General features: G+C 66.0%; 43 protein-coding genes. 17 read left to right on the top strand and 26 right to left on the bottom strand.

What is annotated here, in order from left to right; all coding sequences use genetic code 11:
* Positions 1-119: 119 nt before the first annotated feature.
* Both AWC31_RS19570 and fgd read right to left on the bottom strand, forming a co-directional pair.
* Positions 120-1076 carry an endonuclease/exonuclease/phosphatase family protein gene (locus AWC31_RS19570; protein WP_085145724.1) on the bottom strand — a complete coding sequence of 319 codons (957 nt, stop codon included), beginning with the start codon at positions 1074-1076 and terminating at the stop codon, positions 120-122.
* Complete coding sequence (fgd, locus tag AWC31_RS19575; protein ID WP_085145725.1) at positions 1076-2086, bottom strand: glucose-6-phosphate dehydrogenase (coenzyme-F420); 1011 nt, start codon at positions 2084-2086, stop codon at positions 1076-1078. The genes AWC31_RS19570 and fgd overlap by 1 nt, the downstream gene beginning before the upstream one ends.
* Positions 2087-2121: 35 nt before the next feature.
* Here fgd and AWC31_RS19580 point away from each other — a divergent pair, with 35 nt between their 5' ends.
* Complete coding sequence (locus AWC31_RS19580; RefSeq protein ID WP_085145726.1) at positions 2122-2862, top strand: MBL fold metallo-hydrolase; 741 nt, start codon at positions 2122-2124, stop codon at positions 2860-2862.
* A 9-nt stretch (positions 2863-2871) separates the two neighbouring features.
* Here the strand turns inward: AWC31_RS19580 and AWC31_RS19585 are convergent, their stop codons facing one another.
* Genes AWC31_RS19585 through AWC31_RS19600 form a run of 4 tightly spaced genes read right to left on the bottom strand, consistent with a single transcriptional unit; the run spans position 2872 to position 7692 of the window.
* On the bottom strand, positions 2872-3810 hold the full coding sequence (locus AWC31_RS19585; protein ID WP_085145727.1) for an alpha/beta hydrolase: 939 nt from the start codon (positions 3808-3810) through the stop codon (positions 2872-2874).
* Between the two features lie 23 nt (positions 3811-3833).
* A complete protein-coding gene (locus AWC31_RS19590) occupies positions 3834-5456 on the bottom strand; it encodes a 4-hydroxyphenylacetate 3-hydroxylase family protein (protein ID WP_085145728.1) in 1623 nt (540 codons plus the stop codon).
* Positions 5457-5482: 26 nt separating this feature from the next.
* The gene (locus AWC31_RS19595; RefSeq protein WP_085145729.1) at positions 5483-6055 is read right to left on the bottom strand and encodes a flavin reductase family protein; all 573 of its coding nucleotides are present in this window, start codon (positions 6053-6055) and stop codon (positions 5483-5485) included.
* Positions 6037-7692: a flavin-containing monooxygenase gene (locus AWC31_RS19600; RefSeq protein ID WP_085145730.1), complete on the bottom strand. Its 1656-nt coding sequence runs from the start codon at positions 7690-7692 to the stop codon at positions 6037-6039. Before AWC31_RS19600 ends, AWC31_RS19595 begins: the two co-directional genes overlap by 19 nt.
* A 227-nt stretch (positions 7693-7919) precedes the next feature.
* On the opposite strand from AWC31_RS19600, the gene AWC31_RS19605 reads away from it, so the two are divergent.
* From AWC31_RS19605 to AWC31_RS19620, 4 genes are all read left to right on the top strand, one after another.
* A complete protein-coding gene (locus tag AWC31_RS19605) occupies positions 7920-10205 on the top strand; it encodes a LuxR C-terminal-related transcriptional regulator (RefSeq protein ID WP_085145753.1) in 2286 nt (761 codons plus the stop codon).
* A 173-nt stretch (positions 10206-10378) separates the two neighbouring features.
* Positions 10379-11548, top strand: a complete 1170-nt coding sequence (locus AWC31_RS19610) for a serine hydrolase domain-containing protein (RefSeq protein WP_085145731.1) — start codon at positions 10379-10381, stop codon at positions 11546-11548.
* Between the two features lie 37 nt (positions 11549-11585).
* Positions 11586-12398, top strand: coding sequence for an SDR family oxidoreductase (locus tag AWC31_RS19615; RefSeq protein WP_085145754.1), 813 nt, complete (start codon positions 11586-11588; stop codon positions 12396-12398).
* A 23-nt stretch (positions 12399-12421) separates the two neighbouring features.
* Positions 12422-13267 (top strand): mycofactocin-coupled SDR family oxidoreductase, encoded by an 846-nt coding sequence (locus AWC31_RS19620; RefSeq protein ID WP_085145732.1) that lies wholly within the window; start codon positions 12422-12424, stop codon positions 13265-13267.
* 114 nt (positions 13268-13381) lie between these two features.
* Here the strand turns inward: AWC31_RS19620 and AWC31_RS19625 are convergent, their stop codons facing one another.
* From AWC31_RS19625 to AWC31_RS19635, 3 genes are read right to left on the bottom strand one after another with little or no spacing between them, the layout of a single operon-like run.
* Positions 13382-13693 (bottom strand): hypothetical protein, encoded by a 312-nt coding sequence (locus AWC31_RS19625; RefSeq protein WP_067849547.1) that lies wholly within the window; start codon positions 13691-13693, stop codon positions 13382-13384.
* 42 nt (positions 13694-13735) lie between these two features.
* Positions 13736-14833, bottom strand: coding sequence for an LLM class flavin-dependent oxidoreductase (locus AWC31_RS19630; RefSeq protein WP_207626391.1), 1098 nt, complete (start codon positions 14831-14833; stop codon positions 13736-13738).
* Positions 14834-14835: 2 nt separating this feature from the next.
* On the bottom strand, positions 14836-15324 hold the full coding sequence (locus AWC31_RS19635; RefSeq protein WP_085145755.1) for a GNAT family N-acetyltransferase: 489 nt from the start codon (positions 15322-15324) through the stop codon (positions 14836-14838).
* A gap of 157 nt (positions 15325-15481) precedes the next feature.
* Between AWC31_RS19635 and AWC31_RS19640 the strand changes: the two genes are divergently transcribed.
* Positions 15482-16279, top strand: coding sequence for a helix-turn-helix transcriptional regulator (locus AWC31_RS19640; protein WP_165766002.1), 798 nt, complete (start codon positions 15482-15484; stop codon positions 16277-16279).
* Positions 16280-16281: 2 nt separating this feature from the next.
* Here the strand turns inward: AWC31_RS19640 and AWC31_RS19645 are convergent, their stop codons facing one another.
* A complete protein-coding gene (locus AWC31_RS19645; protein ID WP_085145735.1) occupies positions 16282-17727 on the bottom strand; it encodes an HNH endonuclease signature motif containing protein in 1446 nt (481 codons plus the stop codon).
* A 90-nt stretch (positions 17728-17817) separates the two neighbouring features.
* On the opposite strand from AWC31_RS19645, the gene AWC31_RS19650 reads away from it, so the two are divergent.
* Positions 17818-18693, top strand: coding sequence for an SDR family oxidoreductase (locus tag AWC31_RS19650; RefSeq protein ID WP_085145736.1), 876 nt, complete (start codon positions 17818-17820; stop codon positions 18691-18693).
* Here the strand turns inward: AWC31_RS19650 and AWC31_RS19655 are convergent.
* A complete protein-coding gene (locus AWC31_RS19655; protein WP_085145756.1) occupies positions 18656-19477 on the bottom strand; it encodes a helix-turn-helix transcriptional regulator in 822 nt (273 codons plus the stop codon). The two genes, AWC31_RS19650 and AWC31_RS19655, sit on opposite strands and share 38 nt — an antisense overlap.
* A gap of 126 nt (positions 19478-19603) precedes the next feature.
* Between AWC31_RS19655 and AWC31_RS19660 the strand changes: the two genes are divergently transcribed.
* Positions 19604-20446 carry an oxidoreductase gene (locus AWC31_RS19660; RefSeq protein ID WP_085145737.1) on the top strand — a complete coding sequence of 281 codons (843 nt, stop codon included), beginning with the start codon at positions 19604-19606 and terminating at the stop codon, positions 20444-20446.
* A 28-nt stretch (positions 20447-20474) separates the two neighbouring features.
* Here the strand turns inward: AWC31_RS19660 and AWC31_RS19665 are convergent, their stop codons facing one another.
* From AWC31_RS19665 to AWC31_RS19710, 10 genes are all read right to left on the bottom strand, one after another.
* Positions 20475-22127, bottom strand: coding sequence for an acyl-CoA synthetase (locus tag AWC31_RS19665; RefSeq protein ID WP_085145738.1), 1653 nt, complete (start codon positions 22125-22127; stop codon positions 20475-20477).
* 30 nt (positions 22128-22157) lie between these two features.
* Positions 22158-23174: an aminotransferase class IV gene (locus AWC31_RS19670; RefSeq protein ID WP_085145739.1), complete on the bottom strand. Its 1017-nt coding sequence runs from the start codon at positions 23172-23174 to the stop codon at positions 22158-22160.
* Between the two features lie 92 nt (positions 23175-23266).
* Positions 23267-24781, bottom strand: coding sequence for an APC family permease (locus AWC31_RS19675; protein ID WP_085145757.1), 1515 nt, complete (start codon positions 24779-24781; stop codon positions 23267-23269).
* 105 nt (positions 24782-24886) lie between these two features.
* Positions 24887-25816, bottom strand: coding sequence for a LysR family transcriptional regulator (locus AWC31_RS19680; protein WP_084356825.1), 930 nt, complete (start codon positions 25814-25816; stop codon positions 24887-24889).
* Between the two features lie 78 nt (positions 25817-25894).
* Complete coding sequence (locus AWC31_RS19685) at positions 25895-26299, bottom strand: hypothetical protein (RefSeq protein ID WP_067853380.1); 405 nt, start codon at positions 26297-26299, stop codon at positions 25895-25897.
* Between the two features lie 3 nt (positions 26300-26302).
* Entirely contained in the window at positions 26303-27517 is a 1215-nt protein-coding gene (locus AWC31_RS19690) for an O-succinylhomoserine sulfhydrylase (protein ID WP_085145740.1), read from the bottom strand.
* Between the two features lie 8 nt (positions 27518-27525).
* Positions 27526-27939: a rhodanese-like domain-containing protein gene (locus tag AWC31_RS19695; protein WP_067853373.1), complete on the bottom strand. Its 414-nt coding sequence runs from the start codon at positions 27937-27939 to the stop codon at positions 27526-27528.
* A complete protein-coding gene (locus AWC31_RS19700) occupies positions 27936-28391 on the bottom strand; it encodes an Rv0361 family membrane protein (RefSeq protein WP_085145741.1) in 456 nt (151 codons plus the stop codon). The genes AWC31_RS19695 and AWC31_RS19700 overlap by 4 nt, the downstream gene beginning before the upstream one ends.
* Before the next feature lie 3 nt (positions 28392-28394).
* A complete protein-coding gene (purT, locus tag AWC31_RS19705; protein WP_085145742.1) occupies positions 28395-29696 on the bottom strand; it encodes a formate-dependent phosphoribosylglycinamide formyltransferase in 1302 nt (433 codons plus the stop codon).
* A gap of 24 nt (positions 29697-29720) precedes the next feature.
* Positions 29721-30032: a UBP-type zinc finger domain-containing protein gene (locus tag AWC31_RS19710; RefSeq protein WP_084356834.1), complete on the bottom strand. Its 312-nt coding sequence runs from the start codon at positions 30030-30032 to the stop codon at positions 29721-29723.
* Positions 30033-30075: 43 nt separating this feature from the next.
* On the opposite strand from AWC31_RS19710, the gene AWC31_RS19715 reads away from it, so the two are divergent.
* From AWC31_RS19715 to AWC31_RS19730, 4 genes are read left to right on the top strand one after another with little or no spacing between them, the layout of a single operon-like run.
* Entirely contained in the window at positions 30076-31668 is a 1593-nt protein-coding gene (locus AWC31_RS19715; RefSeq protein ID WP_085145743.1) for a Na+/H+ antiporter, read from the top strand.
* Complete coding sequence (locus AWC31_RS19720) at positions 31661-33667, top strand: MMPL family transporter (protein WP_085145744.1); 2007 nt, start codon at positions 31661-31663, stop codon at positions 33665-33667. The genes AWC31_RS19715 and AWC31_RS19720 overlap by 8 nt, the downstream gene beginning before the upstream one ends.
* Before the next feature lie 43 nt (positions 33668-33710).
* Positions 33711-34916: a cytochrome P450 gene (locus AWC31_RS19725; RefSeq protein WP_085145745.1), complete on the top strand. Its 1206-nt coding sequence runs from the start codon at positions 33711-33713 to the stop codon at positions 34914-34916.
* A gap of 5 nt (positions 34917-34921) precedes the next feature.
* On the top strand, positions 34922-35113 hold the full coding sequence (locus AWC31_RS19730; protein ID WP_067853423.1) for a ferredoxin: 192 nt from the start codon (positions 34922-34924) through the stop codon (positions 35111-35113).
* Here the strand turns inward: AWC31_RS19730 and AWC31_RS19735 are convergent.
* From AWC31_RS19735 to AWC31_RS19745, 3 genes are read right to left on the bottom strand one after another with little or no spacing between them, the layout of a single operon-like run.
* A complete protein-coding gene (locus AWC31_RS19735) occupies positions 35090-35779 on the bottom strand; it encodes a hypothetical protein (protein WP_234816920.1) in 690 nt (229 codons plus the stop codon). The two genes, AWC31_RS19730 and AWC31_RS19735, sit on opposite strands and share 24 nt — an antisense overlap.
* A 19-nt stretch (positions 35780-35798) precedes the next feature.
* Positions 35799-36425, bottom strand: coding sequence for a PaaI family thioesterase (locus AWC31_RS19740; protein ID WP_085145746.1), 627 nt, complete (start codon positions 36423-36425; stop codon positions 35799-35801).
* The gene (locus AWC31_RS19745; protein WP_085145747.1) at positions 36422-37717 is read right to left on the bottom strand and encodes an adenylosuccinate synthase; all 1296 of its coding nucleotides are present in this window, start codon (positions 37715-37717) and stop codon (positions 36422-36424) included. Before AWC31_RS19745 ends, AWC31_RS19740 begins: the two co-directional genes overlap by 4 nt.
* Positions 37718-37796: 79 nt before the next feature.
* Between AWC31_RS19745 and AWC31_RS19750 the strand changes: the two genes are divergently transcribed.
* Positions 37797-38381, top strand: coding sequence for a hypothetical protein (locus AWC31_RS19750; protein WP_165766003.1), 585 nt, complete (start codon positions 37797-37799; stop codon positions 38379-38381).
* Positions 38382-38409: 28 nt separating this feature from the next.
* Positions 38410-39189 carry a site-2 protease family protein gene (locus AWC31_RS19755; RefSeq protein ID WP_085145748.1) on the top strand — a complete coding sequence of 260 codons (780 nt, stop codon included), beginning with the start codon at positions 38410-38412 and terminating at the stop codon, positions 39187-39189.
* On the opposite strand, the gene AWC31_RS19760 is transcribed toward AWC31_RS19755, so the two are convergent.
* Positions 39186-39689: a hypothetical protein gene (locus AWC31_RS19760; protein ID WP_085145749.1), complete on the bottom strand. Its 504-nt coding sequence runs from the start codon at positions 39687-39689 to the stop codon at positions 39186-39188. The two genes, AWC31_RS19755 and AWC31_RS19760, sit on opposite strands and share 4 nt — an antisense overlap.
* A 90-nt stretch (positions 39690-39779) precedes the next feature.
* On the opposite strand from AWC31_RS19760, the gene AWC31_RS19765 reads away from it, so the two are divergent.
* On the top strand, positions 39780-40676 hold the full coding sequence (locus AWC31_RS19765) for a cation diffusion facilitator family transporter (RefSeq protein ID WP_067853339.1): 897 nt from the start codon (positions 39780-39782) through the stop codon (positions 40674-40676).
* 3 nt (positions 40677-40679) lie between these two features.
* Here the strand turns inward: AWC31_RS19765 and AWC31_RS19770 are convergent, their stop codons facing one another.
* Positions 40680-41096, bottom strand: a complete 417-nt coding sequence (locus AWC31_RS19770; RefSeq protein WP_085145750.1) for a DUF3151 domain-containing protein — start codon at positions 41094-41096, stop codon at positions 40680-40682.
* Between the two features lie 79 nt (positions 41097-41175).
* Here AWC31_RS19770 and AWC31_RS19775 point away from each other — a divergent pair, with 79 nt between their 5' ends.
* Together AWC31_RS19775 and AWC31_RS19780 are read left to right on the top strand one after the other, a co-directional pair.
* Positions 41176-42003 carry an Rv0361 family membrane protein gene (locus AWC31_RS19775; protein ID WP_085145751.1) on the top strand — a complete coding sequence of 276 codons (828 nt, stop codon included), beginning with the start codon at positions 41176-41178 and terminating at the stop codon, positions 42001-42003.
* Positions 42004-42012: 9 nt separating this feature from the next.
* Positions 42013-42585, top strand: a complete 573-nt coding sequence (locus tag AWC31_RS19780) for a CHAP domain-containing protein (RefSeq protein WP_085145752.1) — start codon at positions 42013-42015, stop codon at positions 42583-42585.
* The last annotated feature ends 407 nt before the right edge of the window (positions 42586-42992 follow it).

The raw sequence follows: 42992 nt of genomic DNA on the forward strand, positions 1-42992 counted from the left end.
CACGAAACCCCGTCTGGAAACCCATAAAAGCAACACCCTTCGAATCAAGGTGTTGCAGCCACCACTTGAGTCTGAGCCGAGGTGCGCGTACGAACCCGCACACTCAGCGCCGCGCCGTGTTAGTTCGGGATCTCCACGTCGGCGACCAGCGCCATGTGGTCGGCGCCCGGTATGAATTCGCGCCGTACGGCGGTTGCGTTGGCGTTGCGCAACAGCACGTGGTCGATGCCGATAGCGGGCACCCGCCGCGGGCCGACCGGAAACGTGCGCGCCATCCCGGCACCGGCCTGTTCACCGGCGTCGCGATAGCCCGTATCGAGGAGCTTGCGGAACGGAAGCATGTCGTGCGTGGCGTTGAAGTCGCCCGCCACGATCACCGCGCCGCTGTCGGCTTCGCGCGAAAGTTCGCGCAGCAGCGTCGGGAACTTCTCCATGTCCTGGGCCCACGGACCGATCGGCGCAGGCCACGGTGCGGCGAAATGTATGCCCAGCACGATCGGAGTCACGGCCACGTCGGGCACCTGCAGCCGCGCCCGCACCATCGCCAGGGAATAGCCGGGGACGTGAGCCGTGTCGACCAGGGGGAATCGGCTCCAGATGCCGATGCCGCCGGCCAACGGTTCCGGATTGCTGATCCGGTGCGGGAAGGTGTCGTCGAGGCCGGCTGCGGCCAGCCCGTCGGCCGCCTCCTGTGTCAGCTCCTGCAACACGACGACATCGGCCGACTTCCGCGCCGACGCGACCACGGCCGCCGGATCACCCAGTCCCATACCGAGATTCGACGTGAGTACCCGCACCGACGCGGACGGCGCCGCGGCCGGTTCTGGGCCGAGATAGTGCGGCGTCTGAATACCGACGAACGCCAGTGCCAGCAGCACCGCGAGCGCCGTCAGCACCCATCGGCGGCTCAACGCGAGCAGCAGCACGGCCACCGGAGCCGCCAGCATGAGGTACGGCGAAGCGGTCGCCGCGAGCAAGACACTGTGGCGGCCCAGCGGCAGATAGCGCACCGCCAGGCCGACAGCAGCGATACCGAACGCGACCACTCCGAAGAGGGTCGCGATCAGCCGGATCATCAGCCGAGCTTGCGCAGCCGCGGCTCCAGGTCGTTCTTGAACAGGTCGAGGAAGCGGCGCTGATCATGTCCGGGTGCGTGGAACACCAGGTGGTTGAGGCCCCACGTGACGTACTGGCCGACCTTCTCGACGGCCTCGTCCGGATCGGACGCGACGATCCAGCGCTTGGCCACCTGCTCGATGGGCAGTGCGTCGGCGGCCTTCTCCATCTCGATCGGGTCGTCGATGCTGTGCTTCTGCTCGGCCGTCAGCGACAACGGCGCCCAGAACCGCGTGTTCTCCAGTGCCTTCTCGGGATCCGGGTCGTAGGAGATCTTGATCTCGATCATCCGGTCGATGTCGTCGGCGTTGCGGCCTGCGGCCTCGGCGCCCTCTTTCACGGCCGGGATGAGCTTGTCCTTGTAGAGCTCCTCGCCCTTGCCCGAGGTGCAGATGAACCCGTCACCGGCCCGGCCCGCGTACTTGGCCACCACGGGGCCGCCCGCGGCGATGTACACCGGGATGCCGCCTTCGGGCACGTCGTAGATCGAGGCGCCCTTGGTGTTGTAGTACTCGCCCTCGAAATCGACACGGTCGCCGAGCCACAGCTCACGCATGAGCTTGACCGACTCACGTAGCCGCGCGAACCGTTCTTTGAACTCGGGCCATTCGCCGATGTAGCCCGTAGCGATCTCGTTGAGTGCCTCGCCCGTGCCGACGCCGAGGAAGATCCGCCCCGGGTACAGACATCCCATCGTCGCGAAGGCCTGTGCGATGACCGCCGGGTTGTAACGGAAGGTCGGTGTCAGCACCGACGTGCCAAGCTTCAGCCGCTCGGTCCGCTCCCCCACCGCCGTCATCCACGCCAGCGAGAACGGCGCGTGCCCGCCTTCGTGGCGCCACGGTTGGAAGTGATCACTGACTGTCGCGCTGTCCATGCCGGCCGCTTCGGCGGCGACCGCCAACTCGACCAGTTCCCGCGGGGCAAACTGCTCCGCCGATGCCTTGTATCCCAGTTTCAGTTCAGCCACGAGTTCGTTTCTACTCCTGTGCCTACACTCGCGGCATGGCAGCAGCCCTCAGTGCGATCACCGAGCACGTCCACTTCGCGCAGACCGACCTCGTGAACTGGACGTTGGTTACCGACGCTGACGGTGTCCTGCTGATCGATGCGGGCTTCCCCGGACAGCGCGAGGACGTGCTGGGCTCGGTGCGGCAGCTGGGTTTCGGCGTCGACGACATCAAGGCCGTCCTGCTCACCCACGCCCACATCGACCACTTCGGCACTGCCATATGGCTCGCGAAAACTCATGGCACACCGGTTTTTTGCCACGCCAACGAGGTCGGGCACGCCAAGCGCGAGTATCTCGAGCAAGCGTCGCCTGCCGATGTGGTGCGACAAATCTGGCAACCCCGGTGGCTCAAGTGGTCGGCCACCATCACCGCCAAAGGCGGGATGAACCACGCCGGTATCCCCACGACACAGCCGCTCAGCAACGAGGTGGCGGCCGGACTGCCCGGTTCACCGGTGGCCATTCCCACCCCGGGACACACGGGCGGGCACTGCTCGTACATCGTCGACGGAGTGCTCGTCAGCGGCGACGCGATCGTGACGGGCCATCCGCTCTTGCGCGGGATCGGCCCGCAGCTGCTGCCATCGGTGTTCAACCACGACGAGGACGGCTGCCTGCGCAGCCTCAGCGCGCTCGGCATGCTCGACACCGACGTGTTGCTGCCCGGCCACGGGTCGGTGTGGCGCGGCTCGATCGCCCGCGCGGCTGAGCAGGCGACCGCGCGACACGGTTAGGACGTAGCCCTAACGTGGCTGATGAGACGTCGAGGCGATGAAACTGACGATCTCGGACAGCAGTTCGACGCTGCGCGGAACGGCTGCCGACATCCAGAACACGCCGTGGATTAGCCCGTCGAACCGACGTGAGCGCACGTGGACGCCGGAGTCGCGGAGTAGGTCGCCATAATGCTCGGCTTCGTCGCGGCAGACCTCGTTCTCCGTGGTCAGGAGCAACGTGGGAGGTAGGCCGTCGAATCGTGCCGCGTTGGTCGGCACCGCGTAGGGGTTTTTCGCATCCTCTGGACCGTTGAGATACTGCTGCCAGAACCAGTCGAGACCGGCACCCGTCAGCAGTGGGCCCGCGGCGAATGCGCCACGGGATGGGAAGTCGGCCGCCGGATCAATGATCGGATAGATGAGTATCTGCCCGCGCAATGCCGAGACACCGTGATCGCGAGCCTGCAGCGCGGTCACCGCGGCCAGATTGCCGCCTGCGCTGTCGCCCATCAACACGATGTTCTGCGGATCCCCGCCGTATCGCGCGACGTTGTCGACGACCCAGCCGAGTGCGGCCCAACAGTCTTCGACAGCCGTGGGGAAACGGTATTCGGGGGCGCGCCGGTAGCTCGCGGTCACCACGATCACTTCGGCACCGTTGGCGACCGACCGTGCGGGCTCGTCGACGACCGCCAAATCACCCGCGACGAACCCGCCACCATGGAAGTAGAGCACGACTGGGTGCGGCCGATTCCCGTCGGGGACGTAGACGCTCAACGGCACCGTCAGCCCGTCACTGAGATACGTGGTCTCCCAAACCTCGGCAACGTCTTGCGGAGGCGCTTGGAGTCCGACAAAGGTCGAAACGACCTGGCGTGCCTCAGCTACGGAAAGTTGCTCGAACGATCTGAGACCCTGTTCGCTCATCGCGCGCAACAGCGTCGCGACGTCTTTGTCCAGTGCCATGACGCCTGACCCGTACCCGTTATCTATCGGGCGCCGAAGTAGGACACATCGTCGTTGCCGACGAGGTCCGGCACGGTCCACCCATCCAGGTCGTATTCGGCAAGGCATGCCTCGGCGAGGCCCTTCATCTGCGCGACCCCGCCGCGGTTCTGCGCTGCGAAGAGCAGCTCGGCTTTGACGTTCTCATGGTTGCCCGAGTAGTTCCGCTCGTAGAGTTCGTGGCGGCCGCCGAACTCGGTACCCACCGAATCCCACAGTGCTTTCATGATTTTCACGCGTTGAACGGCGGTCATCCCGTCTGATCCGCGCACGTACTTGTCGAGGTAAGGGCGAACGTCGGCACTCTTGAAGTCCGCCGCGCTCGACGGCAGGTAGATCAGACCCGACGCAACATCCTGCTCGATGATCTCCTTCACCCGCGGGTAGCCCTGGATCATGAACATCCGATAAGTTAGCCCGTACTCGAGTTTGGGGATTACCGTGTCGCCCACCCACGGCTCGGGATCACGAGCCATCGATTCCGTCAACGACCAGAACAGGTTTCGCCACCCGATCACCTCGCCGACGCGGGTCTGCACGCCGCGAAACCCGCCGGCTCCGGTGGCATCCAGCGCTTTGAGCAGCAAGCCCGCAATGAAGTCGAGCTTGACGGCCAATCGGGTGCAACCTTGAAAGGTGAAACGCGGGAGGAACCCCGACTGCGGAAAGAACGCGTTGATCTTCTCTACGTCGCCGTACATGAACACGTTTTCCCACGGCACGAGTACCTTGTCGAACACGAAGATGGTGTCGTTCTCGTCCATCCGGCTCGACAACGGGTAATCGAACGGCGTGCCCATGACCGCGGCGGTCTGGGTGAAGGATGACCGGCAGATCAACTTGATCCCCGGCGCATCCATTGGCACCGTGCAGATGATCGCGAACTGCTTCTTCTTGATCGGAAGACCGTAATGAGCGATGAAGTTGTAGTTGGTGATCGCCGAACCGGTCGCCACCACCTTGGCTCCCGAGACGATCAACCCGGCGTCGGTCTCCTTCTCGACTTTCATGAAGACGTCGCCGACTTCGTCCGGGGGCAGGTGCCGGTCCACGGGCGGGTTGATGATGGCGTGATTCCAGTAGAGGACCTTTTCCTGAGACTCCCGATACCAGCGCTCGGCGTTGTCCTCGAATGGTGCATACAGCTCTTTGTTGGCATGCAGCGTGCCCAGGAAGCTCGCCTTGTAGTCGGGGCTGCGCCCCATCCAGCCGTAGGTCATACGCGCCCAGGCGGCGATGGCGTCGCGCTCTTTGAGCAGATCTTCCGAGCTCCGTGATGCCTTGAAGAAAGGCATCGTTCGGCCCCCGCTGCCGGTGTCGGTCACGGTGGCCACCGTGTCCACCAGGGCGCCGGCGTGAAGCGAATCGTACAACCGTGCCACCATCCGGATTGGGTTGCGGAAGGCTGGATGGGTGGTGACGTCTTCGACGCGGTCACCGTGCAAGTAGATTTCTCGACCGTCCCGCAACGATTCGATGTACTCGTCGCCGGTCATCGGTCTATCGGCGAAACGCGCCGTTGCGCGTGCCGCCGCGTCGACGACGGGATTGGCCGTGAGCAGAGGGGTCGAGGAGGGATCGACTTCACCGGTTTGGAGGGTCGTCATCGTTAATTCCTTCTGTGGTGGGCGGTTCAGGCGATAGGCGAGCTGACAGGGAGGGTGTGTGCCGGGATGAACGAGGCGTTCTCGTCGAACCAACCGGTGAGAGGGTCGTCGCTGCATCCCGACCAGGCGTCGGACTGACTCAGTGATGACAGCCCGTGAAATCCACGCCGGTAATAGAGGAGCGGGTCACCCTCGGCCACTTGTGCGTCGATGATCTCGCCGATGAAGATCAGATGGTCACCGGCGTCGTAGGTGGCCCATGGCCGACACGAGACCGTGGCCAGTGCCGTGGTGAGCACCGGTGCGACGCGACCCTCGACGAGGGTCGGCGCCGGATCCACAGGTCGCCCGGCGAAGTGCATCGCAACTGGCATCTGCTCGGATCCAAGGAAATTGACCGCGAACGGCTGCCGATCGAGAAACTGGCAAGCACGGGACCTCTTCGCCATCGCCACCTGGCACAGGTAAGGCGTGTGGGATACGGCCGCGAACGCCGTGACCGTCGCGCCGTGAGGTTGTCCGTTAGCGTTGCGGCAAGTGACCACCGTGACGCCGCTGGCATAGCGGGAGAACACATCACTCACCGGCCTGCCAGACATGAACCCACATCTCTTGTGGAAGGCGCGAAATCGAAACCGGCATAACCTTGTTCGACGACCTTCGCGCACTCTGCCCGGTATGCGGGCGCCCCGCCGAGATAGACCATGCAGACGCGGGGTTTGCCGGGAATGTTGGCGCCCATATACCAGGAATCAGTGTTCGGCAGCAGAGTCTGTTCAGCGATTTCGTTGGTCAGGTGTCCCCACCGCTCTTCGGCTTGCGCCGTCGCCTCGATGACGTCAAGTCCGCGCTCCCGCATGTAAGTCATTGCCTCAGCCACGAATTCGATGTGGTCCTCGATCGCGAGCGGCATGTTGTAGAGCACCGACGGCGATTGCGGACCGGTGATGGTGAACAAGTTGGGAAAGCCGGAGATCATCAGGCCGAGATAGGTACGCGGTCCGTCCACCCACTTGTCGGCGAGGCGGAGCTCAGCCCGCCCCCGGATGTCCATCGCCAACAGCGGGCCCGTCATAGCGTCGAATCCGGTCGCAAGCACGATCGTGTCGACCTCATGAACGGTGTCGCCGACCCGTACGCCAACTTCGGTGATCTCGTCGATCGGATACGATTTGACGTCGACGATCTTCACGTTATCTCGGTTGAAGGCTTCGTAATAGTTCGTTTCCAATGGCGGGCGTTTGGTGCCGTATGCATACCCTTCGGGAGCCAGGAGCCGTGCCGTCGCCGGGTCCGTCACCCGCTCGCGGATTCGCATCCGGATATACTCCGCAACGGTGTCGTTGGCGTCCTTATCGAACAGAATGTCCTCAAAGGCATCGATGAACAGCCGAAAGCCACCCGCGTCCCAGCGCTCGTCGAACACTCGCCGACGCTCCTCGGCACTGACTGCCAGAGCAGACAGCTGAACGTCGGTAAAGGGCACACCGAGGAAGTGGTTTCGTGCGGCGTCCCGCACGTCGGCGTAACGCGCTTTGACGTCGGCGACTTCATCGGTATCGATCGGTCCATTGCCCAGTGGTGTCGCGAAGTTGGGAGTGCGTTGGAACACGACCAACTCTGCCGCTTCCTCGGCGATCAGCGGAATGGCCTGGATGCCACTGGCGCCGGTGCCGATTACGGCGACACGCCGGCCTTCGAAGTCGACCTTGTCGTGGGGCCAATTGCCGGTGAGGAGCACCTGCCCCCGGAACCGTTCGATCCCTCCGAACTCAGGAGTCTTCGGAACTGACAGATTGCCTGCGCCGGAGATGACGAAGCGACTCGTCACCACCTCGCCCGAGTCGAGGGTCACCCTCCACACCGAATACTCGTCATCCCAGTGCATCGCGATTACCCGGGTGTTGAAACTGATGCTCTTCCGCAGGTCGAAACGGTCCGCGACATGGGAGAGGTAACGCAAGATCTCCGGCTGACCGGCGAACTTCTCGGTCCACTGCCATTCCTGCTGCAGGCCGTCGTCGAACGAGTAGGAGTAGTGCACGCTCTCGATATCGCAACGCGCACCCGGGTAGCGATTCCAGAACCAGGTGCCGCCGACGTCAGCGCCTGCTTCGATCGCGCGTACGGACAGCCCCATCTTGTCGCGCACTTTGTGCACCGCGTAGAGACCGGCAAATCCAGCTCCGACCACTACGACGTCGACTTCCGGTTCTGACGGACTTGCTTGTTCCATTGAGGTTTCTGCTCCTTACCGTCGGTGGCGCCGTCTCCTGAGGAGAACGAGACCGATGCCTGTCGTCGACGATGGCTGACCAGGCACCTGCCCCGCGTGGGGTAAACCACCCGGTTCGGTACCTGTGTTCGTCGTCACATCTCGTGCGGTATCTTCGGGCTGGCCAGCACCTGAACAGCCGTGATCGGAAGAGGACACTGAACCGCCGAAGAGGACATCAACGGTCCCTGACCAGCTTCATCGGGCGTCGCCGCGAGATCGACGAAGCCCGGGCCCGACTCCAGCAGTCACGATTGGTGCTTGTGCTCGGCCCCGGCGGAGTGGGCAAGACGCGGCTCGCCGAGGAAGTGGCCCTGCGCTCGGCACGGGCTTTTCGGGACTCGTATCGATGGATCGATCTGGCGTCCGTCCGAGATCCGGAGGCCTTCTCCTCCGCCGCTGCGGCCGCGATCGGCGTGACCGATCAGTCCAACCGGGCGGTGATCGACAAGATCGTCGATCACCTGCGCGATCGTCACACGTTGATCGTCCTGGACAACTGCGAGCACCTGCTCGATGCCGTTCGAGAATTCGTTGGCACAGTGCTGACCTCGGCCCCAGAGGTTCATGTCCTCGCCACCAGTCGCGAACCGATTGGAATTGGTGGTGAGGCGACGTTCGAGTTGCCGCCGCTGAGCATCCCGACTGCGTCAACCGGTCATCAGGCACGAACACTGGCTGTCTACGAAGCGGTCACATTGCTTGTCGAGCGAGCACAGAGCGTCGTGCCCGGGTTCAAGCTGACCGATCGCAACGCCGATGACATCGCCCAGATCTGTATGCAGCTTGACGGCATCCCACTCGCGATCGAGCTCGCCGCGGTCAGATTGCGGTCGCTGTCTCCGTCGCAGCTTGTCGAACGACTCGATCGTCGCTTCCACCTGCTCACCGGCGGAGATCGGTTCGCGCTGCCACGGCAGCAGACACTCCGTGCGCTCATAGACTGGAGTTATGGTCTGTGTTCTCAGTCCGAACGCCTACTCTGGGCCCGACTTTCGGTGTTCCTGGGGAGCTTTGACCTCGACGCGGCGGAGACAGTCTGCAGCGACGACGCACTCGAACGCGACGACGTCATCGAAGTTCTCGATGGATTGATCTCGAAATCACTTATCAGCGTTGACCGCTCGGGCACCACACTGAGGTATTCGCAATTGACGACGGTACGCGAGTACGGACACGAATTGCTCGGTGCCATCGGCGCGAAGAACGCCGTCTATCGCCGACACCGCGATCACTTCCTGCAGCGCACACAACGCTACGCCGAGCGCTGGTTCAGTGCGCGACAGGCCGAGCGGCTCGCAGAGTTGCGTCCCGATCACTCCAACCTCATGGCCGCCCTGGATTGGTCACTGCGTGAGGACGAACTCAACGAAGCGGCCGCCCTCGCTGTGGCACTGCGCTACCACTGGATCGCCGGCGGCCATCTCTCAGATGGACGTATTCGTCTGGAGCGGCTATTGCAACGGTTGCCATCACCGAGTCTCGACCGGGGCAACGTCCTGTGGGTGACTGCTTGGACGGCGCTCATCCAAGGCGACCGCGAAGGGGCTCGCGCGCACCTCGATGAATGCGCCACCGTTGCGTCGGCACTTGGCAATGATCAACTGCGGGCACATCACGACCACTGGGCCGCGCTGCACGCGCTTTTCTGCGGTCGGACCCGCGAGGCGATCGAACTCTTCGAACGAGCGCTCGCCATACACTCTGCCGTCGGCGACGTCGCGGCCGCTCTCACCGCTTCCTTCCAACTGGCGATGGCCCAAACCTATGACGGTCAACCCGAGGCCGCCTTACGCACATGTGAGGATGTCATTCGGACCGCCAACCACCACGGCGAACAGTGGAACAAGGCGTACGCGTTATGGGTGTCGAGCGTCGCGAATTTCCACCTCGGTCGAACCGGGATCGCGGTCGACGCAGCGCGACAAGCCCTTCAGATTCAACGTGACTTCAAGGACAAGATCTGCACTGCGCTGTCGATCGAGCTCCTTGCCTGGGGTGCCGAAGACGCTGGAGACCACTCGCATTCGGCGAAGTTGTTCGGAGCAGCCGCTGCGGTGTGGCACCGACTCGGGACATCGGTCGCGGCATTCGGCCCACAGATCGAGCGGGACTCGCTCACGTCAACCACTCGAGTGAAGTCGGCCTTGGGTACCGCCGTTTTCGAGCGGTTGAGCGCACAGCCTGTTGGGTTCACGATCGAAGGTGCCGTCAACTTCGCGTTGGGCACGAGCGATGACAACGCATCCGTTCCGGTTCCGGGTTCGTCGCCACTGACCAAGAGGGAAGGGGAGATCGCGGCGCTCGTCGCAAAGGGGCTCAGTAACCGTGAGATCGCCGATCAGCTTGTGATCTCCCGCCGCACGGTCGACGGCCATGTCGAACGCATCCTGAACAAGCTCGGCGTCGGGTCGCGCACGCAGGTCGTGTTGTGGGTTCAGGCGAACACAGCCTCTGACGGGGAAGCGAGCTGACCTGGCCCTGGTCCGCAGGTCGGCAGGGACGTGAACAGGTATCAACACAGGTGTTTTACCCCGTGTGCGCCGAGCTCGTGACGCGCCACTGTGGTGGGCGGGCTGCGTTAGCCGGCCCCGTTCGCGGCGTGCGAACGAACGCGACCGCGACGAGCTGGACGAGAGGGAACACCATGACATCGGCAACTTCACTTGACGTCGGCGTCGACGTTGAACGCCTCGCGCTGCTACCCGCCGCCATCAAGGCCGATGTCGCGCAGGAGAAGTTCGACGGCGCGGTGGTGTTGGTAGCGCGCCGCGGGGAGATCGTCCTCCACGAAGCGATCGGCTACGCCGACCGAGCGGAAAAGCGGCCGGTACGACTCGATTCGGTCTTCGTCACGATGTCCATCTTCAAGGCGATGACCAATTCCGCTGTGCTACAACGTATCGACCGCGGCGAGATAGCGTTCACCACGCAGGTCCGCGAGATCATTCCCGAGTACGGGGCGGTCGGCAAAGGAAACACCACCATCGCCGACCTTCTGCTTCACAAGGCCGGCCTACCCCTGGGGGCGCCCCTGCCGCCCGAAGTGCTTGGCAGCATTCAGGCGACGACTGCCGCGGTGTGCAGCATGGTCCCCCAGTCGGTTCCGGGGACGACCATCAGCTACTCCGCGGTGGTCGGACAGAGCGTGCTGGCAGAGATCGTCCGACGACTCGACGGCCACACGCGGACGTTTGGACAGATCTTGAACGATGACCTGATCGAACCCCTCGGGATGGTCGACACCTCGCTCGGCTTCGGACTTCGAGCGGACCTGGCCGAGCGCGCCGTCCCGCTCGTGGTCCGCGACCGAGGACCGGCACTGTTCGCTCCGGAGCTACTTGAGGGCGTGGGCGCAGCGTCGGCCATCGACGGTGTCGAGATACCGGCAGGGGGTGCCTACACAACGGCATATGACTGGTACAGGTTCGCAGAAGCCTGCCGCCGTGGTGGCGAACTCGACGGAACTCGAGTGTTGAGCCCCGCCATCCTGAGGCTCGCGACGACGATCGCCACGGGAGACCTGCCGAACAGTCTGTGGGACTACGCACGCGAAATGCGGGGATGGCCGGACATGCCCGCAAATCTCGGGCTCGGATTCTACGTTCGGGGAACTGGCGTCTTCCCACATGCGTTCGGACTCCTCTCCTCACCAACGACATTCGGCGGGATCGGCTCCGGGTCAAACTGCTTCTGGGTCGACCCGGAGCGCGACATCACTTATGTATTCCTGTCGGCGGGCCTAATGGAGGATTCCTACAGCTGGGAACGCCACCAGCGATACGCCGACCTCGTGCAGTCCTCAATCATCGACTGAACGTCGATCCACTCAGGTCGTGTGGAAGGAGGCATTCATGACTGCTGGCGAGTTTGCCGGCAAGGCCGGCCTCGTCACGGGCTCCGCCGGCGGCATTGGCCGCGCCTCGGCGGTCGCGTTCGGCCGGCTCGGCGCCAGTGTCGTGGTGGCCGACCTGGAACGTTCCCGTGCAGAAGCACTTCACACTGTTGCGTTGGTGGAAGAGGCGGGCGGGACAGCCACGTTCGTCGCTGTGGACGTCACAAGTGCCGAATCAGTGGAAAACCTGGTCGATTCGACCTTTTCGCATTTCGGGCGCGTGGACTTCGCACACAACAACGCCGGCATCGGGAGCTTTGGCTTCACCGCAGACGTGTCCGAAGAGGAGTTCGACCGCGTTGTCGCTGTCGATCTCAAGGGAGTCTGGCTGTGCATGAAATACGAGATCCTCCACATGACGCGACATGGCGGCGGCACCATCGTGAACACCGCGTCGGAGTCGGGGCTGGTGGGAAGTCTGCTGACCGGCCCTTATGTCGCGGCCAAGCACGGCGTGGTGGGATTGACCAAGACCGCGGCTGGCGAATACGCCAACATGGGGGTCCGGATCAATGCGGTCGCACCGGGAGCGATAGAAACGCCGCTGGTAGCTCCCCTGTCAGCGGTTGAGCGCAGCCATCTGATGGCGCCTCAGCCCTTGCAGCGGTTCGGTACCCCTGAGGAAGTGGCCGAGGCCGTCGTCTGGTTGTCCTCGAAACGGAGCTCATTCGTGGTGGGCACCGTGCTCGCAATCGATGGTGGAGCAACGGCAAACGCGCAGTCCTACGACCCGGCAAGCAGCCCATCGCCTGACGTGCTCCCACAGACGTGACTGATTCGAGAATGGAGTAACCAGTGGCCCGAACTCCTGACAAGGTGGTGTTGATCACCGGCGCCGCACGTGGACAGGGACGTTCCCACGCCATCAAGCTGGCCGAAGAAGGCGCCGACATCATCGCAGTCGATGTGTGTGCCGATATCGCCACCGCACCATACGGTTTGGGGACACCCGACGACCTCGCGCACACGGTCAGGGATGTGGAGTCTCTCGGACGCCGAGCGATGGGACGCGTCGTCGATGTCCGCCACTTGAGCGAATTGCAAGATACGGTTCGCGAGGCCGTGGATTTGTTCGGTCCTATCGACATCGTCGTTGCCAATGCCGGCATCACAAGCTTCGCTTCTGCCCTGGACATCGACGAGGCCGACTGGCAGACCGTGCTCGACATCAATCTGACGGGCGTCTGGAAAACCGTAAAGGCAGTTGCGCCGTCCATGATCGAACACGGACGGGGCGGATCAATCATCCTGACCAGTTCCTTGGCCGGCTTGATCGCCTTTCCCAACCTAGCCCACTACGTTGCGGCCAAACACGGCGTCACCGGCCTGATGAGGGCATTGGCAATCGAATTGGCGCCGCACGGTATCCGGGTGAATTCGGTACATCCCGCCAACGTGGACACGCCTATGGTGTCCAATCCCGCAACCCTGGCGCTGTTCACTGGCGGGCGAAGTACCGAACGGGACGACGCAGCCGTAATCATGGCCGGTATGAACGCACTCCCGGTGCCGTGGGTCGATCCAATCGACGTCTCTAACGCAGTGCTATACCTAGCTTCGGACGAAAGCCGGTACATCACCGGTACGACGACAGTCATCGACGCGGGAGCCGCCGCCCCGTTCAAACTCCCGCACTCTTGAGGCAGGCACATTGCTTGGCACCGGCACCCAGGTCACCCACGCGTTCAGCCAAGTTCTCACCCTGCTAAACGGGAATCATAACCGTGACGAACGAACCGTAAATGAGGTTGCGCACTAAGTCAGCACTTTGTACCCGAGCAAGAAAAAGCCCGTCAGGCATAGACCGCACGCGAGCACGATCGTCGGCATCAGCACCATCTGATCGAGTTCGTCGGGGTCGAACACCTCGTCATCGTCGATCTGCCCGAAGAACACCCGGGCCACCGCGGTTCGGCGGAACGCGAACATCCGGCGCCGCATGCGATCGGAATCGGCCCTGCGTCCGATGAACAGCCGCAGCGCGATGCCGAAGGCGAACACCAGCACAGCCGCTGCCAGCAGCAGCGATCCGACGATTACCTGCGGACTCGGCAAACACACCCCCAGCCGGTGTCTGACACCTTCGGGTCAGCCTATAGGCCAAAGCTGTCAAAGACCCCAGCGCTTGGCGATCAATTCGTGTGATCGCAGCCGATCTTCGTGGTGGTGTGTGACCGACGTGACGACGAGTTCGTCGGCACGGGTGAGGCGTTGCAGCGCTTCGAGCCGGTCGGCCACCTGGTCCGGATCGCCGACGAATTGCGTTGCCGTGCGGTCTCGCACCACCTCGCGTTGTTCGTCGGTCAGCGGTGGTAGATCGGCCGAATCGGGGTACGGCACGGCGCCGTCGCCGGCGCGGATCGAGTACACCCAGTGGCCGTATCCGGCGGCGAGCCGGCGTGCGGTGGATTCGTCGTCGGCAACCACGATGTCGGCCGACACCACGACATACGGCTCGGACAGGAACGGCGAAGGCGTGAAACCGTTGCGGTACACCTCGATTGCCTCAAGCGCGGTGGCCGGCGTGATGTGATAGCTCGCGACGAACGGCAATCCCCGCGCGGCGGCGACCCTCGCGCTCTGCCCCTTGCTGCTGCCGAATACCCACGGGGTCAGTCCGGCTCCCGCACCCGGAACCGCCGTCCCCACTTCGTAATCACCGTTCAGCATCGCCAGAATGTCGTCGACCTGATCGGCGAAATCCGGTGCGACCGCTTCCGGTTGCTGCAACACCGCCATCCGGGCCCGCAACCGCGGATTGCGCAACAACGCTCCGATGTCGAACGGCGCGGGAACCACGACACCGTCGATTTCCTGCCATTCGCGCGGTGGTTTCGGCTCTTTCGGCTTCTCGCGCGCGGCCTCGGCGCGGCGCTGACCGGACCGTCCCACCCCCAGATCGATGCGCCCGGGATGGAACGCCGCAAGCGTGCCGAAACTCTCGACGACCGCAACCGCGGTGGTGTGCCCGAGTTGGACTGCGGCGGTACCGACACGGATCCGTTCGGTTGTCGCCGCGATCTGACCGACGAGGACCGCCGGAGATGAACTCGCGACCGCGACGAAGTGATGCTCGGCAACCCAATACCGTTTGTAGCCCCACTGTTCGGCGTGCTGGGCGAGGTCCACGGTATTGCGTAGCGCGGTCGCGGCGTCGCTGCCCGCACTGATCGGGGCGAGGTCGAGGATCGACAGCGGCACGTTCACGGTCATGCCAGCACCTTCTCGAACGCGATCGGAAAGACCGTGCCCTCACCTTCGGCCGGCAGTGGCTCACGGAGCCGGGTGTAGCCGGCAGACGCATAGAGCGCCTCGGCTTCTGGCTGGAGATGGCCCGTCGTCAGGTACACGCGCCGATAACCGCGAGCGGTGATCTCGGCTTCCAGGTGGCCGAGCAGCGCCTTGGCCAGGCCGCGCTGCCGATGACCGGCCGCGGTCCAGATCCGTTTGAGTTCAGCCGTCTCGTCATCGAACCGCTGAAACGCACCGCCGGTTACCGGGTCGCCGTCGAGCAGCCCGATGAACAGTCCACCGCCGGGCGGCGCGAACTCATGTGCGGGCTGGCTGTCCAGCCACGTCCGGACCCGCTCGACAGTGCCGCCGTAACGGCCCGAGTACTCCACGGCCAGCTCGGCCAGCAGCGGTTCGGCCAGTGGATCGCCCAGGCCGACCGCGACAAACTGCACGGGTCCAGACATCACCACCGTTTTTATACCCACGGCACATTCAACGCCGAGCAATCGTCGGTATGCCCGACAAGCTCAGCATGATTTGAAATTTGCCCAGGTCGGGTCAGAATTGTTGCTGATGGCCCGATCGGTCTGGGACGGAAAGCGTCCGCGCACACCGCGCACGATGCTGTCCAACACCGGGTTCACTGCGGGAGGCGTGGACTTCTGGTTCGTGTCCGAGCGCATCGCGGCACCCACCGACTGGTGTTTCGAAGAGCCCCACCACGTCGTGGTCGTACACCGCGGCGGCCGGATGCGATCCATGGAGATCGAGTTCGAGCGTGGCCCGTCGGGCCGCACCGTGCCGCAGGTCGGTGACGTATGGGTGATCCCCGCCGGGCACCGCTACGCCGCGCTCGCGCAGGGCAACACGGTGCAATTCTGCGAGCTCAGCATCCCGACGGCACTACTCGGCGACCGCGAGCTCACGCCACGCATCAGGCATCGCGATCCGCTCGTCCACCAGCTGATCGAGCGGATGGGCACCGCCGTCGGCCGCACGGATATCTTCGCGCGATTGTTCACGGACTCGTTGGCCGAGACGTTGCGGTTACACCTGACCGACCAGTTCGCGGTCCTACGCCCCACGCGAGCCGGCGGCCTGAGCCGGGCGGCCCGCAGCAGACTGATGGAGTACCTCGACGACAGCCTGGATTCCGAGATCACCCTCACCACACTGGCCGAGCTCACCGACATGACGGTCGCCGATTTCACCAAGGCGTTCACGGCGGCCTTCAACACCACGCCGTACCAGTTCGTCCTCGACCGCCGGATCGCGCGGGCGAAGACAATGTTGGCCACCACCACGGTGTCGGTCACGGATATCAGCACCGCAGTGGGCTTCTCGACGCCAAGCCACTTCGCCACGACGTTCAAGAATCGTGTCGGTGTGACGCCGAGCGACTATCGCCGCAACGCCTGACCTCAGAACGGCGGCGGGTCGACGTCGTCGCGCGGTGGCGGCAATGCCGCGAAATACGCGTAGTGAAGTTCGCGATCCCGCCGATTGTCGCGCCGTTCGGCCTCGATTCGCGCAGCGCGGTTTTGGGCTCGGGTGCGGGTGCGACGCGGCATCATCGCGGTGCGCGGCCGAACGTCGGGAATCACACGTTCGGTGACCGGCGCAGTCGGCGCACACAGCGTCGGGAACAACAGCGCGGATCCTGGTGTGGTGACGTAGATGTCACCCGACGGCGAAGTCCAAATGATGGTGCCGTCACGAAGTTGTTTGTCGCGCCACCCGCAGAACGTTTTCAACAGATGATGCCGTCGGCACAGGCATTTGAGGTTCGCCGCCTGAGTCGGTCCACCGTCGTCGTACGGAATCGTATGGTCGATATCGCAAGTCTCGGCGGACTTGTCGCAGCCGGGGAACCGGCACGTCAGATCCCGGCAGCGAACGAATTCGGCCAGGGCCCGCGACGGCGTGTAACCAGGCTCAGCTGGTGCATCGCCTGGGTGGATCAGGGGTCGTAACTTGGCCGATTCCGCCAATGACGGCAGCTGTTCAGCCGGTATCAGTCCGTCGGCTTCGACGAACGAGCCCGGTACGTCACTGTGTCCCTCGAGCGCGGCCTGCTCAGCAATCACATGAATGACCACCGGCGACGCCGGTGGTGCGCCCACCGCGGCGCAGTCCGGCTGACCGCATTGGCAGGCGATCCGGTCCGCTCCGATCGACAGGGCACCGACAGCGTCGGAGCGACGCTGATCCTGCGTTCGGGGGTCGCGTTCGCAGACCGTCGCCGCCAGTGCCGCCAACCGCTGATCCAATGTACGGCCGTCGGTAGCCGAGACGGTACCGCCGATATCAGCCAGCCCGTCGAGGCGCTCGTGAATCCAGATCTCACGCTGTGCTGCGGCCTCACGCCTGCGACGTACGGCGTCGGAATCGTGGCGCTTCACGATTCGGTCCACCTTGGCCGCGAGGTGTCCGCGCGAGACCATCGACAGCCAACGCGGGACCGCCGCGGCCAACTCGGCATCGACGGCAGCGAGCACGTCGGCATCGGTGATGAGGTCGGTGCGGTAGACCAACGTGCGGAACATCGCGAGGTCCAGATCCCCGGCCTCGAACAGGGCACCGATCTTCGGGAGCCGCTCTCGCATTGCGCGGGCGTAGCCGATCATGCTCACCGCGAGTTCCTGGCTGATCCGCAGGGCCGCGGCGATCTCGGCGGCGACGACCTCGGTGGTATCGATCGCCCAGTCCTCGGACTCCGTACTCCGGCTCAGCCGGTACGCGAACAGCTCCGCGACGGCGGCGAGGCGGCCGGCCGCCTCACGGTTCTCGCGGCGCGACGACGAACAGATGCGCTCGATCATGGCCGACGACTCAGGGGTCTCCGTCGGATCGCATTGTTCGAACATGTGTTCGATACTACCTAGTCCGACCGACAAGTGACCCAGGCCTCACCCGCCCCTTCCCTGCAAAACTTGACACGTGTAAAGTTCGCCGCCATGGACAACATCAGGGCAAAGACCATCGCGATCACCGGCGCCGCTCGCGGTATTGGTTATGCCACCGCCAAGGCCCTCCTGGCCCGCGGCGCCCGTGTCGTGATCGGCGACCGTGACGTGGCCCTGCAGGAGTCGGCCGTCGCCGAGCTCACCAAGCTCGGCCAGGTCTCGGGTTACCCGCTCGACGTCACCGACCGCGAATCGTTCGCAACGTTCCTGGACAAGGCCCGCACCGACGGCGGCGGCCACATCGACGTACTGATCAACAACGCCGGTGTCATGCCGGTCGGCCCGTTCCTCGAGCAGAGCGAACAGTCGATCCGGTCCAACATCGAGGTCAACGTCTACGGCGTGCTCACCGGCTGCCAGCTGGCGCTGCCGGACATGGTCAAGCGCCGCCGCGGCCACATCATCAACATCGCCTCGCTGTCGGGTTTGATCCCGCTGCCCGGTCAGGTGGTCTATGTCGGCGCGAAGTACGCGGTCGTGGGGCTGTCCACCGCGCTTGCCGACGAGATGGCACCGCACGGGGTCGACGTGTCGGTGATCATGCCGCCGTTCACCAACACCGATCTGATCGCGGGCACCAAGTCCGGCGGGGCGATCAAGCCGGTCGAACCCGAGGAGATCGCCGCGGCCATCGTCAAGACTTTGAACAAGCCCAAGACCCACGTCTCGGTCCCGCCGCCACTGCGCTTCACCGCGCAGGCCGCGCAGATGCTGCCGCCGAAGGGGCGCCGCTGGCTCAACAAGAAGCTCGGCCTGGACAACGTGTTCCTCGAGTTCGATGCCGCCAAGCGCAAGAGCTATGAGGATCGTGCGCAGGCCGCCCTCGGGGTTATCGACTCGGACGGTAAGAACTCACCAGCTCCGTAAGCCGTTGCGCTGACGGCGATCCGGTATCTGCGGTGTAGAGGATCACCGAAAGCCCCGGATCGGCCGGAAGCCGCAGTGTTTCGTAGTTGAGCACCATGGTGCCGACCTCATCATGATGAAATCGCTTGGGCCCGTAAGTGTGTTGGTACACCCGATACTCGGCCCAGCACCGCGCGAACTCGGGCGATTGCGCCGTGAGCTCACCGACAAGCTCGGCCAGGGCCGGGCCGTTTCCGGCGGCCCGCAGGATCGCCACCATCTGCGCGGCGATCTCAGCCCAGTCCGGATAGACCCGACGAGCGTTGGGATCCAAGAACATCCAGCGCACCATGTTCCGTTCGGCCGCGGGCATCGCGTCGAAGTCCGTGATGAGCGCCTTGCCGGCCCGGTTGATCGCAAGCACCTCGAGCAGCGGGCCGTGCAGGACAGCGGGCACCGGGTCGAGCGCATGGACCATAGACCGCAGTGCGGCGCGAACCTTCGGCGCCGGATGTGTCGCAGCGCCGCTCTGGTGCGCGAGGTCATTGAGGTGACGACGTTCCACGTCGTCGAGTTGCAAAGCATCGGCCACCGCCGTCAGGACCTGTTCGGACACGTTACGCGCCCGGCCCTGTTCGAGCCTGGCGTAATAGTCGGCGCTGACGCCTGCGAGCATCGCGAGTTCCTCGCGACGCAGCCCGGCGACCCGGCGGCTGGTGGCGGCGCCGCGCAGCCCCACCTCGGCCGGGTTGAGCCTGGCCCGACGCGACCGCAGGAACTCGCCCAACTCGTTCGATGCCGTCATGGCGATCATTATCGAACCTAGGACTGCCAGACCTAGGTTCATCGGGGCGCGCTCACGGCAATCAGCCGCAAAGATCGCGATGTTGACAGGTGCGTACCACCCAGAACACATCGAACGGAGAGCATCATGAATGTCTGGTTCATCACCGGCGCCTCACGCGGATTCGGCTTGGAGATCGCTCGCGAAGCGCTCTCCCGCGGCGACTCGGTGGTCGCCACCGCCCGCAACCCGCAGGCCGTCTACGACGCCATTCCCGACGCGGGCGATCGGCTGCTGGCCGTTGCGCTCGACGTGCACGACGCCGCTCAGATCGACGCGGCCGTGCAGGCCGCGGTCGAGAAGTTCGGCCGCATCGACGTGCTGGTGAACAACGCGGGCCGGGGCCTGCTTGGCGCAGTGGAAGAAGCCACCGACGAAGAGGTGCGTGCGGTCTACGACGTCAACGTATTCGGACTGCTGGCCGTGACGCGCGCAGTGCTGCCGACCCTGCGGGCCCAACGCTCCGGCACGATCATCAACCTGTCCTCGGTCGGCGGCTTCGTCTCCGGTCCGGGCTGGGGCGTTTACTCGTCGACGAAGTTCGCCGTCGAAGGGTTGTCGGAGGCGATGACTCACGAGCTCGCGCCGCTGGGCATCAAGGTCGTGGCGATCGAGCCCGGCCCGTTCCGCACGAACTTCCTGGACGGTTCGAGCCTCGCCATCGCGGCCAACGAGATCGCCGACTACGCCGAGACCTCCGGCGTCACCCGCAAGTGGGCCGACGACACCAACTACGCCCAGGACGGCGATCCACTCAAGGCGGCCAAGATCATCGTCGACCTGCCGTCCTACCACACACTGCCCGAGCGAATCCAGCTCGGCCGCAACGCCTTCGACCGGATCGCCGCCAAGGTGGAGCGCACCGCTCGCGACCAGGAGGCCTGGCGCGAGATCGCGCTGTCGGCCGACTACGAGCCGGCCGAAGCCTGATAGGCAATGCCCGCGGATGGACGTCGGCTCAAGTGTCGACGTCCATCTCGACGAGCACACGGCGAAGCAGCTTTCCGGTGGCATTGCGCGGAAGCTCGTCGATGAACACGACGTCGCGTGGCACCTTGTGGCGCGCCAGGTTGTCCTTCACGTACTGCTTGATGTCGGCGGCGTCGTGCGCGGCACCCGGCTCGGAAACAATGAACGCGCGCAACCGCTTTCCGAACTCGACATCGTCGACGCCCACCACTGCCGCCTCCGCGACGTCCGGGCGCTCCTCGAGCAGATTCTCCACTTCCTGCGGGAAGACGTTCTCACCGCCGGACACGATCATGTCGTCGTCGCGGCCGTCGACGAACAGCAGGCCGTTCGCGTCGAAGTGGCCCATGTCGCCACTGGACATGTAGCCGTCGATGATCTGCTTGCTACGGCCATCGGTGTACCCCTGGAACGGCGCGCCGTTGCGGATGAACAGCCGGCCACGGCGGTTGGTGCCCTCGATGCGTTGATCGTTCTCGTCGTAGAGCACCACTTCACAGGTCACCGGGGGTCGCCCCGCAGTGCCAGGGGCAAGCCGCAGTTCGGCGGGGGTCGCGATGCTTGCGATCGCGCACTCGGTCGAGCCGTACATGTTGTAGAGAACGTCGCCGAAGGTGTCCTGCACACGGTTGGACAGTTCAGGGCTCAACGCAGACCCGGCGATCAGGATCACCTTCAACGAAGACGTGTCGTACTTGCCGATGATCTCCGGGCCGAGCTCGACGATTCGATGCAGCATCGTCGGGACCGCCACCAGCATGTCGGCCTTGTGCTTGGCGATGAGCTCGAGCGTGCCCTCGGCGTTGAACCGCCGCGCCGTCACCACCTTGTTGCCCAATGCGGCACCGACCGTGTACGTCGCCCAGCCCGTGCTGTGGAAGATCGGTGAGACGATCACCATTGTTCCCTTGCGGGGGAACGGGATTCGGTCGATGATCTGCGCGGTCGCCAGCGGCGACACCGTATCGCGGGGCGCTCCCTTGGGCAGGCCGGTGGTCCCGCTCGTGAGAATGACGGATCCACCCGCCTTGCTCGGCGGTGGCAGCGGCTCGGTGGAGTTCGCCGCGATGATGCCGTCGAGCGTCTGCGCGCCCTCGGGCAGCTCGGCGCCCTCGTCGACCCAGGTGAGGATCCGCGGCAGGTCGGCGGGCAGCGCGTCGAGCAGACCGAGGAATTCGCTGTCGTGCAGCACCACGCGCACGCCCTCGCGTTTGCAGACCTCGGCGAACTGTGGCTTGGCGAAGCCGGTGTTCATCAGCACCAGGCGGGCGCCGAGCTTGCCGCATGCGGCCATCGCGAGCACCAGACCCCGGTGATCGCGGCACAGGATTCCGACGACGGAGCCCGCGGATACTCCGAGTGACTTCAGGCCGCGCGCCAACGCCCACGACTGGTCGTTCACCTGTTTGTAGGTCAACGTGCCGCGTTCGTCGACGACCGCGGGCAGATCCGGGAACCGGCGACCGCCCTGGATGGCCATCGTGGCCTGCGGCCCATAGACCTTCACGAGCTTCGCACCCTGAACAGTGCCGCCGAGATCCTTGAGGTCGAGCACGCCGGTTTCGACCAATCTCTTGATCGCACGGCCCGACTCGGACACCTGCTGCAGGTTTTTGCGAATGCCGGTCAGTAGATCAGCCATGACGCCAAGACTAGGGCGACCTGGCTGGGTTCAGTACTGGATCGCCTCGATCAGCGGCGACGGCTCATCCATCAACGCCCAGAACCGGTCCCGGATCGCGACGGTGAGGGGTCCTGGCGCGCCGTCTCCGATGGGCTCGCCGTCGAGGCTGTTGATGGGTGTGACCCCGCCCGCGGTGGTGACGGCCATGAGCTCGTCGGCGTCGTAGAGCTCATGGCTCGTCACGTCGCGCAGTTCGGCCTCGATGCCCATGGCGTCGGCGATCTCGAACACGGTCTTGCGGGTGATGCCCGGCAAGGCATTTCGGGACGGCGAGGCCAGCTTGCCGTCTTTGACGATGACGACGTTGAAGCCCGGCCCTTCAGCCACGCAGTTGTCGGCGTCCATCAGGATGGCGGTGCGGGCGCCACGGTCCTTGGCCTCGAAGCTGGCCGCGGTGAGGTCACCCCACTGGTAGTTCTTGATGGTCGGGTCGACGGTGTTGCGCCCGGCGCGACGGACGTGGCGCGGGACGATCGCGGTGGTCCCGAAGATCTGCTCGCTCGGCGGGAACGCCCACAGGTACGGAATCGCGTAGATGTAGACCTGGTGGGTGAGCTTCGACAAATCCTTCTCGCCCTTGCGTTTTCCGTAGCCACGCGTGACGGTCAGGTTGACGAACGACTCCCGCAGCTGTGACAGCGAGACGCATTTCTTCGTGATCTCGGCCAGCTCGTCCTTGCTCATGCCTGGATCGAGCCGCAGCTTGCGGGCACCGTCGAGCAGCCGGTCGAGATGGTCGCCGAGGCGGAATATGTTGCCGTGCCACACATGTGCGACGGTGTAGGTCAGATCGGAGTGGCCGAACCCGGTGTCGAAGATCGAGATCTTGGCTTCGGAGGCCGGCAGGTACTCCCCTTCGATCCAGGCCACGCCCCCGGCGAACGGGCTCGTGGTGTCGAGTTCGTAGTCGCTGTACTGGATCACCGAACCGGGCGGGGTGTCCTCTCGGATGGCCCCTGGTTCTACGGCGACGAGATTGCTGGTGCCGAGATCGGTCACGGTCATTCGATTCCCTTTCATAAATGTGCGTTGACTCTGCGCTCACGGCGCGGAAGTGCGAGTAGCCGCCGCCGTGAACGCAGACTCAACACGGGTGGTCAGTTGAGATGGGTCTTGGCGTAGTCGGATCCGGCGTCGCCTGACCGCAGCCGCGCTTTGAGGCCGGTGGCCCACCAGATCGCGGCAAGCACAACCACTCCGAGGAACACCCACTTGTTGCTGGTGAACTGCGGCAGGAAGAGCAGTGCGATCGCGACTGCGCCGAACACCACGAGCGAGGTGACGTAGAGCGGCAGGCGCCAGCGGCCCAGGTCGAATGTGCCGGGCTCGCCTTTGGGGATGGTGCCGTTGCGGTACCCGACCAGCAGGCCGACGGTCTGCAGGATGTAGACGAAGAAGAACAGCAGCGACGCGATGCCGATGATGTAGTTGAACGCCTTCTCGTTGACCAGGGCCGAGAGCAGCAACAGCGTGGACAGGCAACCCAAGCCGATCACCGCGTAGGTGGGGGCTTTTGTCTTCGGCGAGACGTGGCGCCAGATGTGTGAGAGCGGCAGCATGTTGTCGCGCGCCATGGAGTAGGTCAGCCGCGTGGCGACCAGGATGTTGGCGAGCAGGCATGCCAGGATGTTCGTCAGGGCCACCGCCACAACGATTTTCGTGACGACGGGGCCGGCCTGCTGGTTGATGATCTCTTCGATCGGCGCGGCCGAGTTGGCCTCGACCGCACTGACGTCGCGGATCGCCAGCACGTAGACGATGTACATCAGCAGCTCGATGACGATCGAGGTGACCAGGGCGTAGAACATCGTCTTCGGCACCACCCGGCGCGCGTCCTTGGTCTCCTCGGCGACATCGGCGCCGGACTCGACGCCGATCAACCCGAAGAACGGTCCGAGCGCGGCCGCCAGCCAGGCCAAAAGATACGAATCCTTGTCACCGGCTTCGCCACCGGTGAACAACACCGAGATCGGCTGGTGGTTCTCGGGTGCCGAGAACGCGATGAGCGCGACGAGCGCGGTGGCACCGACGGTGATGACCAACTCAAGGCTGACACCGATGTTGTTGACCATCGTGGCGAACCGGACGCCGTAGATGTTGATCAGCACGCACAGAAACACCACGCCGATGGCGACGAGGATCTGTTCGGACTGGCTCATGTTCCAGCCGAACAGGCCACCGAGATAACCGGACAGGATGAACCCGACGCCGGTCATGCCGCACACCCAGCCCATCAGGGCGATGAACCCGGTGAACCAGCCGAGGCTCGGCCCGTTGATCCGGCTGATCCATTGATAGGAGTAACCGGCCAGCGGGATCTTGGCCGTCAGGTCGGCGGCGATGAAGGCCCACAGCGAGAACACCGCGCCGGCCAGCAGCAGCGTCCACACGAACGGCGCGCCCGCCGTGAAGTAGCCGGCGCCGAACCCGGTGAACACCGCGGTGGTCGCGCTGATGGTGGCGAAGCCGATCGCGAAGGACGCGAGCTTGCCCACCGAACGGTCCAGCTTCTGCGTGTAACCGAACTGGGCGAGCTTGGCGTCCTCGGCACCGAGTGCATCCGGGTTGGCCGAATGAGTGGGTGAAGCCGCGGCATCTAACGCGTCGGTCATGATCACTCCAGGTCAGGCGTAAGGCACAAACGATTGATGTAAGGAAAGCGCCACCGGCCGGTCACCGGAAGTTCCATCTTTTGATGGACTGATAACTGTGGTTTATCAGTACTGCGTGGCAGGCACGGCCACATCTTCGCCGTCGCCGAAACTCCACTGCTGCTGCACGTGCTTGACCAGCGCATCGGCCTGCGGGCTGAGCGTGCCGGGATGCCAGGCGAGCGCGACGTGGCTGAGCGGCCGGTCGACGATGGGCACGTAGGCGATGCCGGGCCGGTCGTAGAACCGCGACACCGACGCCGTCGTGAAGCTGATGCCCAGCCCGCGCGCGATCGCCGTCGTCTCGGCCTCGTACGTCGCGGCCACCGCGGCGATCGTCGGCGGCCGGTTGCCGCGCACGTCCATCGCCATCCAGTAGTCGCGCCACGGGCCCGCGGTCAGCGGCGCGCACACGATCGGATCGTCGAGCAGCTCGGCGATCTCGACCTCACGACGACCGGCCAACCGATGATCCCGGGGCAGGCAGGCCACCCATGACTCGGAGTCGAGGATCAGCATCCGGTGTTCGGGCAGATCCACGGGTGGGCGGATCAGCGCGACCTCGGTACTGCCATCGGCAAGCCCGGCCGTGGGGTCGGCGAAGTCGTACTCGATCGGCTCGACACTGACGTCGGGATAGGCGGTTTCGAAGTGCCGCACGATCCGGAACAACAGATCGGCGCCCGTTCCGATCAGATAGCCGAACCGCAGCCGCCCCTGCCGGGTACCCGAGAGTGTCACCAGGTTCTCCACCACCGCGTCGACTCCGCTGAGCGCCTGCTGCACCTGAGGCAGCCACGCCGCGCCGAGGTCGGTCAGTGCGACTTCGCGCGTGTTGCGGTTGAGCAGAACCACGCCGAAGGCCTGCTCGAGCTGCTTGATCGCGGTCGACAGTGCGGGCTGCGTGATGAACAACCGTTGCGCTGCACGGCGATAGTTGAGCTCCTCCCCCAACACGGCGAAGTACCGCAGCTGGCGCAGCGTCACCTCGGTCATGGCGGCGGACTACCCCGCCGAGCAGACGCGTGGGTACCCGGGAATGCGCGTTCCCGGGTACCTGCGCGTCTGCTCGCGCTAGAAAGGAGTGGGGTCACCGACGCGGTACGCCTCGATCGCGTCGAGGTTTTCGAACAGATCCTCGTGCGTGAACGTGATCTTGTCGACGGTGCCGACGAACGTCACGTGCACCAGTTCGCCGTCCTCGGCCGCATCGAGCCACAGCGATGTCACCGGGACACCGTCCTCGACCTCGCTTCCGGACGGTTCGTAGAACCAGATCGCGAAGTTGTCGTCGGACTCTTCCTCGTCAAAAGTCCAGCCGCGCTCGGTGATTCGCTCATCGAACTCGGCGAGGTCGGCGACGACGGCATCCTGGATCGCCGATAGCTGCTGCACCACCTCGTCCGGCACCCAGCGCGCGTCGCGGCTCGCCTGCCGCTTCTTGCGACGGGCTTTCTTGGCCGCACTCTGCTTTGACACGTGCTAACCCAGTGCCTGGTCCAGATCGGCGATCAGATCCTCGGTTCCCTCCAGGCCCACCGAGATACGGACCACGCCGTCGCCCAAGCCGATGGCCGCGCGGCCCTCGGGCCCCATGGCCCGGTGCGTCGTGGTGGCCGGATGGGTGATGAGCGTCTTGGCGTCGCCGAGGTTGTTGGAGATGTCGATGACGCGCAGCTTGTCGAGCACCTCGAAGGCCCGCGCCTTGCCGTCGGGGGCGTCCAGTTCGAACGTGACGACGGTGCCGCCGCCCCGCATCTGCCGCTTGGCGAGGTCGTACTGCGGATGTGACTCCAGGAACGGGTATTTAACCCAGCGCACCGCGGAGTGGCCCTCCAGGAACTCGGCGACACGCTGCGCCGAACGATTCGCGTAGTCGACCCGAACCGACAGTGTCTCAAGGCCTTTCAGCAGCGTCCAGGCGTTGAACGCGCTGATGGCCGGGCCCGTGTGGCGCATGAGTTTCTGCACCGGGCCGTCGATGTACTCCTGGTCGCCCAGGATCGCACCGCCGAGCACGCGGCCCTGCCCGTCGATGTGCTTGGTCCCGGAGTACACCACGACGTCCGCGCCGAGCGGCAACCCCTGCTGCAGCAGCGGTGTCGCAAAGACGTTGTCCAACACGACTTTTGCGCCTGCGGCGTGGGCCAGGTCGGAGACCGCGGCGATGTCGACCAACGACTGCATCGGGTTCGACGGGGTCTCGAAGAACACCGCCTGGGTGGGCTTGCTCAGCGCCTCTTCCCACTGCGAGAGGTCGTCGCCGTCGACGAACACGGTCTCCACACCCCAGCGCGGCAGGATCTCGTTGCACACCACGAAGCACGAACCGAACAGGCTGCGCGCGGCCACCAGCCGATCGCCCGCTCCGAGCAGCGCACCGAGCGCGGTGAACACCGCGGCCATACCGGTCGCGGTCGCGAAACAGGCGGGCGCCCCTTCGATCAGGCGAAGCCGTTCCTCGAACATCGTGATCGTCGGGTTGCCGTAGCGCGAGTAGACGTACCGGTCGATGTCACCGGTGAAGGCCTTCTCCGCGTCGCCTGCCGTCTCGTAGACGTAACCCGACGTCAGGTACATGGCCTCGGCGGTTTCCTCGAAGCCGGACCGCAGCAGGCCGCCGCGCACACCGATCGTGGCCTGGCTGACGCCGTCCGGCAGGGCTGCCGGGATCCGAACCGACGGAACCTCACTCATGACTGCCCCTAGCTCTGTTTCCAAGGCAGGCCGACGGCCTTCCAGCCGGTGCCACCACGATGCCGGTTCTCGTCCAGGTTGCCCTCGAAACCGTCGAGCACGTTGTACGACGGCCCGATACCGGCTGCCGTCGCGGCTTCGGCAGCACCGATCGAGCGGTTGCCGGAGCGGCACAGGAACACCACCGGCCGGTCGCCTGGCGTGACACCCGACGCCTGCAGATCGTCGACGAACGCGTCGTTGTGGCTACCGTCGGTGCGGTTCCACTCGATGTACACGACGTCGCGCTGAAGCGAGGTCAGGTCCGGGACCCCCACGAAGCGCCACTCGGCGTCGGTGCGACAGTCCACCAGTACGGCCTCGGGATTCTCGCTCAGAAGTTTCCAGGCCTCCTCAGGCGTGATATCTCCGGCATAGCTCACGGGCGTGAGTCTCCCATACTCGAGCAGACCCGCCATTCGCCGTCCTCACGCACGAACGCGGTCTCCACGTTGATCTTGTTGTCTGGCTGATTCTTGAAGTGATAGACGATGGTGGCGCTCGCGCGTTCACCGTCGATCTGAACCGTCGTCACGCCGTCGATGTAGCGTTCACCGTTCTGGTCCACCGAATCCTTCTGGCGGGCAAGGAAATCAGCTTCGGTACCGCGCTGCTCGGCACACGTGTAGTCGGTGAAGGCGGCGAAATCCTCGCGCTGCATGGCGTCGTTCTGCCCGACCGCCGCGCGACCGACCTGCTGCTCGTCGGTCAGCCCGTCGCCCTGGAAAACGTTGACGAGCGCAATGCCGATCACCACGAGCACAATGATCACCAGCGCGGCGAAGAAGGGTGTGGTGGTGGGCCGGTCGGCCCCTGAATTCTCCGTGTCAGCCATGTCCTACCAGAGCTTGCGCAGTGCGGTGCCGACCCGGCGGGCCCGGTCCCGCGCGACGATCACGTCGGGAGCAGTGGCCAGCGCCACACCGAGGCGGCGCCGGGAATCGGATTCGTCGGGACGGCCGAACAGCCGCACGTCGCTCTCCGAGGTGGCCAGCGCCTCGGCCAGCACCGCGGTGACGTTCGTGGACAGCTCGTCGGGGGTTTCGGCGTCGGCGCCGCCGTAGCTGACCTCGGCGGCGGCCGGCGAGATCATGATCGTGTCGACCGCGAGCCCCAGAATGGCCCTGGCATGCAGCTCGAATTCGGAGAGCCGTTGCGAGCGCAGCGTGACCAGGCCGCTGTCGTGCGGCCGGATGCGGACGTCGGAGAAGTACACGTCGTCGCCCTGCACCAGCAGCTCGACGCCGAAGACGCCACGCCCGCCGAGTGAGTTGACGATGCGCGCGGCGATCGACTTCGCGGAGTCCAGCGCGGCGGGCGGCATCTGTTGAGGCTGCCAGGCCTCGAGCACGTCACCGTCGACATGGCGATGGCCGATCGGCTCGCAGAAGTGCACACCCGGCCCGGCCGGACCGGTGGTGCGGATGGCCAGCAGCGTGACCTCGTAGTCCACCTCGACGACCGATTCCGCCAGCACCCGGCTGTGCGCGATCCGGCCCGCGGTGGTCGCGCGCTGCCACGCCGGTTCGATGTCGTCGGGACGCAGCAGCACCGACTCGCCGTCGCGCAACGCGCCCACGACGGGCTTGACCACCAGCGGATAGCCGGCGTGCTCGGCGACGGCACCGAGTTCCTCGACCGAACCCGCGAACCAGAACGGCACGGTCGGCAGCCCGAGTTCGTCGGAAGCCAGCCGGCGCAGGCCCTCGCGGTCCTGGCTGAGCCGGATACTGCGCGGCGTCGGCAGCACCTCGATGTCGCCCCGCTCGGCGGTCGCGACCAGTGCGTCAGCCGCGATCACGCCGGACTCCGCCACGACGTAGCGCGGTTTCTCCCGCTCGATGAGCGCCGCGAGTTCCTCGGCGTCGTTCATCTTGATCACCGCCGACCGGTCCGCCACGCCGTGTGCGGGCGCGTGGTACCGATCGACCGCGACGACGACGCCACCCAGCCGCTGGAACGCCAACGCGAGCTCACGGCTCAGCTCACCGGCGCCCAACAACATCACGGTCGCGCGCGGATCGGTCGGCTGCTCGTCGTCCTGCGGTTCCTGGACTGCCGCCTCTGGTTCCGGCGTGGTGTCCTCCGGTTCCGTGGCTACGTCGGCCTCTTGTACGGCGTCCTCAATCGATTCACTCATCGCATCCCCCAGCCTGCCAGATCGTCAACCAACGCGATGGTCGATATAACACCACCGCCAGCTCTCGCCGGGTTCGGCCGAACGCATGACGGCGTGACCGGTGTGCTGGAAGTGCTTGGTGGCGTGTTGGTGGGGACTGGAGTCACAGCAGCCGACGTGACCGCAGGTCATGCACATCCGCAGATGTGCCCAGCTACTCTCGCCGAGTTGCTCGCACTCCTGGCATCGGCCCGGGGTGAGGGGTTCTGGCTCGGCCCCAGCTTCACGGTCGGCTAAGAGGTGCTCACAGGTTCGCGGCGCCGAGCTCTGCTCGCGCCGGCGTGATCTCCTCAACATGTTGATCAAGGATAAGGACGGCACGCGAAGGAGGTCTGACGACGTGGGTGCCTCACTGCTGGCTGCCCTGGTGGCAGCGGTGCTGCTGGCCGCGTTGGCCCGCCGCTTCGACGTCTCGGCGCCGCTGGCGCTCGTGGTGGCGGGGTTGGCAGGCAGCGCGATCCCGGGTTTCGACGACGTCCATCTCGAGCCCGAACTCGTGCTGTTCGTGATCCTGCCGCCGCTGCTGTGGTCGGCCGGGCTGGAGAGCAGCTATGTGGCGCTGCGCCGCAACGTCCGCCCGATCGGGCTGCTCGCGGTCGGGTTGCCGCTCGCGACGACGTTCGTGGTCGGCGTGGTGGCCTTCCACACTGTTCCCGAGCTGACGATCGCCGCGGCCCTGACCCTCGGCGCGATCGTGGCCCCGCCCGACGCGGTCTCGGCCACCGCGGTCGGCCGCCGGCTCGGCCTGCCGCGCCGCACCATGACCCTGCTGGGCGGTGAAAGCCTGCTCAACGACGCCACCGCGCTGACGGCCTACAAGGTCGCCCTGGCCGCCGCGATCGGCGTCGGCGCCGGGTGGGGCACGGCGCTCGGCACGTTCGCCCTGGCCGCGGTCGGCGGTGTGGTGGTCGGCGGCGCGCTCGGCATGGTGGTCCACCTCATCCGCTCGCGGCTCGACGACCCGCTGGTCGAGAGCGCCATCGGCCTGGTGGCACCGTTCTTCATCTACCTCGTGGCCGAGGAGGTGCACGGCTCCGGAGTGATCGCGGTGGTCGTGGCCGCGCTGCTGCTCGGCCAGCGCGAAACCCAGGCCAGCTACGCCACGCGGCTGCAGGACAAGGCCGTGTGGAAGGCCCTGCAGCTGGTGCTGGAGTCGTTCGCGTTCCTGTTGATCGGCCTGCAGTTGCCGAAAGTGATCAGCGAACTGCGCGGCATCTCGGCGGCGACGCTCGCGATCTCGTCGGCCGCGGTGCTCATCGCGGTGATCGGCGTGCGCATCGTGTGGGTGTACGTCTCGACGTATCTGCCGCGGCTGCTGTCCAAAGAGATCCGCAGGCGTGAGCCGGAGCCGCCGCGCGCTCAGGTGTTCGTCGTGGCGTGGGCGGGTATGAGGGGCGTTGTGTCGTTGGCGGCCGCGTTCGGGGTTCCGCTGACGACGCTGTCCGGCGATGCATTCCCGGGCCGGCCGCAACTGGTGTTCCTGACGTTCGTCGTCGTGGTCGGCACCTTGCTGCTGCACGGACTGACGCTGCCGTGGTTCATCCGGGTGCTGGGCGCGCAAGGCGACGAAGCGCACAGTGACGCCGTCGCCACCGCGGCCGCGCAGGACAAGGCGGCCAGGGCAGCGGCCGAACGGCTCGACGAACTGCTCGCCGCGCAGCCCGCCGGGGCGGACGTGCCCGAACGCGCGGCCGAGGTGCTGCGGGCCTGGAACACGCGCCGCCGCAACGCGGCATGGGAGCGGTTGGGCCGCGACGACGAGGACATCGGCGAGAGCCCCACCTCGGCCTTCCGCCGGCTGCGGCTGGAAATGCTTGCCGCTGAACGCGAGACATTCATCGCCGAGCGCGACGCCGGGCACATCGACGACGAGGTGCTGCGGACCGTCCTGCACGGGCTCGACCTGGAAGAGGCGACGCTGAACCGTGATTAAACGCTTGGGCTGGCTGGCCGTGCTGGTCGTGGTGGTCTCCGGGGGCCTGCTGGGCTTCCTCAGCGGCGGGGACGCCGCGTCGCAGTCGCCGGTGGCGGTTCCGGCGAGCGCCGAATCGGCGCGGGCCGACGCGCTGCGTGCCGAATTCCCCGGCGGCGACCAGGTTCCGGCGATCCTGGTGGTGACCCGGGCCGACGGTGCCGACCTCACGCCGGCCGATGTCGGCGCCGCATCGCAGGCCCGCCAACGCATGAGCGGCGCACCCGGCCCGCCGGTTCAGGTCTCCGACGACAACAAGGCCGCGCTTGCCATCGTGTCCCTCGACGGCAAGCTGTCCGGGTTCGCGCTCAACGACGCGGTGCGCGAGTTGCGCACGAACGCCGCCGACGGACTGCCGGACGGTTTGACGGCCGCCGTGACCGGCGGGCCGGCCTTCGGCGCCGACATCGCGAATTCCTTTGCCGGAGCGAACATCACTCTGCTGGCGGTCACCGCGACGGTGGTTGCGCTGCTGCTCATCGTCACGTACCGATCGCCGGTGCTGTGGCTCGTGCCGCTGCTGGTGATCGGGTTCGCCGACCGTGTCGGTTCCGTCGTCGGCACCGCCGTCGCGTCGGGCCTCGGCCTGAATCCGGACGGATCGACGTCGGGCATCACGAGCGTGCTGGTGTTCGGGGCGGGCACCAACTATGCGCTGCTGCTGATTTCGCGCTATCGCGAGGAACTCGCGAGGGAAGCCGACCACCGTTCCGCCCTCGTCACGGCGGTTCGGGCGGCCGCTCCCGCGATCGTCGCCAGCAACGCCACCGTGGTGCTCGCTCTTTTGACGCTCGTGTTCGCATCGGCCCCCAGCAACCGCAGCCTCGGTGTGCAGGCGGCATCCGGTCTGGTCGTCGCGGCGGTGTTCGTCCTGGTGGTGTTGCCGCCGCTGCTCGCGCTGTGCGGCAAACGCCTGTTCTGGCCGTTCATCCCGCAGGTCGGAGCGAAAGCCCTTACCGACAGCGGCATCTGGCACCGCATCGCCGACTCGGTGGCCCGCAGGCCCGCCCGCGTCGTGGGGGTGTCGCTGGCGGGCCTCGCGATCCTGTGCACCGCGGTGTTCACCACACCCATCGGTCTGACCCAGACCGAACAGTTCCGCGTGCAAGCCGAATCGGTAACCGGCTACGAGACGCTGGCCGCCCACTTCCCGAGCGGGCTGACCGACCCGACGCGCGTCATCGCCGCCACCGACAAGGCCGCCGAAGTCCAGCGGCTCATCACCGACACCGAAGGCGTCGTGACGGCCAACCCGGCCGGTGAGTCGCCGAGCGGATTGAGCCAGTGGTCGGTGATCCTGCAGGCCGAACCGGCATCGGACCGCGCGTTCGAAACGATTGATGCGCTGCGTGATTCGGTGCATGCGGTGGATGCCGACGCACTGGTCGGCGGTTCGGACGCGCAAGCCAGGGATGCCGCCGCGGCGGCTCAGCGTGACCGGCTGGTGGTGATCCCGGCCATCCTCGCGGTGGTGCTCGCGGTGCTCTACATCCTGCTGCGGTCCGCGCTCGCACCGCTGCTACTCGTGGCCGTGACAGTGCTCAGCGCCCTGGCCGCGCTCGGCCTCGGCGGGTGGGCGAGCGTGCATCTCTTCGGATTCCCCGCGCTCGACGACAGCACGCCGTTGTTCGCGTTCCTGTTCCTGGTGGCGCTCGGCGTCGACTACACGATCTTCCTTGTGACCAGGGCCCGCGAGGAGACACCGGAGTACGGCAACCGGCAGGGCATCGTACGTGCGGTGTCGGCCACCGGCGCCGTCATCACCAGTGCGGGCGTTGTCCTGGCGGCGGTGTTCTGCGTGCTCGGCGTGTTGCCGCTGATCGTGCTGACCCAGCTCGGCATCATCGTCGGGCTCGGCATCCTGCTCGACACCTTCATCGTCCGCACGGTGATCATCCCGGCACTGTTCACATTGATCGGGCCGCGGATCTGGTGGCCGGGCCTGCGCGCGGAGCTGTAGGCGGCTGATCAGCCTTTTTCTCACACGCAGGTAGCGTCGAGACATGACTGGGCAGGCCACGCTGCCGCCACTGCACATGCGGCGCAACACGTTCGACCCCACACCGGAACTCGGCGAGATCCGCGAGACCGCAGGCGTGCGGACCGTCGTCAACGCGTTCGGCATGGAGATCTACCTCGTCACGCGCCACGACGACGTCAAGGCCGTGCTGTCGGATCACGAGCGGTTCTCCAACACCAGGCCACCGGGTTTCGTGATGCCAGGAGCGCCGCAGCTTTCCGAAGAGGACCAGGCCAGCGCCCGGGCCGGCAATCTGCTGGGTCTCGACCCGCCCGAACACCAGCGGTTGCGGCGCATGCTCACCCCGGAATTCACGATCCGTCGCATGAAACGCCTGGAGCCACGCATCGTCGAGATCGTCGACGCGCAGCTGGACACGATGCAATCCGCCGGTCCGCCAGCAGATCTGGTGGCCGACTTCGCGCTGCCCATCCCCTCGCTGGTGATCTGCGAGCTGCTCGGCGTGCCGTACGAAGACCGCGAAGACTTCCAGCAACGGTCGGCACGCCAGCTCGATCTGTCCGCACCCATCCCGGAACGGCTTGAGCTGCAACGGCAGGGGCGCGAGTACATGCGTGGGCTCGTCGCGCGGGCCCGCCGCGAGCCCGGCGACGACATCCTCGGCATGCTGATCCGCGAGCACGGTGATGAGCTGAGCGACGACGAACTCGTCGGAATCGCCGGGCTTCTGTTGCTCGCGGGCCACGAAACCACGTCGAACATGCTCGGCCTCGGCGTACTGGCATTGCTCCGCCACCCCGATCAGCTAGCGATGGTCCGTGACGACCCGGACGCCGTCGGGCCCGCGATCGAGGAACTGTTGCGGTGGCTGTCGATCGTGCAGACCGCGATCCCGCGCATCACGACGACCGACGTCGAGCTGGCAGGCGTGCCGATACCGGCCGGGCAGCTGGTGTTCGCGTCACTGCCCGCGGGCAACCGCGATCCCGGTTTCGTCGAGTCACCCGACGTGCTCGACATCCGGCGCGGCGCACCCGGACACCTCGCGTTCGGCCACGGCGTGCATCACTGCCTCGGCGCCCCGCTGGCGCGCATGGAGATGCGCATCGCCTTGCCCGCGCTGCTGCGCCGCTTCCCCGGCTTGCGGCTCGCCGAGCCGTTCGAGGATGTGCAGTGGCGGTCTTTTCACTTCATCTACGGCCTGAAGTCACTGGCGGTAGCGTGGTGAATGCCATGAGAGTAGAAGCAGATCGCGACGCCTGCATCGCGTCGGGCAACTGCGTGATGGTGTCGGACGCGGTGTTCGATCAGGACGACGACGGCGTCGTCGTGGTTCTCGTCGACGACATTCCCGACGAGGAGATCGACCACGCGCGCGAGGCCGTCAAACTGTGCCCGGCGTCAGCGCTCAAGCTTGCCGACTGATCGAGATTCGTCACCGCCCGGCAGGTCGATCACGCCTGCCCGCACCAACAGCCAGGCGCTGACGGCGAGCACCCAGCACGGGAACACCAGCACCAGCCACATGCTGACATCGCCCGCGATCAGAAGCGCCAGTGCGGCAACGTAGGTGCTGTAGACCAGGGGGCGCGGCATCAGGCCCGTCTTCAACCAGATCGTGGCCAGCGAGATCATGAACACCGCGGCCATGCGCACGCCGTAGGTCTTGCTCAACGCCATCAGCAACATCTGGCCGAACGCCACGACTTCGGCGTGCGCTTCGGCGTCGACCATCCCGGCCTTGCTCGCGATCAGACCGGCGCCGACCGCGCTGGACGCGAACATCATCGCCAGGAACAGGATGCCGCTGCCAAGGAACACCGAGGCGAAGAACCGGTCCTCATAGCGCCCGAACCCGTCGCGCACCACGCCGATGAACCACAGGAACGCGATGCCGGCGAACGGCATCAGCACTGCCGCCAGCCGAAGCCGGTCAGCCGCGCCGTCGGCCCACTGGGAACCGGGTTGGGCGCCCTCGGGCAGGGCGGTGCGGATCAGAATCAGTGTCGCGCCGAACAACAATGCGAACAGCACGCCTGCGAAGGCGGCCGCGCGCGGTGTCGACAGGCGGTGCAGATGGCGTTCGACCACTGCGCAATGTTCGCACGGGTCAGGGCTGGCCGGGCAGCAATCTGATCATCAGGCCGTTGGCCTCGGCGAGCAGATTCTCGTCGGCGTCACGCAGTTCGGCGTTGACGAAAGCCTTGCGGCCCTCGGCTTCCCGCACCCACCCGCGCGCGGTCAGCACCGTGTCGATGGGCGTCACCTTGCGGTAGTCGACATGCAGGAACGCGGTCCGGCTGATCGGGCGGCCCGCGGCGTGGATGACCATGCCGAACACCGAGTCGAACAACAACGGCAGCACTCCGCCGTGTACCGCGTAGTTGCCGCCGACGTGGAAACGGCTGAACTGCACGTGCAATTCGACGCCGTCGGCCTCGAATTTCGACACCGTCCACGGCGGCATGAGCAGGCTGCCTGCACCGGGCAACGACGGTACGCGGTTGGCCGGGCCGACACCTTCGCCCGCCTCGTACGGGTCGAGCAGCTTGACGAGTTCCTCGGCGCGGTCGGCGGCGTCGTCCCACGTATCGCTGTCCGGGTTCGCCGACACCGCAAGGTCTTGCACGCGGCGCATCGCCGCGACGAACCGCCCGAATCCGGGGCCCGGTTCGGCGGCCTCGAAAAGCGGGAAGCCGCCGTGTCTGTCGTAGTCCGGATCGCTCGATTCGGTCACTTGGCCGCCAGGATGTCGCGGCGCACGATCGTCTGTTCGCGACCCGGGCCGACGCCGATGCACGAAACATGCGCTCCGGCAAGCTCTTCCAGCCGCAGCACATAATCGCGCGCCTTCGCGGGCAGATCGTCGAACTCACGCGCCCCGGAGATGTCCTCCCACCAGCCGGGCAGTTCTTCGTAGATCGGCTCGGCCCGGTGGATGTCGGACTGCGTCATCGGCATCTCGTCGGTGCGCTTGCCGTCGACCTTGTAGCCCACGCACACCGGCACCGTCTCCAGGCTCGACAGCACGTCGAGCTTGGTCAGGAAGTAGTCGGTGATGCCGTTGACCCGGGTCGCGTAGCGCGCGATGACGGCGTCGAACCAGCCGCACCGGCGCGCCCGGCCGGTCGTCACGCCGACCTCGCCGCCGGTCTTGGCCAGGTAGGCACCGTGCTCGTCGAACAGCTCGGTCGGGAACGGACCCGAGCCGACACGCGTGGTATAGCCCTTGAGGATGCCCAGCACGGTGGTGATGCGGGTGGGCCCGATACCCGAACCCACCGCGGCTCCACCGGCGGTCGGGTTCGAGGACGTCACGAACGGATACGTGCCGTGGTCGACGTCGAGCAGCGTGCCCTGCGAGCCTTCCAGCAGCACGGTCTCGCCGTTCTCCAGTGCCTGGTTGAGCAGCAGGCGGGCGTCGGCGATGCGGTGCTTGAAGCCTTCGGCCTGAGTCAGCAGGTTCTCGACCACCTCGGCGGGCTCGAGCGCCTTGCGGTTGTAGATCTTGACCAGTACCTGGTTCTTGAATTCCAGTGCAGCCTCGATCTTTTCCGCCAGCAGCGTCTCGTCGAGCACATCGGCGACGCGAATCCCGATCCGGGCGATCTTGTCCTGGTAGCAGGGCCCGATGCCACGACCGGTGGTGCCGATCTTCTTGCTGCCCGCCCAGCGCTCGACCACCTTGTCGATGGCGACGTGGTACGGCATCAGCAGATGTGCGTCGGCGGAGATCAGCAAGCCCGACGTGTCGACGCCGCGCTCCTCCAGCCCCTTCAGCTCAGTCAGCAACACGCCTGGGTCGACCACCACACCGTTGCCGATGACGTTGGTGACCCCGGGCGTGAGGATGCCCGAGGGAATGAGGTGCAGTGCGAAGTTCTCCCCGGTCGGCAACACGACGGTATGCCCGGCGTTGTTGCCCCCCTGGTAGCGAACTACCCACTGCACACGTCCACCGAGTAGATCGGTGGCCTTACCTTTGCCCTCATCGCCCCATTGGGCACCGATGAGCACGATTGCCGGCATGGCGTAATCTCCCGCCTATCTCCGCGCCTAAAGTGGTGCAGCCGGTAGGTCACCTTATCCCAGCACACGCGAGGAGCACATTTTGTCCACCTCAGGTGGCGTCGTGGTGGTCGGATCGGGCCCGGTGCCCCGCCCGCTGCGGAACCTGCCGACGGCCGGAGCCGACGAGATCGAAGCCCATCGCCGCGTCATCGTGACCGGCCCGATCGCTGATCTGGCCGCGGTCCTGACCAGGTTGCTGAAGGCCGACCGCCTCGACATCGAGGTCGCGCACGCCCGGTCGAGCTGGTCGGCGCGGCGCGCGCTCAGCGGCGCGGCGCAACGGGTGCCGTTGATCCGCGACGAGACCGGGACCGTGATCGTGTCGGCCGCGGAATGGCGTGGTCTCGACGGTGCGCCCCTGCATGGCGAGGCCGTCGTGGACGATGCCGTGCTGTTCGACGGCGACGCGTCCGGTGTGCGGATCGAGCCCACGCTGAGCCAGCCCGGACTGCGCGCGGCGGTGCTGTCCGCGCGCGGCCGCCCCCGCGGCTGGGTGAGCGGACGCGCCGCGCAACTCGGCACCACGGGAGCCCGGGTGATCCGCGACGGGGTGCCCGCGGCCCGGCAGGTACGCCGGTCGACGTTCTACCGTCACACCGAGGGCTGGCTGCGGGTCGGCTGAACAGGGCGCATGCCGGTAGCGTCGAATCGTGAACATCCGTCCGCTGCATCAATCGGTACGGCCGAGCCCGGTCTTCCTGGCCGTCGTCGCAATCACCATCGGCGGCGGTGTGCTGGCCTGGCTGGCCGCCGACAATGTGCGACCCCTGTCCTACGTCGGGGTGTTCATCCTGGTCATCGCGGGCTGGCTGGTGTCGCTGTGCCTGCACGAGTTCGGCCACGCCTTCACTGCATGGCGGTTCGGCGACCATGACGTCGCGGTGCGCGGCTACCTGACGCTCAACCCGCTCAAGTACTCCCATCCCATGCTGTCGCTGGGCCTGCCCGTGCTGTTCATCGCGCTCGGCGGTATCGGGTTGCCCGGCGGCGCGGTCTACGTGCGCACGTCGTGGATGACCGCGCGGCAGAAAACGTTGGTGAGCCTGGCCGGGCCTGCTGCGAACCTGGTGCTTGCGGTGGTGTTGCTCGGGCTGACCCGCATGTTCTACGACCCGGCGCACGGCGTGTTTTGGTCCGGCGTTGCGTTCCTGGGTTTCCTGCAGGTGACGGCCTTGGTGCTCAACCTGCTGCCGATCCCGGGGCTCGACGGCTACGGCGCACTCGAACCGCATCTGAAGCCCGAGACCCAGCGTGCGCTCGAACCGGTCAAGCAATGGGGCTTTTTCATCCTGCTGATCCTGCTGATCGCTCCCGCGCTCAACCGCTGGTTCTTCGGTGTCGTCTACTGGTTCTTCGACTTCTCGGGGGTGTCGAGCTATCTGGTGTCGGTGGGCGGGCAGCTCACGCGGTTCTGGTCGGCCTGGCTCTAGAGCTCGGCCAGCACCGCGCGCAGGTCGGCACGCAGATCGCCTGTGCCCTCGCGGTAGAACGGGCCCGCGCCGTTGGACAGCAGCATCCGCAGCCGGGCGATCCCGTGTGCGCGCACCGGACGCGACGCTTCGAGGCGTTCCCTGATCTCGTCGATGAGCGTCACCGCTGATCCCACGGTGCCGTCGTCGAGCGGGACGCGCGACGAATACAACGTCGGGTCGCGGTGCAGTTCCCGCAGCACCACCCGCAAGATCAACGCGATCTGACGGCGCTGGCCGTCGGAGGTCGACCGAGCCACATGCACCGCCAGCGCGCTACCCGGTTCGGGCGCCGTCCCGGCCAGCAGCTGGCGGTCGTACCGCCCCGGGGCCAGCCGCGCAGCGAGCCGCGTCAACGGGGTGCCGGGCTCACGTAGACCGGCCGGCGCCGCGTCATCGGCCGGCCAGACGGGCGGCGGAAGTGCGGGACCGCCGTCGTGTGTCATTCCGTCGTGTGTCATGCCACTTTGGGCAACCCGCCGCGCGTCCGTGCCATTCCGGCGGCGGGGTGACACTTGCGACATATGCGAACTTCCGCATATATTGCGGGCATGGGTGCCGGCCACGATCACAGTCATCACGCCGATACGCGCGTCAGCCGGATGGTCATCGCCGCCGCGATCCTGACGGCGTTCTTCGTCATTGAGCTGGTCACCGCACTGTGGATCAATTCGATCGCGCTGCTGGCCGACGCGGGCCACATGCTCACCGACCTCGTCGCGATGTTCATGGGCTTGACCGCGGTGTTGCTGGCCCGCCGCGGCAGCACCTCACCGGCGCGTACCTACGGCTGGCATCGCGCCGAGGTCTTCACCGCGGTCGCCAACGCCGCGCTGTTGCTCGGCATGGCGGCGTTCATCCTCTACGAAGCGTTCGAACGGCTCGGCAACGCACCCGAGGTGCCGGGCGTCCCGATGATCGTCGTGGCGCTCGCCGGCCTCGTGGCGAACGCCATCGTGGTGATGATGCTGCGCTCGCACTCGAAAGACAGCCTCGCGGTCAAGGGCGCCTACATGGAGGTCGTGGCCGACACCGTCGGCAGTATCGGCGTCTTGATCGCCGGCATCGTCACGGTGACCACGAGGTGGCCCTACGCCGACGTCGTGGTCGCCGTGCTCGTGGCGCTGTGGGTGCTGCCCCGTGCGATCGCATTGGCGCGCGCGGCCCTGCGCATCCTCTCGGAGTCCTCCCCGAGCCATATCGATGTCGAAGAACTCCGCAGCGCGCTCGGCGAGGTGAACGGCGTGACGGGCGTGCACGATCTGCACGTGTGGACGCTGGTGCCCGGCAAGGACATGGTCACCGCACACCTGACGAGCAGCGGCGACACCGCACGGGTGCTCGACGACGCACGGGCTGTGCTGACCGCGCGCGGTCTCGAACACGCCACGGTGCAGGTTGAGCCGCCCAGTTCGGCAGGCGACTGCAAGTGCGAAGCGAAGTTCTGAAAGCTAGGCCAACCCGAGTTCGGCGCGGGCGCCGGGATCGCAGTCGTCGAGCAGGTCCAGGCACCGCTGGAACTCGTCGGTTTCGCCGATGTCGTCGGCCGCCCGGGCCAGCGCGGCCACACAGCGCAGGAAGCCCTGATTCGGCTCATGACTGAACGGGACCGGACCGAAGCCCTTCCATCCGTTGCGACGCAACTGGTCGAGCCCGCGGTGGTAACCGGTGCGCGCGTATGCGTATGCCGTGACGGCCTTGTCATCGTCGAGCGCGGACTCGGCCAGCACGGCCCACGCGATCGACGCCGATGGGTGCGCGGCGGCAACCACGGCCGCCTTCTCGCCCGCAGCCAGTTCCTCCTCGGCGGCAGGGTCACCCGGGAGGTACACCGGCTCCGGTCCTAACAGATCACCCATGCGTGTCATGCCCCTATTCTGCACGGGCCGATCGCACGCCGACCGATAAGCTCCACCGATAGCGACGTACGGGAGGACCGCAGCAGGGATGTCGAACCCATCGGGACCTGACGAGGACAACACGCCAGAAGGAGTAGACGAGCCGACGGAGCCGACCAAGCCGACCGCCGAGCAGGCCGACGCGCCGACCGAACACTTCGTGGTGGACGCCGAGCACGAGCCGGCCACCGAGATCATCGGCTCGCCCACCGCGGTCACCGAGGCGGTGCAGCAGGCCGATGAACGTCGCTACACCGCGCCGTCCGGATTCGACGGATCCACGCAGAAGATCGACACCCCACCGGATCCCGAAACCGAGGTGTTCGCGCCGCCTTCCGACGCGCCAACCGTCCCCGAGTCGTCGAAAAGCGCTGCACCGCAAGTCATCCCGCCACGCGAGGACGCACCCAAGCCGCCAGCGCCGCCGACCGCCCGGCGCAGCTGGGGCTGGGTCGTGGCGGTCGTGCTGGTCATCGCGGCCCTGGTCGCGATCGCGGTACTGGGCACCGTCCTGCTGACCCGCAACTCCTCGCCACTGTCCTCACAGGAGGACAAGGTCCGCGAGACCATCCAGAGTTTCGACGTCGCGATCCAGAACGGTGATCTGGCCACGCTGCGTTCGATCACCTGCGGCAGCACGCGCGAGAACTACGTCAACTACGACCAGCGCGCATGGGACGAGACCCACGCCCGCGTCGCGGCGGCCAAGCAGTACCCCGTCGTCGCCAGCATCGACCAGGTGGTCGTCAACGGCGACCATGCCGAGGCCAACGTCACGACCTTCATGGCCTTCGCGCCGCAAACCCGCTCGACCCGCAGTTTCGACCTGCAGTTCCAGGACGATCAATGGAAGATCTGCCAGGCGCCGGTTGGCTAACCTGAGGCGGTGACCAAGGGGGCATCCAGACTCGCGCTCGCGCTCAGCGCGGTGTTCGTGGTCGTTGCGGTCGGCGTGGCGGCGGTTCTGTTTCGCGATGCGCGCGTCAGCGTGGTGAGCGTGAAGCCGGACTTCCCCGCGCTCGACCGCACCGCCCTCAGCCCCGTTCAGCAACGCGTCGTCGACATCTTGCGCACGCAGTACGACGCGCAGCCGTCCGGTACGGCGTTCTCCGAGGGCGTCGACGAGCCCTGGTGCGCCGACTTCGTCAGCTGGGTGCTCAACGAAGCCGGGCAGCCGCTGTCGAATCCGCATTCGGGGCACTGGCGTATCCCCGGCGTCTACACGCTGCAGGAGTACTACCAAGCGGCGGGGCGCTTCGAGGCACCCGGTGGGTATCGGCCGCAGACCGGCGACGTGGCACTCTACGCCGACGGCAGTCCCCTCGGCCTGCACACCAATTTCGTTCTGGCCGTGGATGACAACGTCATCACCACGGTCGGCGGCAACGAAGAGGGCGATATCAAGGTGCGCACTTTCGAGCCTGGGCCGTGGCTCCTGGGCTACGGGCGACTGGCCTGAGGCGTCGATTCCGCGCGCTGTCCTCACATAGTCGGTGTGCCCGCCTATTAGCGACAATGTCGCTGAAACCGTCTCTTGCGTAACGCCATTCGCAGCTACCCCACGCCGGAGGCATCACCGGCCACACTCTCCTCGAAGGCCACTCAGGTAACGCATTTTTCGCTGCCCGCCTTACAGCGACAAAGTCGCGCGGTGGTCTATCAATGCCCCTCGAAACCACCGGTATTCGAGAAGTTCACGCGAGTAACGCTACGGCGGAGATTCGGGCCCGCGGCCGCCACAGCGTTACTGGCGCAGCGATCTGCCACTATGCCGAGGATCCCAGCCACCATGTGGCATGTTCTGATCCGGGACATCGCTGACAGGTGGATGTCTCGGGACATCGCTGACACCTGAGGGTGGCTGTG

It is taken from the genome of Mycolicibacterium wolinskyi, assembly GCF_002101965.1.
Lineage (GTDB): Bacteria > Actinomycetota > Actinomycetes > Mycobacteriales > Mycobacteriaceae > Mycobacterium > Mycobacterium wolinskyi.

Bases quoted from the DNA above. Each gene is read 5' to 3' on its own strand.
- AWC31_RS19655 (WP_085145756.1), bottom strand. From the start codon at position 19,477: ATGACGGCATCGAACGAGTTGGGCGAGTTCCTGCGGTCGCGTCGGGCC.
- AWC31_RS19590 (WP_085145728.1), bottom strand. From the start codon at position 5,456: ATGACGACCCTCCAAACCGGTGAAGTCGATCCCTCCTCGACCCCTCTG.
- AWC31_RS19775 (WP_085145751.1), top strand. From the start codon at position 41,176: ATGTCGAACCCATCGGGACCTGACGAGGACAACACGCCAGAAGGAGTA.
- AWC31_RS19710 (WP_084356834.1), bottom strand. From the start codon at position 30,032: ATGTTGAGGAGATCACGCCGGCGCGAGCAGAGCTCGGCGCCGCGAACC.
- AWC31_RS19680 (WP_084356825.1), bottom strand. From the start codon at position 25,816: ATGACCGAGGTGACGCTGCGCCAGCTGCGGTACTTCGCCGTGTTGGGG.
- AWC31_RS19760 (WP_085145749.1), bottom strand. From the start codon at position 39,689: ATGACACACGACGGAATGACACACGACGGCGGTCCCGCACTTCCGCCG.
- AWC31_RS19665 (WP_085145738.1), bottom strand. From the start codon at position 22,127: ATGGCTGATCTACTGACCGGCATTCGCAAAAACCTGCAGCAGGTGTCC.
- AWC31_RS19765 (WP_067853339.1), top strand. From the start codon at position 39,780: ATGGGTGCCGGCCACGATCACAGTCATCACGCCGATACGCGCGTCAGC.
- AWC31_RS19570 (WP_085145724.1), bottom strand. From the start codon at position 1,076: ATGATCCGGCTGATCGCGACCCTCTTCGGAGTGGTCGCGTTCGGTATC.
- AWC31_RS19645 (WP_085145735.1), bottom strand. From the start codon at position 17,727: ATGTTCGAACAATGCGATCCGACGGAGACCCCTGAGTCGTCGGCCATG.
- AWC31_RS19725 (WP_085145745.1), top strand. From the start codon at position 33,711: ATGACTGGGCAGGCCACGCTGCCGCCACTGCACATGCGGCGCAACACG.
- AWC31_RS19690 (WP_085145740.1), bottom strand. From the start codon at position 27,517: ATGAGTGAGGTTCCGTCGGTTCGGATCCCGGCAGCCCTGCCGGACGGC.
- AWC31_RS19650 (WP_085145736.1), top strand. From the start codon at position 17,818: ATGGACAACATCAGGGCAAAGACCATCGCGATCACCGGCGCCGCTCGC.
- AWC31_RS19600 (WP_085145730.1), bottom strand. From the start codon at position 7,692: ATGGAACAAGCAAGTCCGTCAGAACCGGAAGTCGACGTCGTAGTGGTC.
- AWC31_RS19745 (WP_085145747.1), bottom strand. From the start codon at position 37,717: ATGCCGGCAATCGTGCTCATCGGTGCCCAATGGGGCGATGAGGGCAAA.
- AWC31_RS19700 (WP_085145741.1), bottom strand. From the start codon at position 28,391: ATGGCTGACACGGAGAATTCAGGGGCCGACCGGCCCACCACCACACCC.
- AWC31_RS19635 (WP_085145755.1), bottom strand. From the start codon at position 15,324: ATGTCTGGACCCGTGCAGTTTGTCGCGGTCGGCCTGGGCGATCCACTG.
- AWC31_RS19585 (WP_085145727.1), bottom strand. From the start codon at position 3,810: ATGGCACTGGACAAAGACGTCGCGACGCTGTTGCGCGCGATGAGCGAA.
- AWC31_RS19580 (WP_085145726.1), top strand. From the start codon at position 2,122: ATGGCAGCAGCCCTCAGTGCGATCACCGAGCACGTCCACTTCGCGCAG.
- AWC31_RS19595 (WP_085145729.1), bottom strand. From the start codon at position 6,055: ATGTCTGGCAGGCCGGTGAGTGATGTGTTCTCCCGCTATGCCAGCGGC.
- AWC31_RS19660 (WP_085145737.1), top strand. From the start codon at position 19,604: ATGAATGTCTGGTTCATCACCGGCGCCTCACGCGGATTCGGCTTGGAG.
- AWC31_RS19640 (WP_165766002.1), top strand. From the start codon at position 15,482: ATGCTGTCCAACACCGGGTTCACTGCGGGAGGCGTGGACTTCTGGTTC.
- AWC31_RS19615 (WP_085145754.1), top strand. From the start codon at position 11,586: ATGACTGCTGGCGAGTTTGCCGGCAAGGCCGGCCTCGTCACGGGCTCC.
- AWC31_RS19730 (WP_067853423.1), top strand. From the start codon at position 34,922: ATGAGAGTAGAAGCAGATCGCGACGCCTGCATCGCGTCGGGCAACTGC.
- AWC31_RS19770 (WP_085145750.1), bottom strand. From the start codon at position 41,096: ATGACACGCATGGGTGATCTGTTAGGACCGGAGCCGGTGTACCTCCCG.
- AWC31_RS19610 (WP_085145731.1), top strand. From the start codon at position 10,379: ATGACATCGGCAACTTCACTTGACGTCGGCGTCGACGTTGAACGCCTC.
- purT (WP_085145742.1), bottom strand. From the start codon at position 29,696: ATGAGTGAATCGATTGAGGACGCCGTACAAGAGGCCGACGTAGCCACG.
- AWC31_RS19675 (WP_085145757.1), bottom strand. From the start codon at position 24,781: ATGACCGACGCGTTAGATGCCGCGGCTTCACCCACTCATTCGGCCAAC.
- AWC31_RS19670 (WP_085145739.1), bottom strand. From the start codon at position 23,174: ATGACCGTGACCGATCTCGGCACCAGCAATCTCGTCGCCGTAGAACCA.